The following is a 57,671-nucleotide window of genomic DNA, read 5'->3' as shown; positions in this document are numbered from 1 at the left end:
AAATTACGGCTATTTTCAGCCATGTCAAAGCGGGTTCGCTGCCGTTAATCCGGTCAAAAAGTCATTTTCCAACTGTTAGAAAACCCGAATAACACCGAGCCTTTGACGAAAGTGCTAGCCGCTGGCTGAACTTATGTCAACAGAATTCAATTATAAATTCTGTTTGACCAAAAAAAGAACGCGGGTCTCCGCGTTTTTTTAGCAGCTTTGTGTGATACAATTTCTTACTAAGTCCAAATCACTCGGTTTATCCACATCAATTCCCAGTTCAGCATAAGGCGAACGAATTACCGCTCCTTTTATCCCCAAAATCTCGCTGACTCTGCTTTCAACCTGTTTAAGCTTCAATGTACCCAAAATAAACTGAACAACAAAGGTCCAGCCCAGATGGCAGCAAAGTCTAAACGGGTTTTTACGGTCGGCAATAATCCGCTCGGCTATTTCCACACATTGCGGAACAATACGGGGATTGACAAGAAAAATATTGCCGCCGGTAAAGGTCCCTTCCTGTAAGCGTACATAGGTCCGTTTGTTACCCGGAAAACGTTGTTCATGATCACTGCGGGTAACAACCGGGTAATACACATCGGCTTCTATACCGGCACATTGATTTAAAAAGTCGTCAAGGGCCGTCGGCGTTAACAGGGGAATATCAGCAGTCACAACTAATGTCAAGTTTTGATGGCTTAATGCCTTCATTCCCAAACTGATGGTTTCCATAATTGTCTGACCGCTGTTTACAATGATGGTGTTGTCCGGAAAGGTGCATTTACGTAATTCCCTTGCCGGACCGGCAACAAAGATACGGGAAATGTGACCACTTGCCGCAAGTGCCCTGGCCACAAATTCTACCATTGGCTTGCCGCCAATATCAATCATGGCTTCGTAGGGCTGTGATGTATACCGATTTAAATCCGCATTGTTCTCTCCACCAGCCAAAATTATGGCATCAACCATCAAATACACTCCTTCGAAACGTTAGACCTGACGTCGTTCGTTCAAATCCTGCAACAATGTCTGCTCTGAGTTTTCCATATGTTCACGGGCAATCTGCTGGGCCAGTTCGGTATCACGGGTGGCAATAGCCTCCACTAAACGCCGGTGTTCTTCTACCGATATCCTCATCCGTCCCGGATACTGGATGGAAATCGAGCGGAAACGGGTAAACTGCTCTCGCAGATTATTAATAATACCTACCAGCCTGTCATTGCGGCTGGCCCTGTATAAAACATCATGAAACTGGCTGTCGACTTCAACTATTTTCTCAATATCGTCTTGATGATCAAGTAATTCAACAATTTCCACCAATAAACGTTCCAGCTGCTCCAGTTCGTCTTCGGTAATCCGCTCTACCGCCAGGCCGGCTGCCAGCACATCCAGCGCCGTGCGTATTTCAAATACTTCATTGATATCTTTAATCGATAAATCAGCCACATAGGTTCCGCGCCGCGGAATCATAACGACAAAGCCTTCCAGTTCCAATTTACGGATGGCTTCCCTTACCGGCGTCCGGCTGACGCCCAATTCTTCCGCCAGTTGAATTTCCATCAGCCGTTCACCGGGTTTTAATGTCCCGGCAACAATGGCTTCTCTTAACGTTTCTGCCACCACTTCTCTAAGTGGCTTATAACTATCCAAACGTATAGGTACTAATCGCCTCTCCACAATCACTCCACCTTTGAAACCGTTTCTGCAACAAATATTTCCGGTACACCCTCGGCCTGCAGGCGGCAGGCAATGTCCTGAGCCTGCTCCTGACAAGAAGTTAAACCAAATACTGTCGGCCCACTGCCGGACATGAGGGCTGCCATGGCCCCATATGTAAGCATAGATTCTTTGATTTTGGCAATTTCCGGATAAGCCGGAATCGTCACACTCTCCAGCACATTGACTAAGTTTTGGGCGACCCCTGCCAAGTTGCCTTGTGCAAGACAAGTACGCATAGCCCTAATATCCGGCCGCACCGTTACTTTACCCGGATTAAAATTTTGATATACCCAGGAAGTAGAAACTGCAATCGCCGGCTTAGCGAGAACAACATAACACGGTTTTAATGGCGGCAGTGGTTCCAATAGCTCGCCCCGCCCTGTTGCCTGCATGGTACCGTTAAAGAGACAAAACGGTACATCCGAACCAAGCTGAGCCGCCAACTTGCTTAGTTTGTCCAACCCAAGATTAAGTCCCCATAACGTATTTAATCCTTTAAGCACAGCAGCGGCATCCGCGCTGCCGCCGGCTAAACCCGCCGCCAGCGGAATCCTTTTATCCAAGCGGATATGCGCTCCCTGCTGCGAAGCTGCATAGGATTTGAGCAGGGCTGCCGCCCGGTAGGCCAAATTGCCGGAATCTGCCGGCAAGCCAGGAATACTCACGCTCAGCTCAATATCATGCGGCTGATCAACTAAGGTAATTGTGTCAGCCAGCCGAACAGCCTGCATTACCATAGTCACTTCATGGTAGCCGTCGGCGCGTTTATAGAGCACATCCAGCGCCAGGTTAATCTTCGCATAGGCATGTAGTGTCAGCATATCCATGCCTTAGCCTGCAAGTTGTTTCAAGGCAATGGTTTCTTGCGAAGTCAAAACCTGATCAATTTCCAGTAGGATGAGCAAGCGGTTATCCACTTTTCCTACCCCGTGAATATACTTGGAATCAAGAATAAAAGTCGGCGGCGGCGGCTCTACGTTGGCTGAGCTTAACCGTATTACCTCGGTAACGGCATCTACGATAATACCAACTGTCTGCCCACTTACCTCGACAATAATAATCCGGCTGTCCTCATGCTGCTCGGAAACGGTAAGTCCAAACCGTTTCCTTAAGTCTATGACCGGAATAATCCTACCCCGCAGGTTGATGATGCCTTCCATAAACGCGGGTGTTTGCGGAAGTTTGGTAATCGGTACCAGACGGTTTATTTCCTGCACCCTTGTGATAGGCAAAGCATACTCCTCTTGGGCTAATCGAAAGATAACCAGTTGAAGCTCCTGATTAACAGTTGCCTCCTTTATCTCCATGGCTCAACACCTCCACAGGCATACTATAATATATATATTCTACCTGCTTTAGGTAGTTGCCTGCAACTGGCAATTTGCTTTCTACATTTTTTTCACTATTCGACCCTCATGCCGGCGACAACCAACTCATGGCAATCCGGTTTGCCCCGGCAATTATTAGTAGTATATCCGGTTATTGCGTTCATAACAATATCATAGTTTTCAAAAAAGATAGCAATCAAGTCGTCTGCTTTAGCCTGTTTTAATGCGGTAGCCACAGCCTCGCCTTCATCAAGAACAATCGTTATTTGTCCGGCGCTCAACCCTCCGGCCAGGGCCCCCTGCATCAAGAGAGCCGCAGTCTCACCTGGCTGCCGCCCACGCAGGTCATGATCCTCCTTAATGTAAATAGAGTCAAACCCCTTACCGGCGACCCGGCCAAGACTCACAATAACATCATCGCGCCGGTCCCCGGGGGCGGCAATAACTCCCACTAACCGGTGCGGCTTAAGGCAGCGCAAGGTATTGACCAACGCCTGACACCCGGCCGGATTATGCGCATAGTCAACGCAAACTCTGAAGTTCTCTATCGCCATCAACATCAATCTTCCCGGATTCTGGCTGAAACTCATCAGTCCCTGGCGAATCGTTGTCAGCGGTAATTGCTGCAGCCAGCAAGCGGCAGCGGCAATTACCGTATTTTGAATATTATGAAGGGCGTACCCTCTCAAGGTTAGCGGTATATTCACAATCTTAATCAGTTTCTGCTCTTTTTGTCCGTCTGCCAAATAAATAGCGCCTTTTTTGACAAAGCAGGCTTTGCCTCCTTCTCCTAAATGGCGGCGAATAATAATATTATCCGGCTGGGTACTAAAGTAAACAATTTCCCCCTTGGACCTAGCCCGGAGCATAACGACCCGGCTGTCATCGGCATTGAGAAGTACTGCCCCCTCCGGGAGCACTCTCTCAACAACCAAGGACTTGATGTAAGCTAAATCTTCAAGGTCCTCAATGCCGTCTTGTCCGAGATGATCTTCGGTAATGTTGGTTATTATCCCGATATCAGAAAAGTCATAGCCTAACCCGCCCCGGATAATGCCGCCGCGGGCCACCTCCAATACGGCAACCTCCACTGCAGGGTCCGCCAGTATCATCGCAGCACTGGCCGGCCCGGTCGTATCACCCTTGGCAATACATTCCTGATCAACATAGATACCGCCCGAAGTGGTCATACCAGTTTTATGTCCGGCTTGCCGAAAGATATGCGCAATCAACCTCGTTACAGTAGTCTTGCCATTCGTGCCGGTTACGGCAATGATTGGTATCCGGCCGTCGGCCCTGCCGGGAAACAGATAATTAACAATAGCCATTCCTAAATCCCGGGGCTTGCCTGCACTTGGATATAAATGCATTCTAAGACCGGGAGCAGCGTTAATTTCAATAATGGCTCCCCGTCCGGCCACCAGCGGCTGACAAATATCCGGAATAACCAAGTCAACCCCGGCCACATCCAAGCCGGTAAGCCGCACAGCTCTTTCCACCAAACGCACGGTCTCCGGATGGATCATATCCGTTACGTCCTCCGCCGTAGCACCGGTACTTAAGTTTGCGTTATCCCGGATATAAACTTTCTGACCAATACCCGGAACGGATGCAGCGGTAAGCTTTTGCCTAGCCAGAGTCATAATGGCTGCCCCATCCAGTTGCAGATAGGTTAGCGGCCGGCTGTGGCCACCGCCGCGCGCCGGATCCGTATTAACCTGTTCAACAAGTTCCGCAACGGTATGAAGGCCGTCGCCAACAACATGAGCCGCGATTCTTTCCGCTCCTGCCGCCAGCTTGCCATTAATGATGCATAGGCGGTACTGGCGTCCCGTCACATATTCTTCGACCAGCACCCGTTCGTCATATTCTTTGGCTAACTGAAATGCCCGCTCCAATTCCGCCAACTTGGTAATATGCAGCGTAACGCCCTTGCCATGATTACCGCTTAGAGGCTTGACAGCTACCGGAGCGCCAATTGACCGGAAAGCATCCACGGCTTCCGGCATGGTTGCGGCAACATATCCCTCCGGAACCGGAATAGCGTTGTTTCTCAGCAGTTTATTGGTGAGAAACTTGTCACTGACAAAGTCAACAGCCAAGGAACTTGTCTGTCCTGTTATCGTCGCCCAAACACGCTGCTGCCTTTTGCCATACCCCAAAATCAAAAAGTTAGTCTCATAGTCCGGCCGCAAAACAGGAATGCCTCGTCGCTTTGCGGCAGCATAAATTGCGGCAGTACTTGGACCGAGCCTGCCGTCTTCACCAATTCGCTTTAATCTGGCCACATACTCCGGCACGTTAAAATCCTTCCCGTCAAGGGCTGCCATCAGCAGCCGGTAAGCACCTTCGGCGGCCATTAGCCCCACCCGGCCTGCTTTACACCCAAAAACCACAAGATATACCCCAGGACTGCCGGCCCCGCGAGTTTTGCCAAAACCGGCCGCATATTCCTCACCGGCCAATGACTGCAATTCCAGGGCCACATGCTCAAAAATGTGTGCCAGATATGTACCTTCCTGTAACCGTTCAACAAAACCGCCGGGATAACCCCGCGAACAATTATGCTGATGTAAACCTGGCAATAGAGCCAATAACCGGGCCACAAAACCGTCAATCATATTACTGGCTAGATCCTCATATGCACCAATATTAAGAGTTGCCTTGATGACCGGGCGATAACTGTAGATGTTAGGACCGGCAATATAACGTGTAGACAATAGTTGCACGTTTCAATCCCCCTTTAGCTACTTGGCAGCAAGTTGTACAGGCAGCCTTAAATTTAAATCAAAGCCAAATCCCGCAGGCAAAATATGCAATAGTACATTGGAAATAGCCAGTGGCTGATAGCGATTCGATTCAGAAATGTTGGAGTAGATAATATTTTTACCATCAATAATGGTCACCGTTTGCGAGCCAATTACCTGACAGAACCGATCAGGCCCCACTACAAGCGCAGTATCTTCGTCAATACCAATACCCAGGACATGCGGGTTTTGGGCCACTGCTTCCAGCAAGCGGTTAATCCTGCCGCGCTGGGCAAAATGCTGATCCACTACCCCTTCCGATAAAAATCCCATACCCTGAGCCATAATGAGCGACGATTTCTTTGGTGTATCATTAGCGTCACCGGACACAATCATCGTATCACTCATTATGGCTGCTCCGGCACTCGTTCCGGCTATGACCGCCCCTTGCGTAAAAGCAGCACGAATAGCGGCGTCAACTGCTGATCCTCCCAAAATACTGGTAAGACGCAATTGGTCGCCGCCTGTAAAAAACAGACCGGTAGCCTGCCGGATAACCTCGTACTGGTCTCTTTGATTTGCCATTTCCCGGTCGGTAGCAGCCATAATGGCTACTGCCGCCACTCCCAGAGAAGAAAATAGATCCCGATATTCGTTGCCTACAACCCGCGGTTGTTCGGCTGCGGTAGCAACTACTACAATCCGACTGTCACGGCCGCCGGCCATCTCAATAAACCGGCGCAAAATCACACATTCGCCTACTTTATCTTCGTGACCGCCAATAATGAGCAAGCTACCGGCAAGTTTGCTCTTTTCTTCTTCTGTTTTGTCATTCATCCTACTATAATTCTCCTGTTTACTTTTACTCCTATTTTTGCCAAATATGCATAGAGTTTATACAGCATATTCTTGTGATAACCAAATTAGCTGGGAGTGAATACAATAAAGCAAGAAATTGGGAAGCAAACGGAGGTCAAGAATGATGAATATCAGAAAGCTCTATCTGCCTGAACCCTTAAAAACAATCAAGCTGGCCGAAGGGGAAAGCTATATTTCCTATTGTCAAAGTCTGCCTGCTGAAAGCACAGAGGTGACCCCGGTTCCACCAAGAAACAGATCCGGTTTTGCCCTGCCCCGCGCTAATATCCTGCTTGTTAAGTCGCAGCGCCAATTAACCTTATTTGACGGCAACAGCCCGGTAAGGCAATACCCGGTTGCCATCGGCAAACCCGCCACTCCCACGCCTACCGGCAACTTCGCTATCGCTACCAAAATTATGAATCCGGGCGGCGTCCTAGGCACACGCTGGATGGGGCTTAACTATGATGCCTACGGGGTCCATGGCACCAATGCGCCCTGGCTAATCGGTCAAATGGTATCTAACGGCTGTATTAGAATGCACAACGCCCATGCGGAAGAATTATTTGCCTTAATCCATATCGGAACCCTGATGTACATTAGGGATTAACCGGCTCAACTTTTCCGCCACCCAATCAGCCTTGTCACGCCGGGCAAGCAAAAATTCATGCAGCGCCTGACGTTCCGTACCATCCGGCAGCCACTCTTCCGGAATCCCATCCATAAACCGGGCCAGTTTATCGTCCCCAATCGCTTTGACAGCTGCCGCATAGTTAAATAATTGTTCCGGTTTTAGATAATACTTCAATAGCACGCCATAGGAGCGGCGATGATTGATCGTAATCGTGTCAACCAACTCCTTCAGCTTGTTAATTGTCCATTTGCCCCGGCGAAACAAATGGGAATTATCAATGGCGTAAAGCTTATAACCGCTCCGTTCCCTGCGTATCAGCAGGTTTTTCCTGTTTTCAGTCCGGTCGGGATTGTGAAATAAATGATCAAACAACATCACTCCGGCCATTTGCTCTTTATTAACCACCCTGTGTAAGTCGTATTTATCTACATACCTAACCCCTTGCAGATATTCACAGCCAAAATGCCAGCCAGACGGCACGGCCGCAGCGGTCAGCCGCCGACTGCCTTTAAGAAGTTCCGGCGAGAGGTGAATAAGCCCCCCTGGCGGAAAGCAAAGCTTCAGCCACTCGCCAAACTGGGCAGCCAATAATTCATTTACCAGCACTTTGGTTCCCAAACGGTTAGTCGATAACTTAACAACACACACCTTTACATCCCCACAATCGTTTTCCGCCCGAAAAAGCTGCGGGGACGTTGCTCCCAGGCCTACCGGACCGATATATCTTAGCGCCCGATACATGATGGGCCGCCTCCTCTCCAACTGACTAAAATCCCGGCAGCTTAGAGCCTCCGGGATTTATTTGTTTTTTAATAGCAGGCACCCTGTGCGTGGATTAATAAATCACTGCCGCGTTCATCGGAAAACAATACCCAGGGATTTTACCATCCCTGGGTCGTTCCTATCACCTGTCTTAAGTAGCCGCCGTCACCAGCCAGCTGGCAATCCAGCCGGTTGTCGTACCGTCAGGAAGCACGACTTTGTACCAGCCAAAAGCCTGTTCCTTAACAGTTAGCGTCGTACCTTTATTTACCTTGGCCGCAACCGGGAAATTCGTGCCTGGTCCGGTTCTGACATTAACGACACTGCCGGTAACGGTTACGGTACCGCTGACACTGGTGGATGTACCGGCTGTCGGTGTCATTGGGCCGGTAACGATGACATTTTGTTCGCCAAAGCCGGCAATATTGCCGCCACCCGTTTCGGCAGCCGAAACAACTTCATCACCGAACTGACTGGCGCTGACTTTATCGGAAGACGTAGTACCTTCGACAATACCAACTTCATCAACCGGGCTTAATGCGTAGACGTCCATCTCGGTGGTAGTAACTACCCGCGCCCAAACTTTAAGTACAATGGTGATATGCACTTTACGGTTATCGTGATGACGATGGAAATCATAATCAACAAACTCTACGGTTGCATCGGCAGTCGCCTTCATATCGGGCTCGGCACCGGAAATTTCAATATCCCGGGTCCAGCGGATATGTTTTTTCTCAAAGGCATGCACGGGCTGATCGGGTAAATCGGCAACATACATGACCTTTACCTCTAACTCGCCGCGTACAATAACCTTATCCGGAATTACATCAACTTTGGTAATCTCCAGGTCTTTTACATACACGTCTACCACTTGCTCAATATCAGGCTTTTGTGCCGGAACAAACAAATCCAGTTCAACAACCCGCTGAGCCATTTCGGCTCCCAGGACTTGTTCAACCTCTATTGTTTCCGGACCAGGCTCAGGGCAGCCGCATTCCAACTCAGCGCTATCGGCGGTTGTTACACCGGCAACTGTTTTTACCGTTACGCCGGAAGTATTGGATGATCCTGAAGCTACTCTTGGTTTTTCGTCCATTGTCTCCCCCCCTTTCCTTGATACCCAGTCGGCCTAACCTTTTGGTTTGGTTGGCAGAGTTCCTATTCCCAGAGTAACTTCGCGATCGGTCATAACCTTGGCTGTTACTTTGAGAATAACGGATACGTCAAATTCCCGGCAATTGCGGTGATGGTGATGATGGTGGTCGTGATCGTCACAATCATCGTCATGATGGTGATCATGGTCTTCACAGTCATCGTCATGATGGTGATCATGGTCACAATCATCGTCATCATCTGAACAATCGATAGGATCAAAGTTTTTATATTTATAGGCACGATGATGGTCTTCTACGTCATAGTCAACAAACTCAACAACAACACTGGCCTCGGCGTCCATTCCCCGGCGGGCTCCAGGTATATCAATGTCCAGCGTCCATTTATAATGCCTGATTTCAACAGCATGAACAGGCTGATCCGGCAAGGAGGCGACATAAATGGCTTTAATTTCAAATTCGCCCCGAACGATAACTTTATCTGTTATGACATCAACGCTGTTTACTTCTACTTCTTTAACAAATACATCAACAATTTGCTCGATCGAAGGTTTTCTCTCAGGAACCACCACGTGAATATCCAGTGCTTTTTGTTTCTCTTTTTCCCCCACAATTTGGCGCACAATAATCGGTCCGGTTTCTGCGCCGAGTGTGCATTTGTTATTGGCTCTATCGTTCATGCAGATTCCCCCCTTTGTATATTCTATTTATATATATGCCTGCACTAATTTTTGTGTGACAAAAATAATGCCAAGGGTTTTACGCATAGCCAGTCATTGCTTGCAGGCAAATCCTAAATTATAACTATGATTAACTCTCGTAAAACATTACCTTAAAATATATACGACGTACTAAAGATTTTTGCAGGCGAGTGGTGTGTTGGCAAAAAAATAAGCACTTATAGTGAAACAAACTAATAAACTTTAATCAAATTAGCCTGCCGCCATAGCAGCAGCGCTGCGTGCTATTTTATTACTCCGGCATAATGCCATATATAAATAGTTACGGTTTCCGCAAACAACATAACATTTTGCTGGTGTTACTCATAGTATATAACAGATGCTCTCCCCCTTTTGGGATGAAATCAGCTATCTTAGAATAAAAGGGAGGTAATACTGTTATGAAGGCTTACAAAAAATATCCTTACTGGAAATGCGATGATGATTATGACAAATGCGGCTGCAACGAAGGCTATGACATGGACGACGACTGTCATGACATGGATATGTCCTGCTGTACTCCTAAAATGAAATGCCAGCCCACTAAAGAATGTGTCAAAACTTATAAATGTTACTATAAGCTTTATAAAATCTGCACCTATCGTTTATACAAAGTGTGCCCTTACTGCGGCCATGAGTTCGATTATCATGAACATCGCGGCTCTTGTCCGAAGTGTATGTAACAAAAGCAACAAAAAATCCGCGCTATTAGGCGCGGATTTTTTGTTGCTTTTGTAAAAAATACTACTTTTTTATAAACTCCTGCACAACATAGGCAGAACCGGAAGAGTCGTACCGAACACCAACACCAACTTCGGTATAGTTGGGACTCAAAATATTGGCCCGATGGCCGGAGCTATTCATAAAGGCTTTTTCAGCAGCCGCTACGCTACTATTGATAGCCAGATTTTCGCCGGCATAACGATAGCTAATACCTGCCTGCTTCATCCGGTCAAAAGGCGACTGCCCCTCCGGATTATAGTGGGAAAAGAACTTACGGTTAATCATATCCTGCGCATAGTTTTCCGCCAGGCGCACCAGACTGGAGTTAATCTTGAGAGCCGGCAAACCATTGGCTGCGCGGTCGGCATTTAACAATTGAAATGCTTTACTTTCATCGGCCGTAAGTCCGGAACTTGTTGTCGGCACCGAACTACCCGTATTGGAATTATTGGCAGGCGGATTATTCGTCGTTACATTTTTTGCCTTCGAGTCACTATGCCCGCCTTTTTTACCGGCAAGTACCGCCAGTAAGCCAAGAGCCACTAATCCGCCAATCGCCGCTTTATTGTCGCCGCTTTGCACAGTTTGGTCTTCTACTTCGGCTGCATAGACGGCCGGCGCCCACACGCCGCCGAAGGAGGTTGTCATCAGCGACATAACCACTAAACCCAATATTGTTTTCGTTATCGATTTTTTGATCTTCATTAACTTCACATAACCTACCTTTCAAAGTTTGAATTTTCGCTATAAAATTGTTATTAACCGGCATCATATTCAGTTTACAAACTGACAGGTCAGTCTGATGTTATGTAAATATTCGACTTGTTCGCATAAACTCCTGTCTCTCCAATCCTGCCAATTTATGTAGGAAACAAAAAGAGGACATTACGTCCCCTTTTATTAGGCCTATCGGCTCATAACATTCTTTGCTCAATATACAGAACGTCATCTGCCGCTAGTCCATAGATTGCATACACTTCTTTATTCAGTTGGTGAAAAAGCCTTCTCCCCTCCTCAGTACTTTCGTAGCCTCCTAATTCAGCCAGTTGCCGGGCAAGTGCCGTAACAGCCTGGGCTTTACGCCAGTCAATCATTAAGGGCAATTTTTCCACCATTTCAATATCCACCTGTGCCAAAGACCTTCCTTTTTCCAGTGTCACCGTCTGATAGTAAAAATTCATTAACCGTGAATTAAGAATTGCCACCAGGTATTCTAAACTAAATTCCGTTGTACAAACCGTCAAGGAATGAATATTGTTTAAATGGTAATATCCTGCCTGATCTACAGCAGCAACCAGGCGGTCTCCTGTTTGCCTCAATAAGATTTTGCGGCCTGCCATAACTTCCTTATCCCAGCCGCCTTTGTTAAGCTTGGCCGGATTAACATCCAGCCAGTCCCCCTGATAACTAAGCGTAAAAGGTAAAACCTGCGCCGAGGATGTCAGTCCCGCATGCCAGGTATCACTTTGCTTTGATTTACTTTTTATATCCGCCTGGACTGTCAGCGAACGCATGCCTGTCCTAATTTTGGCTATATCGCCAAATTGGCAGGAAGTTTGATCCAATTTATCTATAATTTCTTTATCTTTTTCGTTGAAAAACAAGCGAAACCGGCTGTACACCTGCCTGGAAAAGTAGTCCTGCGGATATTGGTAAACAGCGAGCAACCCCTCGGCCTTGTTTATTTTTTTTACAGCCACTACTCCGGCGGCGCTTGCTGAGACCCCGCTCTTTTTCTGTAATATGGCAATAGCGGGAATTCCCACCACGACACCGTGAAATACCGGATCACTCATCAGTGCCAGTTCACAAATACGACAGCTATCCAAAATAAAGGCGCGAACCTTGGAATAATACCGTCCCAATAAATAGCTGTCCGGCGTAATAAAGCCAAGGTATCCCCCCGGCTTTAGCGCTGAAATGCCGCGCTCAAAAAACAGTGCATAATAGCTCAGTTTGTATTGTGCCGATTGCGGATAATTCACCCGTAAGTAATCAGACTGAGCAGCGGGGACTTTGCCTACACGGTTTAGGCCAAAACTGACATAGGGCGGATTCCCAATAACACAATCATACTTTCTATTCCAAAACTCAGCTAACTTTATGCCGTTAGAATCATTGCGCCCGTCCGATTCTTCCGGAATTTTTTCCCATTTAATCAGACTGTCGCAAATTACCAGATTGGTGGCAACGGGTTCCTGCATCTCTCCCTTTTCCCACAAGCGCTCCCGGGCTATCGAGACAGCGCCGGCGTCCAGATCGGCTCCATATAGGCAGTGGCGCAGGATGTGGTAATGTAAATTTTCCCGGCACCAGTAGGCGCTGCCCTTAAGAGCATACTCTCCTAAATCGGTTTGCATCCTATAGTATTGGTCGGCATACCGTACCTGCAGTTCAGACAAATTTTCCGAAAACTTGTTTAGCAGCATATCATAGGCTGCTACCAAAAAGTTGCCTGAACCACATGCCGGATCCAGTATTCCAGGCGTGGGATTTGCCAGGATATCCAGTTTTTCCAGCGTATGCTCAAGTATGTATTCTACAATAGGCGCCGGCGTATAAAAAACGCCGGTAGCTTTACGTTTACTCCGGTCGGCCTGGTCTTTTCTTCCGCTGATGGCAAGTTGCGCCTCCTTTGACTTATCTTCGTATAATTAAATAATTCACCACCAGATTTCATCTAACCTTTCCCTCCAAAAAAAATACACCCGTCAGGGCGTATTTTTCGTATGGGGTAACCTCCGCTTGCATTTATTTAATTGGTGTTTTAGGCATTCCTAACCGGAATTTTCCCCTGGTTTCCAAACCGCCTACACCATCGACGCCGGTGACCGATGCAGTAATCGCATCACTTACTTCCACCGTCCGGTTAATGGGAGTAAATGCTACCTTTTCCGCAATAAATACCGGATCATAAGCATGAATGAAAATTCGATTAGGCGAACTGGCAAAATTGGCACCTGATGAAAGAATGGCCTCAAAATGCGATTGGCAGGCGCCGGCAAATATAACTAAATCATCGCGGGATGGCTCAAACTGGCGGGCTTTTTTTACTGCCGCCACAAAGTGTCTGGAATTCCGATAATTGTTAATGTCGCTTATATCCTTTTTACCATGGCCGACCAGCGCATCATGCCCTGTAAGTACGAGAATATCCGGACGGATTTCCTCTAATAATCCGATAATAATATCCGCTTGTTTGGACTCTTCCACCCACCGTCCTTCTGCCTGAATATTAAGCTGGCTATATGTTTTCAAACACATTTTAAGGTATTCCTCATCCCCGTCCAGGTGTAAGACCCGGCCGGGCAAATCAAAAAAAGTGTATTTTTTGGTCGTCTCAGACCGTCTTAGTTCGACCTGTTCCCGTTCGCGGCTGCGCCGCATCATAACCCGGCGCATGGTATCATTATGAATACTTTCCATGCGAACAATCTCTTTGCGTAAATGTTCCGCCTCAATCCGTTCAAGATCATCTATGGGTGAGTCGGCCATCAGCCGTAAATGCAGCCCTTTTAAAACGCAATGCGTTTGCTGGGTTTCATCAACCAATATTTTAGCAACTTTAAACACAATATCGCCGCCATGAGACTTCCTGACAACCAGATCGCCTACTTGAATGTCCACTTAAACCCCCCCCTTAGCTAGTGGCTGTAACTATTACATACTATGTAGCGTCTGGCTAAAGTGCCACAAAATAACCGGCCGTCACGAGTGTCAAATACCTGATCTTAACTATATACTATAGCGAGCCCTCATAAGGCCGCTTTATCAACATGGCATTCAACACGCATCCTTACTCCGAGGTGATGGACGTGATTTGCGTGGTCGTTCCGGCCAGGAATGAGGGGGGACGCATTAGCACCGTGCTGCAAAATCTGGGAACATTGCCGATTGATCACATCATCCTGGTAGCCAACGGTTCTAAAGACAGTACCATGCGCGAGGCTTTGCAACTGCGCCTCCCGAAACTCCAGATTATCTACTTTCACGAATGTTTAGGAATTGACACTCCACGTGCCATCGGCGCTAAAGTGGCATTGGCTTTAGGCAGCAATGTTGTCGCTTTTGTTGATGGTGACATGGTTGGTACCTTTAATGAAAATTTGATGGAACTGATTGACGGCGTATTGCTAAAACACCTGGACATGGCCTTAACCAATTGTTATCCCTCTCCGCCACGTCATATTGAACGCTATAATCCAACATTTCAGTGGCGGCTTACCCTTAATAAAGAATTGGGCCTTGACAAAAAAATCAATTTAGCCAGCCCGGCTCATGGTCCTCATGCCGTATCCCGCCGTCTCCTGGAAACAATTGATTTACGCGAGCTGGCTGTACCTCCGGTTACCCTGGCGCTTGCCCGCATGCACAAATTAAAAATTGATGTCGCTACCACCATTCCCCATTACCGTCTGGGATCCTCCGTAAAAAACCAAATCCATACCAACAAAATTATTGATACGATTGTCGGTGACTGCCTTGAGGCGATTGCCGCCTTTCATGGTCAAAGCCGCAATCGCCAATGGCAGAACAAAACGTACCTTGGTTATCACACAGACCGGCGCCTAGACCTGTTAGACACATTTTTAGACGAAAAGCCCTGCTCGAAATGAGCAGGGCTTTTATGTCCAGCTGGCGGAACATGATTAACAGGAGCTTGTCCGCTTTGCCCAGGCGTTGGCGACGGCGGCAAACTCCGTCAGCGATAACTGTTCTCCTCGCCGCCCGCCATCAATACCGGCCTCGCTTAGCATCCCGTCAACAGTTTCCTTGTTTAACCCTCCGCCTTTTAGCGCATTGGTCAGTGTTTTACGCCTCTGGGCAAAAGCCGCTTTTACCACGCGGAAAAACAGCTTTTCACTAACCACTTCTACAGGCGGCTTACTCCGCACCGTGCAACGGATTACGGCCGATTCTACCGCCGGCGGTGGAATAAATGCCTGCGGCGGCACAATAAACATAATTTCCGGTTCCGTGTAATACTGAACCGCTACCGATAGCGCCCCATAGTCTTTACCGCCGGGTTTAGCCACCATACGTTCAGCGACTTCTTTTTGCACCATAGTGACAAGTAATTCGACAGGAAAACGCTCCTCTAAAAATTTCATGATAATTGGTGTCGTGATATAGTAAGGCAAATTGGCAATTACCTTGTACTTTTCTTTGTTTATTTCCCGGGAAATGTCAATTTTTAAAATATCACCATGAATAATCCTAACATGTTCATAGCCTGCCAGCGTTTTACTGAGTACTGCCAGCAGCCGGCGGTCAAGCTCTACGGCAGTAACTTCGGCCCCGGCCTCAGCCAACCCCTGAGTTAACGTCCCAATCCCCGGCCCGATTTCCAACACCGGGTCTCCCTCGCTAACCTTGGCGGCGGCAACAATGCCGTCAACGACCGTACTATCAATCAGAAAATTTTGGCCTAATTTCTTACTCATATGCAGACCAAATGTTTTTAGGATATGTAACGTTACTTCTTTTTGCGCAATGCGCGGCTTTAGCGCCATAAATTAGTCCTCCACACGTTGTTTTATCCCAGCAGCATTGTCTAAATCATGCAGCGCCTTTGTAAACTCAGCGCGGGTAATCCCATAATGATTAAGCCTGTATAAAAAGCTTTTCGCATTGGCATACCCAATACCCAAATCTTTGCCGACACTTGCCCGGCGGGCAGTCGCATCCGGTACCCCCGTCAAGCTGCCTGCTATCATATCCTGCCAGCTAAATTCACTTGATGGCTGCCACTCATGCAGCCGCACCTTATTAAGCGCTTCCCTGATGGCTGCCGGTGAAGCTTGTTCAATGCCAATGTCATTATTGGCATTGGCCTGCTCTCTGGGTACAAAAGCATGTTTAGCCTCAGGAAAACGCTGAGCCAGGTACTTACGAATCCGTTCACCCGCACTATCGGGGTCTGTCAGAATAATAATTCCCCGCCGTTTATAAGCATCGTTAATGCGGCTTAGCGTACGCGGCAATAAATTAAACCCTTCCGTCGCAATACATTCCACATCTACCGCCCGTTTAACGGCGGCAATATCCTGTTTACCCTCAACGACAATAACTTCTTTAATCATTTCGCACTCCATTTTGTAACTTAAAGCAATATGAATATATTACCACAATTGACCTCTTTTTATCTATAGGAAATCCAATTAAAACAACAACAACAGCGAAAAACCGCCGGCGAGGCGGTTTCACTTTCCCTTTATAAATTCAGCAAACTCCAACAGCCGGTTCCGTCCAGAGTCAATTTCTTCTTATGATAGCCGGTAAGTGTCCCCCTGTGGCCGACGCTTATCGTTGCCGTATTCTTCAACTGGTCGCGCAAGAGGGTGTACAACATCCGTTCCGTGGGCTCGTCAAGCGCGGAAGTCGCTTCATCCATGAACAACCAATCCGGCTTATGAATCAAGGCCCGCACAAAAGCTACCCGTTGCTGTTCACCCAGCGACAATACATGTGACCAATCTTCTACGTTATCCAACTGTCCTTTCAGCCAGTCCAACCGGCAAAGCGTCATCGCCGCATAAATTTCTTCATCACGAACCGGCTGACGCGGGCCGGGATAAAGCAAAACTTCCCGCAGCGTGCCAAGCGGCAGGTAAGATTTTTGCGGCAGAAACAAGATCGTCTGTCCTGACGGTATGGTGATGTCCCCCTGAGCGTACGGCCATAGGCCGGATAAGGCCCGCAACAGCGTACTTTTACCACTTCCTGATGGCCCTGCCACCAGTAAGGAATCACCTGTTTCCAGTGAAAATGTAAGCTCCGACAACAGGTGTTTGCCGTCAGGCAAATGAATATTGAGACCCGCCACCGCCAAAGATGATGCCGCCGCCTTATGAATAGTAGCGCCAGTATCAGCCAGTGCACTGACCTGCTCCATATTGCAAACAAAACCATGTAACCGGTTGACCACCGATCTCCACTCTGCCAGCAAAGGGTAATTATCAACAAAGAAAGCTAGCGCGTCCTGTACCTTGCCAAAAGCCGCCAAAATCTGCAGCAGACCGCCAAGCTGAATTTCCTTGGCAAAATAACGGGGAGCCGTTACTAAAATAGGAAAAATAATAGCAATCTGCCCATATCCCGAGATAAACCAGGTTACTTGTTTCTGTCGTTTCATAATCTCCCAGAAATTAGCCAGCACAGTATTAAATCGCTTCATAAAAGATTGACCTTCCCGGGATTCACCGCCGTAAAAAGCAATACTTTCACTATTTTCCCTAAGCCGTACTAAGCTGAAGCGGAAATCAGCCTCATAGCGCTGTTGGTCAAAATTAAGCTTGCTTAACGGCTTGCCTATTTTATGAGTCAGCCAGTTGCCAATAATAGCATACAATAGAGCGACCCATACCATGTACCCGGAGATAGTTACCACGGTACCGCCTACAGGAACCGTTAAGATACCTGACATTTCCCATAGGATGGTAATAAAGCAAACTAAGGTAACAAGCGCTTTTAACGATCCCATCGCTAATCGCAAGGAGTAATTGGTAAACAGTCGTAAATCCTCACTAATACGCTGGTCAGGGTTATCCGTGTTATTGTCAAGAAGCTGTAACCGGTAATAGTTCCGGTTGGCAAGCCAACTATCCAAGTATCTCTTGGTCAACCATCGCCGCCATCTAATTTCCAGCATTTGCTGCAGATAGAGTTCATACACGGCCACAATGATATACATACCTGCCAGCAAACAAAACTCGCCCAATGCACTAACATATTCTTCTCTGTCAAAATTCTGCAGAGCATTATAAAACCGATTGGTCCACATATTGAGTAGTACCAAAATATAAACATGAGCTATATTTAACGTGACAATTACGGCGGTTAGCCCCCGGGCCTGCCACTTTTCTTCCGAGTGCCAGTATCCGCGGGCAAGCCGCCAACTGTCTTTGAGAAAACCAAGGTTAATGCCAGTCAAAAGTACCAATCCCTTCGCCACAAATCTGGAGAATACCCATAAGGATTTACACGCATAGGTCAGTGTCGCAAATTAGCGCCACGGAAAAGCGGACTAACCGCATGTTCCAAGAATATCCTTAATCAATAGTAAGGTAATTGTGCCTATTTCGCTGCGTTAGGTGGTTACTCCTGCTAACAGGTAGAAAAAATGGCAGAGCGCTAAGCTCTGCCATTTTCTTACTCATCCAAGATATAAACTTTTACTGTTCGTCGGCCAAAGCGCCAGGCATCACCGGAGCTTTCCATACACAAATCGATGCGGTTGCCAATAATCGCGCCACCGGTATCGGCGGCCAATCCCATCCCATACCCGGGAATATACAGACGGGTACCTAACGGGATCACATCCGGGTCAACAGCAACAATACCGTGCCTTGCGGCAATTCCGGTAGCCGTTAATCCTTGGGACGAACCGTCTGTGGGCAAGTAAGCGGAAGCCTCCATATGGCGCACATCGCGAAAACGCATAGTTCCCCGGGAAGTTTCCACTACATTCCTGGTACCCACCCGGATAATCTGGGGTTTAGCGCTTACCGCCACGATTTCCGACAAGACATCGGCGGAAACCTTAACACCGTCTTCAAATTTAACTCGTACTGTCGCTTTCTTAAGACCATTTTCTCCTGTCTGAACCGTTTCTTCCACGCCTTTTTCCAATGTGGAATCAGGCTGACGGATCACTTGGTACAAATCAGGAATTTCCTGTTCTTCAATCTTCTCACTCAATGTAATGGCCCTAATGGTCATGTTAGCATCCGGTTTCGTATCATCGCCTGGCACCAATTTCACCTTGTCGTGCGGTATTCCCACCAGATCGGCAATTTCGCGCACGGTAGCCTTAGCGGCGATTAAGTTGGTACTTTTCCCTTGATAAATAATTGTTACTGGGACGGCCCGCAAAACTTCGATGACGGTTCCTTCAACCACATTGGTTGTAGACAACCTGATTTCGTCTTCTGGGCTAAGTTCAATTCCGGCTTGATGCAGAATTTTATGCGGGTTTTGGTACAAGGTATTTACAGTATAGTTCTGACCATCTGCAATAATATGTACTTGCTTATGTGCCCAAACAAATCCGGTTGCCACCAGTGATGCCAGTAGCAGTGCCACAATCAGCACTACTTTTCTTTGTCCATACTTTGCTAGTATTGACCGTTCATCACTCATGAATACCCCCCTTTCTGTGAGCTTGGCAATTATACCATAAGATAGCTGATAAGTCAAAATAAGATCCAAATTTATCCAATTATTACTTTAATTATTACCATACTATGGAAATTATATACGTAAAATTAAAAATTCGGCCAACTTTTACTACTGTAAAATATTCGCCGAATTTCCAAATTATTCCTGCTAAGTTTATTTTATTTTTTTATTTTATCAGCCAATTCGTTTTAACTATAAAAAATCTCATGTTAAGAAATGGCAAAAAGCCGCTTGGTATTCGCTGTCGCAGCTTCAGCCAAAACAGCGAAATCCATCCCCCGGACACTGGCCACTTCTTCAGCCGTAAATTTGACATGGGCGGGTTCGTTACGCCGCCCCCGGTAGGGTTTAGGTGTCAAATACGGGCAGTCCGTCTCCACCAACAGGCGCTCAAGGGGCACATTGGCGGCCACTTCCTTAAGTTTGCCGTCTTTGGCGTATGTAATGGGACCGGCAAAAGAGATATAAAAGCCCAGCTTTAGGATCTCTTTCGCCATTTCCCAGCTTCCCGAATAACAATGTAAAACCCCGGTAAGCCCCCTGGCTTCTTTCTTGATAATAGTCAGCAAATCTCCGTGCGCATCCCGGTCATGGATAATAACAGGCTTATTGCACTGGCGCGCCACATCTAATTGGCGGATAAACACCTGCTGCTGAATCTCGCGCGGTGACAAGTCGTAATAATAGTCAAGCCCGATTTCACCAATTGCCACCACTTTCGGCTTAGTCGTCCAGCTAGCTAGTTTTTCATAGTCTTCTTCCCGGGTTCCTTCCGCATCATGCGGATGAACCCCGACAGCGGCATAAATAAACGCATGTTCTGCTGCCAGGGCAATGGAGCGGGCCGAAGATTCCATGCAGGCACCCGCGTTCACAATCCCCACCAATCCGGCTTCCCGCGCCCGTGTAATAACCGCAGCCCGGTCTGCGTCAAACCGGTTGTCATCAATATGAGCATGTGAGTCAAATAGCATGTTACTTCACCTTGCTGCCAGGCGGCATATCGGCCGTTACGAGCCGCAGCTTATCATCGCAGGAAGCGGCCAACACCATGCCGCGAGATTCGATACCCCGGATTTTAGCAGGTTTCAGGTTAACCACCATCACAACGTTTTGACCTATGAGTTGCTCAGGCTCATAATGTTTGGCAATACCTGAGATTATGGTACGCTGCTCTGTTCCGAGATCAACTGTTAACAGCAGTAATTTATCCGCTTTCTTAACCTTTTCCGCAGCCAGTACTTTGACTACCCGCAAATCAATTTTGGCAAATTCGTCAATTGTAATTTCCGGCAGGCTGGACGTAGCTGCAGCTTCAGGTGGCTGCGCCGGCGCAGCCGTCGTTTGCGCCGCCGGAACGGCCGCCGGTTTCTCTTCAATTCTTGGGAAGATAGGCTCCGGTTTCGCCACCACAGTGCCCACCGGCAAACGTCCCCATGCCTGAGCATCATGTAATGATACGCCGGCAAAGTCAGCCTTTAGACCAAGCTGCCGCCAAATTTTAGGCGATGTCTGCGGCATAAACGGCGATATCAGGATAGCCACAATCCGCAGCACTTCCGCTAAATTGTACAAAACCGTATGTAAGCGTCCTTTCTTGGCAGGATCCTTGGCCAAAGCCCACGGTCCGGTTTCGTCAATATATTTGTTCGTACGCCCGACAAGCGCCCATAATTCTTTAAGGGCAATATTAATATCCTGATGTTCCATATCTTGTTCATACCTGGCGGCCGTAGTACGCGCCAACTCAATTAGCTCCTGGTCGATAGCGGATGGCTCACCCGGTGCCTCAACAACCCCGTCGTTAAAGCGTCCAATCATGCTCAGGCTGCGATGCAGGAGATTGCCCAGGTCATTGGCAAGATCGGCATTAATCCGGTTGATCAGGGCTTCCCGTGAAAAATTGCCGTCAAGGCCCAGGGTAATTTCCCGCAAAAGATAATAGCGGATGGCATCTGCACCGAATTCATCAATCAGGGCAATGGGATCAATGACATTTCCCTTTGATTTGGACATTTTATCGCCTTCGACTACCAGCCAGCCATGACCATACACCTTTTTCGGCAATTCTACACCCAGAGCCATTAATATAACCGGCCAAATAATGCTGTGAAAACGTACGATTTCCTTGCCCACCAGATGGATATCGGCAGGCCAGTATTTGGCAAACTTCTCCCGGTCATTTAAATAACCGGCGGCGGTGATATAGTTGGTTAACGCATCAAACCATACATAAACCACATGCTTGGTATCAAAAGGAACCGGAATACCCCAGTCAAAAGTCGTCCGGGACACACACAGATCCTCCAGTCCGCCTTTAATAAAGTTTATCATTTCGTTGCGGCGGGAAGTTGGCTGAATAAAATCCGGATTTTCCTCAATGAATTGCAACAAACGATCCTGATATTTGGACATCCGGAAAAAATAACTTTCCTCTTTAAGAATTTCGACCGGCCGGCCGCAATCAGGACATTTGCCGTCAACCAACTGGCGTTCCAGCCAGAAAGTTTCGCAAGGCGTACAATACCAGCCCTCATATTCCGCTTTATAAATATCTCCCTGATCGTAAATTTTTTGAAATACCGCCTGCACCAGTTCTTGATGCCGGCGCTCGGTAGTGCGGATGAAATCGTCGTTGGATATATCGAGTTTTTCCCATAAATTTTTAAATGAGGCTACAATATTATCTACGTAAGCCTGAGGCGTCGTATGATTTTCCTCGGCCTTACGCTGAATCTTCTGTCCATGTTCATCGGAGCCAGTCAGAAAAAGTACGTCAAAACCGGCCAGACGCTTGTAGCGGGCAATACTATCAGCGATAGTAGTACAGTACGCATGTCCGATATGCAACCGGTCACTCGGATAATAAATCGGCGTGGTAATGTAAAAGGGTTTTTTCGACATAATGTCCTCCTTTAGTGATCACACATCATATATTTTCCCAATTATAGATATCAGGAATTTTGTTGTCAATAGTTGTATTTTTCGACAGAAAGTAGTAGTATATGACAATGAATAGAAATTATATTCATCGCAACTGACATTTTATTAAAAAAAATTTATTTTTGTAAAAAAATGGGTTGACATGGCTTGTAATATTTGGTATTATTTAGTTGAGCGAGTTTTGTCGAATATTGTTATTCGGTGTTTTTTGAAAAATTAATGAGTATAGCATGAAGGGAGAAAAAAAAATGAAATCAACTGGCATTGTACGTAAAGTGGACGAACTAGGTAGGGTAGTTATTCCTATTGAATTACGCCGTACTCTTGATATCGAAGAAAAGGATGCTCTCGAGATTTATGTCGACAGCGACCGCATTATTCTCCGCAAATACGAACCAGCCTGTGTATTTTGCGGCAATGCAGCCGATGTAACTGATTTCAAAGGCAAAAAAGTATGTAAAGACTGCCTGGAATCTATGGGCCAACGAGCTGTCTAATCTTCTGTAAACAGGGAACTCTCAAGAACAGTTTGGTAAACCTGTCGTTTTGGTAAGCCCTTTTGTGACGCCACCTCACGGATGGCGTCCTTTTTATTGCTTCCCTGCTCGATTAACCGTTTAACAGCTTGGGCAATATCAAGCACCGGTAACACGTTATTAACCGTTTCCTGTTCAGGTCCCGCCGGCTTGCCAGCCACGACAATGGTAAATTCCCCCCGTGGCTGGGTGTGACTAAAATGTTCTTGCAGGCTATGCAGTGTGCCGCGTACAAACTCTTCAAATTTTTTGGTAATTTCCCGCGCTGCCACCGCTTGTCGCTCGCCCATTGCTGTGATCATTTCAGCCAGCGTAGTTTTCAACCGGTGCGGCGCTTCATAAAAAATAAGGGTCTGCGGGTACCCGGCCAATTTGCCGAGCAATTCCCGCCGGTGTTTATTCGTTTTCGGCAAGAAACCGACAAAAGTAAACACCGTTGTATCCAAACCGGATGCAATTAGTGCGGTCAGAGCAGCGTTAGGACCAGGCAGCGGCACGATCGGTATGTCGTGTTCGATCGCCAAACGGACCAAATCCATGCCGGGATCCGAGATGCCAGGCATGCCGGCGTCACTCACCAGAGCAATATTTTCACTGCGTAACAAGCGTTCAATAATCTCCGGTCCCTTCTCGGCTTTATTATGCTCATGATAGCTAATCAGGGTCGCGCGAATAGAAAAATAATTCAGTAGTTTCAGGGTGTGTCTGGTATCTTCGGCCGCGATCGCGTCTGCTTCTTGTAATACCCGGACTGTCCGGAAAGTCATGTCTTCCAGATTACCCAACGGAGTTGGGCATAAATAGAGGGTGCCTGGTTGAGTCACTCAAGTTCACCTGTCCTGCCATAAAGTAGACTTAGCTTCAGGTGGGGTTTTAACCCCATCTGAAGGTTAGTCGCCCTTATCCAGGGACTTAGCCGCTCGCCTGTGCCCTTTAGGGTATAACTCCCACTTGTAAAAGCTGGGAGTCTTAGAGCGGGTTAGTCTCAGGATAAAGCTTCAAAATATCATTGGTGTAATTCCCTGTATCCGTATACACAATTAACGGCGGCAGCACATCAATGCCCGGCTTGGCACCCCGGACCCCCTCGATCAGCACCATATTGGGCTTCCTATCTGCCCGTGGATAAACAAACTGCAGGCGTTTGGGCTCAATACCCGCCTGGCACATAGCCAGCATAATTTCAGCTAACCGTTCCGGCAGGTGAACCATCGCGAACCGGCCGCGGTATTTAATAAGGTAGCGCGCCGCCGCCACTATGTCTGTCAGGTTGGCCGTCAGTTCATGCCGCGCCATCGCTATCCGGTCATTGGGACTTATATAGCCTCCCCCGACCGGCCTATATGGCGGATTAGACACCACCAATTCAAAGCTGCCGCCAGGGAGCAAGTCGCGGATATCCCGCAGGTCACCATTTACAATCCGCAGTTTATCCGTCAGCCCGTTTAAGAGGACGCTGCGACTCGCCATATCGGCCATAACCGGATTGATCTCAACACCGGTAACCAGCGAGGCTCCCCGCGCCAGTAATAAAAATCCAATAACACCCGTGCCTGCCCCAAGGTCGGCGACGACTCCGTTAGGACGCACACTGGCAAAGTGGGCCAGCAGCACGGCATCCAGCGAAAAGCAGAACTCTTCCGGGTGTTGGATAAGTTTTAAATTATGAATAAGAAGATCATCCACCCGCTCACCGGGCTTCACTAAATCGGGAGGTATCATTATTCCTTTTCCACTACCTCATCCCAGGGAATAATCAACGTTTTGCCTTCCGGCAGACTAATTGTCGCCGTCCGCTTTTGCTGGTTAATGGATATGACTTTACCTTCCCCGTCAATGGTAACGACCTCTTTACCTACTGTCGGCGGCACAACCTTTTTCGCACAACAGCCGCTGTAACAATCATTTTCATATTTTAAACAACACATCAACCGGCCGCAAATACCGGAGATCTTAGTTGGATTTAGTGATAAATTCTGGTCTTTAGCCATCCGGATCGATACCGGTTCAAAATCTCCCAAAAAGGTGGCACAGCAAAGCGACCGGCCACAACAGCCAATTCCATTCATAAGCTTGGCCTCGTCGCGTACACCGATTTGCCTAAGTTCAATCCGGGTACGAAACACACTGGCAAGATCCTTGACTAGTTCGCGAAAATCGATTCTTCCTTCGGCTGTAAAATAAAAGATGATTTTATTTACATCAAAGGTATACTCCACATCTACAAGGTTCATAGGCAATGCATGGACACCAATTTTTTGCTCGCAGATAGCAAAGGCTTCTTTTTCTTTTTTCCGATTGTCTTTAACCTTTTCCTCATCTGCAGGAGTTGCCTTCCGTAAAACAGGCTTAAGCGGAGCAACAATCTGGTTATCTTCCACCTGACGCGGTCCGATGACAACATCACCGAACTCCAGTCCCCTGGCCGTTTCAACAATGACATGGTCACCCTCGTTAATTGCAAGCGAATCCGGATCAAAATAATATATCTTACCGGCTTTTTTAAAGCGGATACCCACTACTGTCAGCATGTTACTCTCCTTCTTCTGGACAATCCTTTAATAGTATCAATAACTCCTCAAGAGCCAAGCGGGCGTTGGCATTTGCCTCAAGGGCGCGAATGGTGTTTTTAACAGCGGCCATAGCCGCCATGCTCCGCTTCTCAGGCCAGAAAGGCACCAGCCCGGCCAGTTGCCGGGTAAGATCAATATTATAAATCAGTTGTTCGCTATACCTGCCTGCTATGAGCAGCAGATCCCGCAAAAGATATAAAAAAAATTCCAGCACAATTATGATATCTTTAGCTTCGAGACCGGCAAGTCTGGTCGTTTCTGCCCAAATAGCGGTCATATCATCCTTTTGCAGTACGGTAAGCATCTGGGCGGCCATATTTCTTAACGCCAATCCATCCGGCGCCAACAGGTTAAGAGCCTTTCCCATTCTGCCGCCGCTTAAGCGGGCGGCAACAGCGGCGGCCTCAGGTGCGTAACCTTTTTGTATCAGGGCATCCTCAAGCACCTGCGCCGGTAACAAATGAAATTGGACCTTCCAGCACCGCGACAGAATTGTTGGCAGCAGCGGCTTACCTGTTCCCGCAACCAAAATAAAAACAAAGCCGGGCGGTGGTTCCTCCAGAAGCTTAAGCAAACTATTAGCGGCTTGCACTGTCATTAGTTCAGCATTATCAATCAGGCATACCCGGCCTGAGCTGACAGCCGGCGTCAGTGCTGCAAAACTTTTCAGCAAGCGAATTTGATCAATTTTAATGGTAGCCCCTTCAGGAACAAGCAGGCTAAAGTCAGGATGCGCATTGCGGCTAAACAACCGGCAAGAATGGCATTGTCCGCATGGCTTATCCTGGTCGCTGCTGCATAAAATTCCGGCAGATACCACTCTGGCAGCCAGACTTTTGCCGATGCCTGCCGGGCCTGCAAACAATAAGGCATGGGGAATTTTCCCGGCAGACAGCATGGACTTAAGCCTAGCGGCCACAGTCTGATGGCCAACTACTTCATCCCAGTTTATCATTAGGTAAACAGATCAACCAGCATGCCGCGCACAGCGTCATGCTTAGCCATGATGGACAACTGCCGTTCCTGACCAACACGTACATCTTCCGTCATTTCGGCCAGTTTTTCATCAATCTTGCGAATGGTCGTGTACAATTTTTGCCGGCCATGACGGTCCCAGCCGGTACGGGCTTCCAGTGAATAGGCTTGCGAAACAGCCTCACCGATAAATTTGCGGATCAACTCCCGGTATGACTTTAGCTCCCCGTAAGTCGGCATTTGTGACAAACGGCGTCCGCTTTCATCAATTTGCGTCAGGAGCTGCTGCATGCGCTCAGTTGACTGTGCTTCCTGGGATTTTAGCAAATCGGCGGCAAAATAATCTCCTGTCCTCTCAGACTTGTTAGCTTGATCCCGGTCAGCGAGTACCGGCTGATTGCTAACCCCGACATTATTAACTTTCATGCTCATCTGATCAAGTCCTCCTGCCTTAAAGATACCTGGCAGACCACTTTCGTCTTATCCTTTAAATTATATCTGGTTTTTGAAAAATAATCAAATATCTGGCAAAATCATGGCTAGCTTGCGCAAGACTTTATTATGCCCCGCCAATGATGCCAGCAACTATCTGGACAATTTCGTTATGTATCTCCTCAATGGTCTTTACCTGCCCCGCATGCGTACAATCAATTTTATGCCAGTCATAGGTGCCGGCAATGTCGCACGCATTCATAAAACAATGTGACAAATATTCTTTGTTTTCTTCATGGATGTCCTGGCTTCCACCAGCCTTATTCTGGCGGCCGCGCATAAGCTCCTGGCTGACTGCCGGCGGCATGGCCAAAAAAATAACCGCGTCCGGCACCGGCAGGCCACACTTGTCAAACTCAAAATCCCACAGCCAGGCGAGATATCGTTCTCGCTCTGTTCTGTCTTTGATTTTTGCCGCCTGATGAATCATATTGGAAGTCGTATAACGGTCGGCAACCACAATGCCGCCGTTTACATAAAATTTCTCCCAGTCCTTTTTATAGGAAGCAATCCGGTCAACTGCATAAAATGCGGATGCGGCGTAAGCATTGACATCTTCCGGACGGCTGCCGAACTCACCCTGTAAATACATCTTCACCAAAGCCGATGACTGGCTCTGGTAATTAGGATAATCCACTTTACGCACTTCCCGTCCCTCGGCCTTAAGCCGGGATGCCAGCCGTCCGGACTGAGTCGCTTTTCCGCTGCCGTCAGTGCCTTCAATAACAATTAATTTACCGCGCATATTTCCCCCGCTAATCTACTACTTTTATTGTCTTAAGCAAATAATCTTCCGGTCCGGAAATATGAAGTCCGGCGTTCTGCAAGACATGGCAGTAGTTAATAATTTCTTGCGTAATTCTTTCTCCCGGACATAAAATCGGAATTCCCGGAGGATAAAACGTCACAATCTCGGCGCAGATCTTGCCGGCCGCGTCAGCAAAAGGCACTCTGCAGGTATTGCCGAACAGTGCATCTCTTGGCGAAATAATTTGCTTAGGTAATGCCGGATACCGGCCAGCCTGACAGATTTCAGGCAGCGCCGAAACATCATGGCTCCCCTGATGCGTGGCGGCCAGATCCTTGAGGGCGGCAACCAGCGCCTGAACCTCCTGCTCACTGTCGCCAATTGTGATCAGAAACAGGATATTATAGATATCGGCTAATTCCACCTGAATTTTATATTGATGCCGCAAAATCTGTTCCGCTTCCGCCCCCGTTATTCCTAAACCCTTGACGGTAACTGTCACCTTGGTCGGATCGATGCGAAAAACGCCCGGGTTGCCTGCTTTTTCATTACCGAAACAATAAAGGCCCGGTATCTTGTTGATCTCCCGCCTTGCCTGGTTTGCCAAATCCACAGCCCGCTCAATGAGTGTCCGCCCGGCTGTCGCCATCTGCATGCGCGCAACGTCAAGAGAAGCCATCAAAATATAGTTCGGACTTGTTGACTGCACCAACTGCAGCATGGCCTTGAGCCGCGGCACCCGGATACGGTCTTTGCGGCAGTGAACTAATGAACACTGCGTCATCGCGCCAATTATTTTATGGGTACTTTGGGCAACGATATCGGCACCGGCATCCAGCGCCTGCATAGGTAACCGTGGTGAAAACTTAAGATGAGGCCCGTGAGCTTCATCAACAATAACCGGAATATCCTGACTATGAGCAATATCGACAATTTTTTTTAAATCGGTAGCTACTCCATAATACGTCGGATTGATAAGCAGTACCCCTTTGGCGTCCGGGTGCTGCTTGAGAGACTCCGCCACAGTCTCCGGCGTGACCCCCATGGCCAGTCCTAGGTCATTATCCACTTCCGGCTGCATAAATACCGGAATAGCACCGCTTAAGATAATCCCCCCAATAATCGACCGATGGGAATTGCGGGGAATAATCAGTTTATCACCGGGACCGGCAAGCGTTAAAATCATGGAATAGATGCCGCCGGTTGTTCCATTTACCATGAAATAACTATAATCAGCCCCATATAAATCGGCGGCTAAATCCTGTGCCTCCTTGATGGGCCCGTGCGGTTCATGCAAATCGTCCAACTCCGCCATATCGGCTAAATCCAGTTTTAAAGCTTTTGCGGTCACTGCTTCCTGAAAGAGCGGATGTATCCCCTTGCCCATTTTATGTCCCGGTGTATGAAAAGGAATGACGCCGTCACTGGCATAGGAGTTCATGGCTTCCAGTAAGGGCACCTTCGTTTGGTCTAACAAGCCGCCACCACCTTATTTTCATTCCTCTATTATACCCTTGCAGGATGTAAATATTTTAGCATACACCACCCGTTGGTACAAGCTTCCAGAAAAATGGTTCGGAGTTTTACAGCAACTAAATAATAACTGCGCCATATCTTAACAGTGACCGCAGACGACAAAAAAGGCAAAGCTTCGCGATTTTCACGAAGCCTTGCCTTTTTATTGATTAAGCAACTGATTCATACTTCCCATCCGGTATCCCAAAAGATCCAGCGTGACGTAAGTAAATCCCAGGCCTTTCAGACCATCCACAATTTCCTTAACCGTCGCCTGGTTAGTTAGCAGGTTGAACTGTTCCGGTTCAACCTCAATGCGAGCCAAATTACCATGGTGTCTGACACGAATCTGCCCGGAAAAATATTTCTTCACAAAAATTTCCGCTTTTTCCACCTGTTTCAGGCGTTCGGCCGTAACCGGCAGTCCATAGGCAATCCGCGAAGACAGGCAGGCGGCACTAGGTTTGTTATACGTCGGCAACCCCCAATCCTGCGACAGTTTCCTAATGTCTTGCTTCGTTAATCCGGATTCTAAAAGCGGACTGCACACCCCTACCATTTCATCCACGGCCTTCATCCCGGGGCGAAAGTCAGAAACATCGTCGGCATTTGAACCTTCAAGCACCCATTTGTACCCTTCCCGCTTTGCCCAGTCAACTAATGCGGAAAATCGCATTTTTTTGCAATAATAGCAACGGGCCGCATCATTGGCGACAAACTCAGGACTATCCAGTTCACTAATATTGACAAGCTTATGCTTAATACCAATTTGTTTGGCATAGAGGACCGCTTCTTCGGCCTCACTTTGCGGAAGTGTCTCTGAACAAGCCGTAATGGCAACCGCCTTGTCTCCCAGCGCCTTATGAGCAGCCGCGGCCAAAAAGGTGCTGTCCACCCCGCCGGAAAAGCCGATAACAACACTCTCCAGCTCCCGCAATAAAGTTAATAGTTTATCCAGTTTTTCTTCCAGTTTCATTATCATGCATGCTCCTGTTCTCTCAATTATCTTTAAATCCTAGCTTTTCCGAAATTCGATGGGCAGCATTTACGACATCTGTTGCCAATTGTGGCAGGAGCTCGTCCGGCAGCCTGTTAGTCGGCCCGGACAAACTGATCCCGGCAATTGTTATCCCCCGGTGATTCTTAATCGGCGCCGCAATACAGCGCAGCCCCATCTCAATTTCTTCTAAGTCAAAAGCATAGCCCTGCTGCGCAACCTCTGCTAAACAGCACTTAAGGTCCGACAAATTGTCAATTGTGTTTGGCGTCAATTTTTTCATACCGGTGGTTTCCACGATTTTTTCCACTTTATCCACCGGCAGGCCAGCCAGCAAAACTTTGCCAACCCCCGTACAATAGGTTGGGTTGCGCCCGCCGATTTGCGAAATGATGCGTATGGAGCGAGAACTGTCAACCTTCTCAATATACACTACTTCATTGCCGCTTAATAATGCCAAATGCACGGTTTCTTCATATTGCCGGCTTAATTCTACCAAAACAGGGTAGGCAATGGTGCGTAAATCCATACTGGCATAAACCACCTGGCCCATTTCAAACAGTTTCAAACCCAACTGGTATAAACCGGTAGTTTGATCTTGATAAACGTAATTAAAATCTTCCAGTGTAGAAATCAAACCATGTACCGTACTCTTGCTTAATCCAAGATTTTTGCTTATCTGCGTCAAACTGGCAGAGTTGTGGTTTTTCGCAATAAATTCAAGGATATAAGCGGCCCGCGCCAACGACTGGATTTGCTTTTTATTCGAAAGCTTTATTTCGTCCGTCATATCCATCTCCTGTTCGAGATTATAGTATTGATTTATTCGTTATGCCGGCAAAAAATCCTTCCACCCTGCCGGCAATTACTTTAATTGAGTTATTGCAATTCCAGTTGATCACCCGGTTGCGTATCGGTAAGCGCTATCGTTCCCGCGGGCAGTTCAATCACATACCGCGCCCCCGGCTGAGCCGACATACGGCCGGACTTTAACCCGGCAACAATCTTGAGCACCCGGTGTGCTTCATTTACAAAAATTACATCAATTGGATAGCGCATTCCCAGTGTATGAACACTATTGCAGGGTTTAATCAAAAGTCCCGCACCTGTAGGCAAACTGGAGGTGGCAAGCAGCCCGACCAGACGCGCCAGAAAACTATCTGCAACTTTGACGCAATCACCTAATACCTGTTGCCTGGTTACATTAACAATTCGCATAGCTCCTCCCACTGTTCCTTCCCGATTTATGTAAATTAATGTCGCTGCTGTCCGGCTATCTGATCTTCCCCTTTTGCCAGCTATAGATCGCCAATAAGCTGCCTGCTATAGTTGTTAGTATCTGATATTCCTTAATTGTCGTAAAGGTTGCCAAAATAAAAACTACCATAATCAGCGTTACGCAGGAAGCTATCTGGTATATTTTGCTCCAAAGGCGAACGCTGCCTGCTTGGTTCTTTTTGAGCAAAGGCAGCTTAAGCCAGCGGAGAAAGGAATTTTGCTCCATGTGCCTATTTGCCAGCATACTTTCAGTAACCACAGGCAACGGTTTGGTATCATCCGTTTTATTTCTTAACATTTGCCCGCAATGCCGGCAAAACTTCACATTATCGGTCAGTCGCTTCCCACAGAAATCACAATACATGACGGTTCCTCTCACAAACTTCTTTTCTTTTCTAGTGTTCCCATTTATTTACTCTAGACCAATTTACTAAGCCAGCAAAATCAATTATAATTACAATTATAACTCTTTAGTCAGGAGGTTTGAATGGATGAAACAATTTGACCATGTATCTGTCGTAAAAAAAGCCAATATATACTTTGACGGAAAAGTAACCAGCCGCACTGTAATTTTCCCGGATGGCAGCCAAAAAACCCTCGGCATCATGCTTCCCGGCGAGTATGAGTTTGGCACTGCGGCAGCCGAAACTATGGAAATTCTGGCAGGTGAAATGACCGTATTGCTGCCAGGTCATACTGACTGGCTTACCTATCGTTCAGGCGACAGCTTCCAGGTTCCGGCCGAATCCCGATTCAAACTTAAAGTATCGGTTGTGGCCGATTACTGCTGTTCCTATGACGCAAATAAATAGCCAAACATTGCCAAAATGTGCAATTACCTCAACAGGCGGACAATAGAAGTTCTTTCTATTGTCCGTTTTGTTTTACAAACAGCCAGACGGCCGGGGAGTATTTGCTACTATCCCAACCGCCGAGGAGTTTGAAAACAGGCGGAACAGGTAACAACGCAAATAAATCGCCTGACAGCCTCCACCCGGCAAATGGTAGGAGGCAGCCCGAACAGGCACGCCGCTAAACCGGCTTCTCGAATGGGGGTTGCGTCTGCTCACTTAATAAATAGGCCTGAACGAACTCTATAAATAGTTTGGCCGGATAGGAAAGCGCACGCCCTTTTTTCCAAATGACTGACATATTATGAATAATTTCCGGGTTTACCAGCGGGATTGTCCGGACAAGTTCCGTACTCAGCCGTTCACAAATATTTTGCGGTATCAGAGCAATCCCCAGGTTAACGGCAACTGTTTGAACCATCAGCTCCCGTTGCGAGGTTTCCAAAGCAACTTTCGGCTGAAACCCAGCTTGATTGCATTTTTTAATTATCTCGTCATGCAAACTAAAATCCTGACTCGATAAAATAAACGATTCCTGCGACAAATCAGCAAGACTGACCTGTTTTAATTTGGCCAGGGCATGACCGGGATGAACCACTACCTTGAGTGGCTCATGCGAGAATAAAAAAGAATCATAGAGGCCCGGGCTGCCCGGCAGGCAGCAGATAATGCCGATGTCCAGCAGCCCCTCCTGAATAGCCAATTCTATTTTCTTGGAGCCAAATTCATATAATTCGGTTTCAATTTCCGGATATTTCTTGCGGAAGTTCCCCAGTAACTGAGCGAACAATACGGCCTCCGTCATAAGCGGCAGACCAATTCTGATTTTTCCCCGCGGTAGCTTGCATCGATTCTCAAAATCACTGGTCAGATTATTAAACAACGTTACAACCTTATCGGCTTCAGCCAAAAAAATAGTGCCGGCCTCAGTTAACGTAACTTTTTTAGCGTTGCGGTTTAGCAACAGAACCCCCAGTTCCTGTTCCAGATCTTTTACCAGTTTACTGATGACCGACTGGGAAACATGTGACGCCGCGGCTGCCCGGCTGAAGCTCCGGTGGCGGGCCACGGCAATAAAATACTGGAGATGAACGATTTCCATGATATCTCCCTTCTATATACAACGTACTAAGAATTTTGCAGGCGGGTGGTGTGTTGGCAAAAGGGGCATACATATATAATTACTTATTGCTATTTTACTATCTATTTTATGTATAGTAAATATCACTACTATATATTTTACATATAATTAATCTGCGTCTATAATAAAACCATAAATAGTTGTACAGACTGAAATTCAGGCAGCTACTTAGAAGGAGTGAGCATAATGTCTTTAATAAAAAATCTATTGGATTTTCTTTATAAAGAACATGCCGGTAATATCCGGAAAACAATCAGCATGGAGCTGGATGAATGCCAGCGCACGCTTGAACAACAGGGATTCAAGGTTAAGCGTTCCGAACAACTGGTCAATTACGAGGCCGCGCAATGCCTTACAGCGGAAAAAGGCAATGTTATGTTAACTGCTACCCAATTTCTGAAAGGCAATAAGGATCTGTCAATTAGCGTAAAACACCATGGTCATATGGCAACAATGCCGTTCTTTTCCCATAAGCTTGACGATGCGATTGCTGTGGTAAATGCCGCCCAATGGAGTGACAAAGAAACGGATATTACAACCCTTGGCTAAAATTTTTTCGACAGTCTCCCCATTACCGGTACTTGCTCATACCAAAGACCGCTTTGTCCTGCAAGTTGACAAAGCGGTCTTTTTATGGCCTTCTGCTTACATCAGGGCAACTGCCCCGAAAGCTTACTTAAGAAAACTGGCAAACATCTGAATAACGGCCGGTCCCAAAAGAACGACAAATAAAGAGGGGAAGATAAATAGTATAAGCGGCAGCAGCATTTTAATCGGCGCCTTCATAGCCTTTTCTTCAGCCCGTCGCCGGCGTTTTTCCCGCATAGCCGCGGACTGCACCCTAAGTACATTGCCGATGCTGACCCCTAACTGGTCGGCCTGTACCAGGGAAGTGGTAAACAAGGAAAGATCCGGCACCTCACACCGCATCCCCATAGCCGCAAGCGCATCACGCCTGGCGATACCCATGCGAATTTCTTGCAGCACCCGGTTAAATTCGTCGACCAACGCCCCTTTCATCTTTTCCGCCAGCTTGGCCAGCGCTCCGTCAAACCCTAAGCCTGCTTCCACACTGACAGTTAGGAGATCCAGCACATCCGGCAAATCTTTTTGGATACTGCGCTTGCGTTTCGCGATCTTTTGATTGAGAAGCAAAAACGGCAACAGTTGACTAACCAGAAATGCAACCAGCATATAGCCAATCACTTTACTGCCGGCTGTTCCGGCTAAAACACCCAGCAGACCGGCAATAACCGGCAGCGCCAAAGCTAAGAAACCCATCACTCCCAAAAACTCGCCACTGGTCAGTTTACCAAAGCCACCCGCCATAATAAGCTTTTGCTCCATGGCAGCCCGCACTGCCCGGGGTGTGAATTTTGTCAGAATAGCTGCCGCATCACCAGTAAGCGGTGCCAAAACACGCTGTTTGAACGGTTTTGCCAGTTCATCCTCAACATCAGTCCGCCCGGCTACCATACTGTCCAAGGATTTAAGCCGCATATCCACCGAGCCGGTTACGGGAATAAAGGCGTGCAGCGCCAGATACAGGACAACGAGCACGGTTACGAAGGTTAGCATGACAATGGCAATAAGCATTTTCCTCTCCTCCCCGAACAACTCCTTTACTTGGGCCAGAAAGTCTCATTCGGCAATTGTATACCGTTAGCCGCTAGTTTCTCCAAAAATTTAGGCCGGATTCCTGTCGGCTTAAAATGGCCGGCAATTTTTCCGTTTGCGTCCCTCCCGGTCTGATCAAAGACAAATATATCCTGCAAAGTAACCACATCGCCTTCCATACCCTGCACTTCCGTCAGGTGGGTAATCCGGCGGCTGCCGTCCTGCAGGCGCGACTGCTGGAGGATCAGATCTACGGCAGAGGCAATCTGTTCCCTGATGGCTCTGACCGGCAAATCCATGCCGGCCATCAGCACCATGGTCTCCAACCGGCTGAGCATATCACGCGGCGAATTGGCATGGCCGGTAGTGAGCGAACCGTCATGTCCGGTATTCATGGCCTGCAGCATATCAAGCGCTTCCCCACTCCTGACTTCGCCGACAACAATCCGGTCAGGCCGCATTCGGAGGCTGTTCCGTACCAGATCACGCATCGTGACTGCCCCTTTACCCTCAACATTGGCCGGCCGGGTCTCCAGGGTAACGACATGTTCCTGCCGCAACTGCAGTTCGGCCGCATCCTCAATGGTAACAATCCGCTCGTCATGGGGAATAAAAGATGAAAGAATATTGAGCGTAGTTGTCTTGCCTGAGCCGGTTCCGCCTGACACCACTATATTCAACTTTCCCTCAACGCAGGCTCGCATAAAAGCCGCCATTTCCAATGTAAGCGTACCGAAGCTTATCAAGTCGTCTACTGTTAACGGATTTTTGGCAAACTTTCGAATCGTTAGGCAAGGGCCCTTCAGGGCCAGAGGGGGGATAATAGCATTAACCCGCGAGCCATCCGGCAGCCTGGCATCAACCATCGGCGAACTCTCATCAATCCGCCGTCCGATCGGCGCAACGATTTTCTCGATGACATGCATAACATGAGCATCATCCCGAAACCGTACATCTGTCAAAACCAGCTTACCTTTGCGCTCCACATACACCTGCCTGGCACTGTTGACCATAACTTCGGAAATTGAATCATCCTTCAACAAGGAGTCAATCGGGCCATAGCCCAGCACTTCATCAACGATGTCGGTAATAATCCGTGAACGCTCGCCGCGGGGAACCGGAACGGCCTCCTCCTCCATCGCGGCATTGGCAATACGGGCTACGATATCCTCCAGAGTTTTGATATCCGTTTCTTTGTCAATAAGCGCCCGGCTCTCTTCCTGGCTCATTTCTTCAATTATTTTTTTATGTATTTTTACCTTTAATTCCTGATAGGGATCACTTCTAAGAATCGGAGCCGCCTTAGGCTTTTCTGCGCCCTTAACCATCTGTTCTTTAGGATTCTGCGCAGCCTCCAGCCGTTTTAACAGTGACATTGTGTCCCTCCCCGCACTTTATTTTTTATTGAGCAACTGAGTCATAAGGAACGAGGGAAGCGCTATAAACACCATAGTCGGGAGCCGTGCCCGACGTGTCCCCGGCTATAACCAGCCGCATAAATTTTCCACTGACACTGTTAAGATTACCGGCGCCACCCACGCCTTCCAAAAAGAAACCGGCGAAACCAACAATTTTCACATCATGCCTGCCTGTATCATTGGCAATGGTTTCAATCAGGGGCACAACTATAATCCTGGGCGACCCTTGCTCTACCGTGTTATAGGTTGCCGCCTGATCGGCATTAATACGGTAGCTCACACCTTCCGTGGTGCCGCCGGACATATTGCCCGTTTCCGTGGATACCCATTGCCCGACAGACAGCTTGGCATCATAGCCATATTTAATATTGTCGGTATAAGTACGCGACCCGGTGCCGCCTAAAGCTAAAGCGTCATAGTTGCCGGTATAGCCGTCACCGGCTCCCACCTTGAGGTCATAAGTCTGTCCATAAATAAAATCCTGCCGGACAACCCCGAACGGCACTACTCCGATAACCCCACTGGCCGGCCGCAAAACAGCAGCGGCCTCCGCCCGCACATTCGCTGTGGCAATACCGAGAATTCTGGCAAAATTGAGCTCGATTGTCCTCCTGGCGGTGACAGTGACAGCTTTATTAGAAGGAACGGCAACAACCACTTGGTCTGTTGAACGGCCATTTTGCGCGGCATATATCCTGCCGCTTATTTCAGCTTGCACTCTGTTATTGGGCAAATCCTGTGCCCCGGCAAGGGCTGCCGCATCAACCATATTAACAAGTTCTGCGCGGTTTATATACAAAAAACCGACATCAATCACAAGGGCCGCAAAACCAAGCAACATCGTAAACGCTGCCGCTGTCAGCACTGTGACCGAACCCCGCTGGTTGCTTATGACTTTTTTCATGGCTGCTCCACCCGCATGACCGATTGTGCGATAATTACCGGCAGGTCTGGCGCAAAAGCCTGCTCAATCAGTTCCCGGATAATCGGCGTAGTAACTTGCAGCGGTTTACTGACTGTAACCGTTACCGACTTCCCCTGCTCCCGTTTCCCCTCAGGATAAGTAATGCTGACCGCCAATCCGTCATTATTAATACTGGCAACAGAATCCACAACGGCGGTTTGCGCCCCGGCATCATTGCTCACAGCGGCAGCACGGGCACCTTCACGCGCGGCTGCCGTAATCACTAAGTACTGATTCAGTATCTGGCCGAATTCTACAATGGAAAATAAAAGTAATACAACAATCGGCAACACGACGGCCGTCTCGACAATTGCCTGACCGCGCTTGTTATTCAGGTAGCGCCTAATGATCACCCGCACTCCCCCCCTCTTAAAGGCAATCCTCCTGCGCTCTATAGCCAGGAGGATTATAAACGCGATATATAAGTGCGCCAGACTTGCTTCCAGTTATTTCAGTGCGGTGACAACTTCGGTAAGCTTAGTAATAATAGCATTGCCCACGTTGGTAAAAGCCCCCATTGCCAATACGGCTACTAGCGCCAGAATAAGTCCGTACTCTACCATACCTTGTCCCTTTTCATTGAGGTAACGAGCTCTAAAAGCCTGCCAGTACATCTTTAACATTTGCCATACCTCCTATTATTTCGCTTTTATTTGCAGTAGCTAATCTCGTCTGATTCTGATTTCATTATACCAACAAGACAGCATGGCAACATCGTCCTTCAGTCTCAATTGCTGTAGGCATCCAGGCTTATTCTTCGCCGTCTTTCGGTAGGTGCCTGGTCCCAAAAGCGAGAAAGGCAAAAGTCCTAGTACAGGCCGCTGCTCCTATTATTTGAGCGGTACCGTGACAAAAACCCGGGTGCCTTTACCTACCTCCGATTTTATCGTGAGCTCACCCCCCAACAGATTGATGCGTTCCCGCATACCCATTAAGCCAAAACTCTCGTTCCCGGCGGCACTGCCTGTATCAAATCCTTGCCCGTCATCCTCAATAACCGCCGAAACCACACTGGGACGAAAATCGATACGAACCCATACCGTAGCTGCTTTGGAATGTTTTTCAACATTATTAAGCGCCTCCTGAATAATCCGGAACAGACCAATCTCAATATGGGTGTCCAAGCGTTTTTCCTCACCCAGTATCTTAATCTCAGGAAAAATATAGCAGCGTTCCTTCATGGTTTCCAGCACCCGTCTGAGGGTAGGCACCAATCCCAGGTCATCAAGGGTCATCGGTCTTAAATCAAAAATAATTGTCCGGGTTTCCCTAAGCGCAACCCGCACTTGTTCTCTTAAATCTTTAAGCTCATTTTTAGCCCGGTCAATATCCACATCAACCAGGCGTTCACATACCTCTGCCCGAAAAACAATATTAGCCATTGCCTGAGCCGGTCCGTCGTGAATCTCGCGGGCGACACGCCGCCGTTCCTCTTCCTGAGCCCGGATAATTTTAGCGCCAAAAACCTGGCTGGCCTGCAGCGTTTCAATCTGCGTCACAACCGACCCCATTTGATTGCCCAGATAACCTAGCACGGCGCCGACTTGGGATACCAGGCTCTCGGCCTTCTCCACAGTATTCTTAAGCGCCTTAAGCCGAAGTTCCAGCTCATCGCGCTGCCGGCGCAAATTTTGTTCCTGCAGTCTGGCCATTGCCAGTTCAAGCTGCACATTACTGGTATCTTCATAGGCAGCTTTGATATCCTCTTCGGCATAGTTCCGAAAGTTGCGGCTGACTTCCATCAGTCGCAGACGGGACCGGCGCTCCTTCTTTTCCAGTTCGTCGACCTTAAAAATAACATCGGCCGTCTCCTGTTTGCTGCGCTCAACATCCTTCTTAACATTTTCCATTTCATTTTTAGCGGCTTCATATATATCAAATATTTGCGATTTACTCTTTTCAACGGTAGCAATGGTCGTCTTAACAATCTTATCCAGTACTTTTACATCCAGGTTTTTCATTCATTCACCACTCTTGCTTTTACATGCTATAAAGCAGATTCGCCATACTAACCGCAACTCCTGCTAATCATGCACCAACAGAGGGTAGAAGTAAATTCCCCCTCTGCTTGTTTGTCATATTTCAATATTAACGATTTTTTGAATAACCACAATTCCCATAATCTGCCCCAAAACCGCAGCTCCCAGCATCGTCTGACCGAACGGATGAGTAAACAGCAAGTCAATATAACCGGGATTGATAACCTTCAGGGCAAATAGCAGGGCTATGGGCAACAAGCTGACAATAACTCCCGACATCCGCCCCTGAGCAGTCAGTGTTTTTATTTCGCCTTTAATTCGTATCCGTTCACGAATAGTCGTCGCAATGCTGTCAAGTACCTCTGCCAGATTACCGCCCACCTGCCGCTGTATTAATACGGCGGTAATCACCAGATCAAGATCGTCACTGTCTACCCTTCTTGCCATATTCAGCATGGCTTCTTCTGTCGGCACGCCCAAATTCATCTCTTTCAGCGTCCGGGCAAACTCCACCGCAATGGGCGGCAACATTTCCCGGGCTACCATCTCGATAGCCTGCATAAAACTATAACCTGTTCTCAGGGCATTAGCAATCAGAATCAGCGTATCCCCCAGTTGATCATTGAAGGCTTTGGCCCGCCGCTTAATTTTTATTTTGAGATAGACAAAAGGCAGTCCATAGCCGCAAATTCCCCCTAGCAAGGCACCGGGCAAACCATTTTTTAGCATTAGCACGCAGCCGATAGCCAGGGAACTTCCCAGACAGATAACTAAAAACTCCTGGCTTTTAAGCGGCAATCCGGCCTGAATAAGGCGATGTTCCATTCGTTTGGACCATGACCCGTCAGACATGGCAATCTGGCCGCCCAGCCATCTAACAACCGACCGCCAGCCGCTAAGCCGGCGCATGCCCTCAGACCTGTCATCAGTCTTTGCGGCATACGGGGCATCCGGTGCAAGATACTGATCCATACGCAGGCTAACAGCCTGTTTCTTATGGCTTCGCCAGCGGAAGATAAGCAGACACACAACCACCAGGTTGAAAAATAATGCCACCCCGATGATAAGCAGCATATGACCATCCCTTCACTAGCCGAATAAACGTTTAAACCTGCCGACAACCCCGGTAACCAACTGCTTTTGTTCCTGGGGTTGCCAGTCGCTGTCGGCCACCAGCCGGGCTAACTCAAACAGGCTGTGCGCGACCGGCGCTGCCGGATGGCTCACGACAAAGGGTACGCCCTTATTGACAGAAGCAACTACAATTTTGCCATCACTGGGAATTGCGGCAGAAAACTTATACCTAAGACTTGCCTCCACATCACCCAGATTAATATCGGCATCCGTATCGGCCCGGTTGAGTACCACCTTAACCTTATCTTGCCCGTAATTCAGCGACTCCATAATTTCCAAACACAGTTTAACATTTTTTATTGTGGGCAAATCCAGCGCAGCCACTACCAGGATAATATCCGAAGCATCAAGCACAGCCAGCATACTGTCGGAAAAAGTAGGTGCCGTGTCAATAATCGTATAGTTAAAGCTGGAACGCATCGTTTTAAGGATAGTGGACAAATGGCCGGCTGTTACCGTTTCCGCCTGTTCCGGGCGAACCGGAGCAGGCAATAATTTGACAGAATTTCTGAACTGAGCCAAATAGCCTTCCAGCACATGGGCATCAAGGTTGTCAATATCCCGCACCAAATCGGCAATGGTAGCCCGGGGTACAAGATTTAAAAACAAGGCCACATCGCCGAATTGCAGGTCGGCGTCTACAATTCCAACCTGAGTACCGGTTTTCTCGGCCAGCGCTACCGCCAAGTTTGTTGCAATGGTGGTCTTGCCAATACCGCCTTTGGTACTGAATACGGTAACAACTTTGCCGCGCACTTCTTGCTTCGGCTCAAATTTTAGCACATTGCGGCGTTTTTTTTCGTTGGCAAATCCCTGCTTAATAGCCTGAATCAGTTCATCGCCGCTAAAGGGTTTAATTAAATAATCTTTTGCCCCGGCAACCATAGCCCGCCGCAGATATTCCTGCTCGCCCTGCACACTCATTATCAGGATACAGGCACCGGGAACCTCGGCGGCAATTTGCTCCGTAGCCGCTATTCCATCCATTCCCGGCATGTTGATATCCATCAAAACAACATCAGGATGCATTGTTCTTACCTTGGCCACAGCCTCAGCACCCGATTCAGCCTGACCGACAACTACCATATCTGATTCAAACGCCAGCAGCTTGCATACATTTTCCCGGGTGGCAGCAATATCGTCGGCAATAAAAATTTTTATTTTTTCACTCATCAAGCCTTACCCCCTAAATGGGTTTTCTTTAGCAAAATCTCTCATATCCTGGGATTGCGCCGGAATATACTCATCCGGATTGACAAGAGTGGGTGTAATAAAAATAATAACCTCCGTCTCGCCCCGGCTAAAGGCCGTGCTCTTAAACAGGTTGCCGATAACCGGAATATCCCCTAATAACGGAACCTTATACACATCTTTTGTCACTTCGCTGGAAATCAGACCGCCAATCGCCATTGTCTGCCCGGAGGACAACGCAATCGCCGTTTCGGCTTTGCGAATTTTTATCGGCGGAATCTTCATGCCTAACCCCAGTTCAATTTTATGTTCGTCTGTCCAGTCGAGCGTACTCACTTCGGCTTTTATCTTGCTCTGTATCAGTTTGTCGGCATTTACTTCCGGCGCAATGTCCAGCTTTATGCCGTAGTCCTTCCATTCTATTGAAATCCGGCCGTCGCTGAGTCCCACCGGTACGGGGATTTGACCACCGACCATAATATTGGCCTTATCACCGCTCAGCGTAATCATATTGGGCTGAGACAGGATCTTGGCCAAGCCATTTTTTACAAGGGCATCCAGTTGCGCGTTGACCGGGCTGTAGGTACCCAAATTGCCAAAAGCTTTTGGCGCCAGCGAGTTTACGGATGACTGGCCAAAAGAAAAGTTACCTGCTGTGCCAATACTGTCGCCAGACCATTTAATACCGAAACTTTTCGCTGCTTCCCGGTTAATTTCAACCACCCTGGCCTCAATGCGTACCTGCACCGGCCGGGTTATTTCCAGCAGGTTGACCACCTTTTCGGCATAGGCTGACGCCACTTTTTCGGCCCGGCTTTTTTGGTACTGGTCATTGACTGTCCCTTCCAGAATAACGGTTTTATTCACTTTGCTTACCGTAATATCAGCTAACCCCAAAATATTTTTGATATCATTGGCAATGGTGATATCCGCTGCCCCAACTTCCACCAAATAACTGTACCGTCCCCCCCGGGACCACACATGCAGAGTTGTCATTCCCGGAGCTTTGCCAATAAGCAGCACTTCCAGGCCGGACACAACCACTACATCGGCAATTTCCGGATTGGCAATAGCAACTTTTTCGACAGCGCTAAAATTTAAAACCCGAGACTGATTAACGGCCACCGCCATTTTCTCTTCCGCGCCTGCCACCATGCCAGTAGCCACCATGCCGGCAATTATAACAACAACTGCAACAACTACCTTCCACTTATCCATTGAAAACTCCTGCCTTTCTGCCAGCTTTGGATCACAGACACGTAATGTTAATTGACAGCAATAACCTCGGTTTTTGTGCCTCGAATCATTTGTATACCGCCGGACTTTTTAGCCGGTGCCGGCGCAGATGGCGGAGAAACCGGTACTTTGTCACCAGTCTTCGGCGCGTGATCGGGTAAATGTTGTAACCCGACAATATCCGGGGGAGTAATCGGCGCGGCTATGTCAATACCGGTATTCTGCATAAACGGCCTAAGCACCAGGCGCACTTTGCCCTTATCTTCCGACAGAGTCAGTTTTGTTGCCTCATCAGGTGTTACAGCCAAAGTAACGGTAGCTGTTTTACTAATCTCCTTTTTATCTTTGGAACTGGTATTAGTTGCTTCGACGGTTCCTCCTTCGGTTTCCCGGTTGGCAGCCAATACCAGGACATTTTGCAATACTAAGCGACTGACATTTTCGCCAATCGTATTTTTTTCAAAGGTTACGACTACATCCACATAATCCCCGGCTTTAACAAAGCCGGCTACGCCGGTTACTTCATTAACGCCAATGGTCATGGCCCGTTTATCCGTTGGAATCATGCCGGTAAACCCGGCCGACCTGCCTTCACCGATCAACCGTCTGACGGTTATCTGTTCACCGGCTACAATCGGTTCTTTGGCAACCATGCCAATAACCTCCTGTAATTCCTGCACACCGCCTGGCTGCAAGTAAGGGGCCGGAACCTGAACCGTCTGTACCATCTCGGGTGTGATTCTTGTCCTGGCGGCAATATCCGCCTTGGCGACTACTACCGCTACCGTACCGCCAGACAGACTGCCGCTGGTTTTCTTTAAATAGCTGTACACAAGTGCGGTTGTCAGTAAACTTAAAATCACTGCCAGCAGCAAAAGTCCTTTATTGGAAAACCTGATCATTTTGTCCCTCCTGCCGTGTGCGGCCGTTTAAAAGAAAAACTATATAGTTTCTATGCTTTAATTTTATACGTAAACCCGTGCAAAAACCAGCGAGGAGATTTTCCTATTTTTCTTTAGGACTTAGGTCAAGCGGCGGCCACTGGTTAGGACTTTCCTCCCACTTATCACTGCCGGTAAGGTGCTGCCCTTATCTTTCTAAACCTAAGACAGGGCAGTGCGGAAACCCAAAGTTTCCACACTGCCCTGTCCTCATCTGCTACTTCAGTAACTACTCAGATTTAACTATAGCTATAAAGCTAGTGGTATATAGCCAAATTCCGTTCTAATTTGATAGCAGGTTTTTGTCATAACCCAGCTTGCTGATTTTTTCGCAGCCCGTCTCGGTAACCAGCACAACGTCCTCCAGATGAGCGCCGCCAATTGCCGGATTGTCATAGATAGTGACCCGCGGCTCAATAGCTATGATCATACCCGGCCGCAATATATCTTTCACATTACGGTTAATGCTGGGCGAGCCGTGCAGTCCATACCCCAACTGATGACCGGTCGCGAACTTATGCTCATACTTCTCATAACCTTCGTCTTTAATTACGCTTCTTGCCGCCGCATCAATTTCTCCACAGGTTGCTCCAGGCCTTACCGCGTTGATGGCTTCCTGTAAAGCAAGATAGGTAACCCGGTAAATGTTCTTCTGTTCGCGTGTCGGCTCACCCATACATACAGTACGTCCCAGATCGCCGGTATACCCCTTCCAGACACAGCCTAAATCAAGAATAACCATTTCACCTTCACGAATAATCTTATCTGTAGAAATCCGTTCGAAAATTGCGCTGTTCACGCCGGAAGCAACATTGGTAATAAACGGCGTCATTTCACTGCCGTTTTTGCGCATAGCATACTCGGCCCAGGCCGCAACTTCATATTCCCGGACACCCGCCCTAATACACGTAAGTGCCGCTTGAAGCCCAATTTCCGTTATTTCAACGGCTTTCCTCAGACACTCAATTTCCACAGGATGTTTGACCACCGTCAGATCATTCCAAATATCCGCCAAATCCACAAATTCCAAATCAGGCAGCTCATTAAGGATCGCTTGCTGGAGATTAAACGGCAACAGGTCTGCACCGATACGGCCTGTTGTTACCTTATAATCCCTTAAAATTGTTATCAATTCTTTTGCCCAGTTCTCAATGCCGGGAAGCTTGCGGTGGTCTTCTATGTCAGACCGGATTTGAATTCGATATTGATCGCTGCCGGATGTATATCCCACAACCGCCTTGCGGCCTCTCGGAATAAAAGCCAAATATTCCGGTTCACAAAAAGGCCTGTATCCCTTGACATAAAAGTCGGTAGCATAGCGAACTGCTTCCGGTTTGATCAATACAATTCCTTCCAGCTTATGATCTTCCAGCGCCTGTTGAATTTTTGCCTGCTTGACAGCATGCAGTTCATCACCGGCATAATAGGACGGCTTTTCTCTGCCAATATTCTGCACCACTCGCCAGCCTCCCTCCAGCCACATACTTCAGGTTATATATATATAAAACTATAATTTCTCTTATATTGGCTGCTGTCATGCAAAATCCTTTACAGTAATGAATAAATCTGCTTTTACTTGCAAGCGAATAAGCAGATAAAAAGGATTTGCCTCCCGGCAAATCCTTCGAAACGTAAATAATCTATACTTTTTCCATTTTATCGACGATGATTGTACCTGCCAAATCGCCTAAGCAGTTCATGGTTGTAACAGCCATATCAAACAGACGGTAAAAGGCACCTACCATAACAATAATTTCCAAAGGCATGCTAAACGCCTGCGCTACAATCATCAGCTTAACGATCCCACTGGAAGGTATTCCGCCGCCGCCCGCCGATAAAATAACACCCAGAAGCACCATCTGGACCAGATGCGCAATGGAAAAATCAATTCCTATCGCCTGCGCACAGAAAATCAACACGGTACCAATCAAAATTGCGTTGCCGTCATGATTCATCTGTGTTCCATAGGGGACAATAAAATCAGCTACATCCTTCGATACCGCCAATTCCTCCTTGGCAACCTGCAGGCTGATGGGAATCGCCGCCGCGCTGCTGCACGTGCTTAATGTGAAAATCCAGGTATTCGAAGTCCTTCTCATAAAGTCAAACGGCGTCATCCTGGTAAAGATCCACACGGTCAGAAGATAAACGCCAAAAAGTTGTATGATTGCCGCCAAATAGTAAGTACCGATTAGCTTGGACATAGTCCCCAAAAAACCGATGCCATATTTGCCAAGGGCCGCCGCCATCAAGCAAAAGACCCCGATCGGCGCTAAGTCCATAATAAGGCCGATTACTGCCATAACTACGTTATTCATTGACGAAAACCAGGCTTTAACCGGCCCACTTTTCTCAGCAGGCATTTTTACGATGGCGATGCCGATAATGATGGCAACAATTAAAACCTGTACAATATCACCTTTGGTAAAAGAGACAAAAATGTTATCGGAAAATAGACTTACCATAAAGCCTTTTAAATCAACTAGTTTGGGCACATCCGCCACCTTAGCGCCCTTCTCGAACACGAATCCGAGTCCCGGCTTAAGAATGGTTGTTGTCACAATGCCAATCAGCACGGCAATGATCGTCGTGACCAAATAATAGAGTGTCGCCCTGAGCCAAATGCGCCCGAGCGTTTTGGGGTTGTCCATACTGGCAATGCCCTGTACCATTGTGAAAATAACCAGCGGAATGACCATCATCTTAATCAGGTTAAGCCATATGTTGCCGATCCATTCCAACTGGGTCGCCAGCGGTCCGGCTACAATTCCGAGCAAAGACCCTATCAGCATGGCCAGAAATATTTTGTTCGTCAATTTCATCTTTGTATACCAGCTAAACAAACCAACGCCTCCTCACTAAGTTACTGCATCAACCGGCTATTTTTTTTAGAACCTTTATCGCGTATTGAATTTGATCGGCCGACACGTCATGGTGAGTAACCATACGCACCTTATACTTGCCATATTCACTTGCCCGAATGTTATGCTCCCGCAGTATTTCCACAAACTGTGCCGCCTGCATACCGAGTGGCGAAACATCGGCCATAACAATATTGGTCTGAACTTTGGCAAGATCAGTGTTCAGCTTTGTTGCCGCAACCGCCTCGCCTAACAACCGGGCGTGAGCATGATCTTCACTAAGACGGGACACCATGGTTTTTAAGGCTACTATGCCGGCAGCCGCAATGATTCCCACCTGCCGCATGCCGCCGCCCAGCAAACGGCGATAGCGGCGTGCCTGCCGGATGAAATCGGCACTTCCCACTAAAACAGACCCGACCGGAGCGCACAGACCTTTCGACAGGCACATTTGCATAGAATCCGCATACCGGGCCAAGTCAGCCACCGGTATATTCTGGGCCACGGCCGCGTTAAAAATCCTGGCTCCATCCATATGAACCGGCAGGGCGTACTGCGTAGCCACTTCTTTTATCGCCGCCAGTTCCGGCGGTGTATAGTACACACCGCCGGCTGAATTATGCGTATTTTCAACAGCAATTAAGGATGTGCTGGGAACATTCATCTTTTTCTTGCGGATAGCCGGCTCAATAAGTTCCGGCGTCAATTTGCCGTCCGGGGCAATCACCGGATATGGCTGTGCGCCGGTCAGCGCCGCCATCCCCCCCGTTTCCGAGCCAAACATATGGGCAGTAGCTTCGCAAATAACCTCACTGCATTTGCCTGCATGAACCATAACCGCCAGTTGATTTCCCTGGGTCCCGCTGGTTACAAACAATCCGGCCTCTTTTCCGGTCATTTGCGCAGCCAGCTTCTCCAGTTCCTGAACTGTCGGATCTTCCCCGTAGCCATCGTCTCCCACTTCTGCCTCAAACATAGCCTGGCGCATAGCGGCAGTCGGTTTGGTGACAGTGTCACTGCGCAGGTCAACAATCTCCATGTGTTGCAGCCTCCATTTCACAGGTGTATGATTTTGCTTAATGTATTAGCAATATTCATGCCAATCGAATTGGAGCAGCCCGCAGCCGGCCGGCCATTATGCGTCTTTACTGCCTGACCAGGCAGCCACCGTTACGTTGCGCTTGCTTTTAAAGCAAATAGCCGGCCCTACTTTTTCGACGCGTTGCATTTTATGTTGCAAGAAACGTTTCGCAACATAAAATGCAACATTTTTTTACAGTCCACGGTTCAATGACCGGGCAAAGCGTGGTACTATAGATAATAAGTCCCGGCATTTTTTGCCGGCCGGCCTTTCGTTACATACACGCTAAAAAGGATGTGCATCTTATGAAGCAAATCGGCTATGTCGCACCCAATAGCGAGATGGTGGAAATTGCGGTAACTATATTCAAACAATACGGGGATGATGTCGCCATCGAAGTCAGCGGCAGCGACCTCGGCATTCAAAGTGCCAGACTTTTAATCCAGCAGGGGGCAAAAGTCATTATATCCCGGGGTGGCGCCGCCTTATCGATCAGCAACAACCTGCAAATTCCGGTGGTCGAAATCCCGATAACCTTTGAAGACATTGCCGATGCCATCCTGCGGGCCAGCGGGCTGGGAGGATCCATTGCTGTCATCGGCTTCGAAAATTTATTAAACGGGCTTGCCGTATTAAACCCGCTGCTCAAAATCGACATAGAACAAGTCTATATTCATGATCAAAGAGAAATACGGGAAAAAATAGTACAGTTGAAGCAAAAAGGCATTGATGTTATTATCGGCGGTAAATTGCAATGCCAGGTCGCTGCCGAATATAATATGAAATTTGTTTTGTTACAATCAGGCCCAAAGGCAATATGCCAGGCCTATCTAGAGGCAAAAAACTTATTGGACACTTTGTTAAAAGAAAGGCAAAGAGCGGAAGAAGTCCGGGCTATTTTGGATCATACGCGCGATGGTTATGTAGCTATCGACAAGCAGGGAAAAATCACATTGGCGAATCGTGCCGTCCTGCAGTGGCTGCCCTATCATAACGGCTACCTGAAAAAATCTGTGCAGGATGTATTCCCCGGCTTGGAAAACCTAACCGATGTTTTATTGACGGGCAAAGAGTACTTGCATGATATTACTGCTCTCGGCTCAACCAATGTTCTCTATAACCGGATTCCGATCATTCTGGATAAAGAGGTGGTCGGCGCGGTGGCTACCCTGCAGAATATTAGCAGTATCCAGGAAGCTGAATCTAAAATCAGAAATAATTTTTTCGCCAAAGGGTGGTATGCCAGCTACTCCCTGGCCGACATCAAAGGCGAAAGCCCCCTAATCAAAACAACGATTGATTGCGCCAAGAAGTTTTCCGCTACAGATTCAACCCTGCTAATTACCGGTGAATCAGGTGTCGGCAAGGAAATGTTTGCGCAGGGAATTCATAATGCCAGCAATAGGAAAAACGGCCCCTTTGTGGGAGTAAACTGCGCTTCTTTGCCGGAAGGCATCTTGGAAAGCGAACTATTCGGGTATAATGAAGGAGCTTTTACGGGGGCCAGAAAAACGGGCAAGCCCGGCTTATTTGAGCTTGCCCACCATGGAACCATTTTTCTTGATGAAATCAGTGAAATACCGCTGGTTCTCCAAGGCCGGTTGTTAAGGGTTTTACAAGAAAAAAAAGTAATTCGCCTGGGAAGCAGCAAGGTTATTCCTGTTGATATCAGAATAATCGCGGCATCCAACCGGGACTTAGCCCTGTTGGCCGCCCAAAACAAGTTTCGTAAAGATTTATTCTTTCGGTTGAACGTTCTCAGGCTCAATATACCGCCGCTGCGAGAACGGCCGGAAGATATCCCCGCCCTGGCCCTGGGCTTTCTGGAAAAAAACTTTATCGACAATAAACCAGCCTTGAGCCAATCGGCCGCCGACGCATTACGCAATTATTCCTGGCCGGGAAATATCCGCGAACTCCAAAACCTGATGGAACGGCTGTCCATCACCTTGTCACCCGTCACAACCATTGACGCCGGCGATATTAAAAACCTCTTAAAAGAAAATGAGCCATTAACCCCAAACAGGCATCCCCCTGTAAACGAACAAAAGACAACCATCTCACGCGAACAGATTATAGAAACCCTTACACTAGCCGGCGGCAGCAAAGAAAAAGCCGCGGCCATGCTGGGTGTTCATCGCAGCACATTATGGCGATGGCAGAAGAAATACATGCTATGACCAAGCCTGCTCGCAAATCAGATTATCATTAATTGATGAACAGAGCCGTGAGCAAACATCATGTTTGCTCACGGCTCTGTTGGCGTTACCGGCCCAGTTTTTACAGCCACTGTTTTTTTCGAAAATAACGTACCATCAACAGGCTGATCAGCAGCATGGCCGCCAGGACCAGCGGATAGCCGTATTCCCACTCCAGTTCCGGCATATGAGTAAAGTTCATGCCGTAAACCCCGGCAATAAAAGTAAGCGGGATAAAAATAGTCGAAATAATTGTCAGCATCTTCATGACTTCACTCATCCGGTTGCTCACACTGGACAGATAAATATCGAGCATACCTGATAACATATCCCGGTAAATCTCTACGGTTTCAATAACTTGAATCACATGATCATAGATATCCCGCAAATATATAATTGTCTGCTGGTTAATAAAAGACGATTCTCCCCGCTCCAGCACACTGACTAACTCCCGCATAGGCCATACCGATTTCCGTATAAACAGCATGTCATGCTTAATTTCATGCAGTTCCTGCAAGAGTTCGGCATGCGGCTGGCTGACGATCTGTCCTTCCAGCACTTCAATTTTCTCTCCCAGATGTTCCAAAACCAAAAAATAATGATCCACAATGCTGTCAAGCAAAGCATAAAACAAATAATCGGCTCCCAACCGGCAGATTTTACCGCTTCCACCGTGGACACGATCATAGACAGCGGCTGACACGTCCCTTTCACCGGGAGGGTTTTCGGCAAATGAGATTACATAATTGGAGCCAAGAATGAGACTGACCTGTTCGGCCTCATAACCGGCTGCCGCGGAGGCAACGGTTAACGATTTGACAATGACACACAGATAATCCCCGTAATCCACAAGCTTCGGTCGCTGATTGGTGTGCAGAATATCTTCCAGGACCAGCGGGTGTATGGCAAACTGCCGGCCAATTTTCTCGACGACTTCGGCGTTAAGCCCCTGGACCCGTATCCATGTAACCCCTTGCGCTGCTACAGGCTTTTCTAAATGAGACGCATCCATATTCTTTTGTTCATTATAGGTTTCGCCGTCATAACTAATAACCTGAATATAAGCCTTGTCGCCGCGTGTGCCGCCCACATGCACCAACGTGCCTGGCGGCAAACCAACCTTAGAGGATAAATTTCTTGTATATGTACGCATCATGCACCTCGCAAAAGCATGTTGAAAAGCCTTTTCCCGGCAGGCCTAAGTAATATCTTACTACCATTATACCTCATAAATTCATACAGGATGACATTCCACATTCAGAATTCATCATTTCCAGTTTTGCCACGTTAAAATATTTTTCAAATATAAACAAAACCAAATATAAACAAAAATTCAGGAAGGAATAAGTTCATTTTTGTTTAATTATGTTCATTAGTATATAGACAAAAGGAGGAGACACTAATAATGGGTCGTATAATAATGAAAATAATCGGTCTTTTTCTCTGCCTGGCATGTATCGGGCTGGAACAGCCAAGCCAGGCTGCGGAAAACCAAAATGACGCATTGACGGAGGTTATCGTCTTTCACGCCGGCAGCCTGAGCGGGCCGTTCCAAAAAGCCGCCAAAGCATACAAGCAGGCCCATCCGGGTATCAAAATCACACTGGAAGGCGGCGGCAGCCGGGAAGCCGCCCGTAAAGTAACAGAACTTAAAAGACCGTGCGATATTGTCGCTTCTGCCGATTATGAAACGATCGATAAGCTGCTGATGCCCGAATATGCAAAGTTTAATATATTTTTTGCCCGCAATAAAACGGTGGTGGCCTTTACCGATAAAAGCAAATATGCTGACGAAATTACCGCCAATAATTGGTATGATATCTTGTCTAGACCGGATGTCCGGTATGGTCATACCGATCCGAACCTGGATCCCGGCGGCTACCGCGCAGTCCTGACTCTGCAATTAGCCGAAAAATATTATCATAAACCAGGCTTGTATCAAAAGCTGATCAATAATTTTCCCCCGGATAATATCGTCAACGACGGAAAAACCATTCAGGCCATGCTGAATAAGGGCGAACTGGACTATTTCTTTTTTTACGAATCCTCCGCCAAACAAGGCGGCTACCGCTATATTACCCTGCCAGCTCAGTTGGATTTTTCATCCTCAGATTATACAAGCTACTACAAGCAGGCAAAACTGACGTTAACCGGCAAAACTCCCGGCAGCACGGAGCAGGTACACGGCCAGCCCATTATTTATGGCCTGACGCTGGTAAACAATGCGCCCCACGCCCAAGAAGCGCTGCAATTTATGCACTTTCTTTTGACCGATGGACAGAAATACCTAAATGATGCCGGCTTTATTTCTATGAATCCGCGGGTGCGTTCCCACGAACTGCCCTCCATTCCGGCAGAATTAAAAGATATCGTAAAACCACTCAATATGAAAAACTAATACTAGGCAGCCGCGAACATTGGTACACAGTAAAAGGTGCTGTCCTATCCATATATACTCAGATATAGGAAGGCATAAGTAATGAAAAAGTTGATTTTTATTTATGGACCTAATGGAGTTGGAAAATCTACCTTGTCTAACATGTTAAACAAGAATCCGTCGAGCAATTGCATCCCGGCACATTTACGATGGATTAGCAGATCCAATAATTGATACATCCAGTCTTACTGTACAAGAAACCGTAAACTTAGTGTTAGATAGAATAAATTATATCCCCTCCCGCGTAGTTCAACCTGTTTCTGATTAGTTCATATCCAGATATATAATGAAACAAAACATGTCAGGAAAGAGTTTTCTCTCCCGACATGTTTTGTTTTCTCAGAGGAAGATCAAAAAATTTTACTCGGCAACCGCTTCCTTGCGCACCGCTGCCAGCCGGTAAATAACAATCGGCAAAACCAGCAGCGGCACCCCAAGGTACAAACAAGTCCTCAGTTCTTCGGTAAATACGACAAAAATCAGACAGGCAATTTGCACCCAGATTCCAAACTGGGTAATATAAGGGAAAAACGGCACTTTATATTTCAATGCTTTAACCTGAGCAGGACTAAGCTGTTTCCGGAAATTGTACTGGCTCCAGCAAATTGAGATCCAGGCAATGGCACCGGTAAAGCCAGACAACGCCAACAGGTAGGTATAGATCCGTTGGTCCTGGTCAAGGGTATACAATACCACTCCCAACCAGCACACTAAAATGGACAATGCCGTTGCGTTCTGCGGTACTCCCTGACTGTTGAGGCGTCCTAAAAAGGCGGGAGCCATTCCCTCCTGGGCCAGCGCATACATGGCACGAGTGCAGCCGTACAAACCCGAATTCGAACAGGAAATAGCGGCAGTCAAAATAACAAAAGAAAAAATAGCACCTGCCCAGTCAAGACCATAAGTACTCAGCGCCGCTGCAAACACGCTTTTCTCCAGGCTGGCTTTGTCCCAGGGAAAAATCGTAACCAACAGCAGCATGGGAAGAATATAGAGCGAAATAATCCGCACCGTAATCTGTCTAATAGTAGCAGGAATGGTTTTGGCCGGCTCTTTGCTTTCAGCAGCCGCCAGCCCGATGATTTCCGAACCCTGGAAGTTAACAAGAATAATGACCATTGTCAGCAGCACGGTCCAGTAACCATCAGGGGCAAACCCACCGCTGGATAACAAGACACTTGTTCCGAGGAACTCCCCGCCGCCAATAATGCCGAAAAAAATCAGGATCGCCAAACCGCAAAACATCAGTAAAGCAGCAATTTTGAACAGAGCCAGCCAAAATTCCATTTCGCCAAACAGGTTGACTCTGGATAAATTGATAAAGGTTATGGCCAACCCAAACAGCACTGCCCACCACATCGGGCTGATTACCGGAAAAAAGCCGTTCATAATAATTCCGGCGGCAATCATTTCCGATGGAACATAAGTTACCCAGGTCAGCCAGTAGCACCAGCCCACACCGCACGCCCAGGCCGGCGATATATAGTCACGGGTGTAACTGATAAACGACCCGGCAATTGGCCGGGCCACAGCCAGTTCACCCAAACATACCATAACGGCATAAACAATCAGACCACCCAACAAATAGGCCAGTACCGACGCCGGGCCGGCCTTGCCAATCACATAGCCGCTCCCTAAAAAATAACCACTGCCAATAATGCCTCCCAGGGCGATCATCTGCAAATGGCGGTTTTTAAGCCCACGGTGTAATTGTCTCTCGGTATCCTGCTCCTCCAACTATCATTCCTCCAGTAGTAAACAAAAAATGCTTTCGGATTGATTATATCACATTCTTTTTTCCTAGCAATGGTAAATTTATTTTTTCCGCTCCAACATGAGTTGCCTCCCCTTTTTAGCCACCCTTTGACACCATAAACCTTAAGGTTACAGGTACACTTGGATATTCAAGAAATAGGATTCAAATCCTTATAGATAGCCTATCAACAGCGTTACCGTGGCCGCTGTGGCCGCGATTCTTATGATTTCAAATCCTCATAGGTAGCTTATCAACTATGTTATCGTCGAGCAAGACATAATTATGAGCATGGTATTTCAAATCCTTATAGGTAGCCTATCAACAAGCCTGTAAAGAAAAAGTCAACCACTCAGACATAATTCCAAATCCTTATAAATTAAAAGGTATGTAGAATAGATAGGAATACATTGCTTGGCCCCTCATTTTACGGGGCTTTTTCTTTTGCAATCGTGCATACATCGGCATAAAATACGCAGTCAAGCAGGCATTCTGTCCCCAGAATGTCCCCAGTAATAAAACCAGCCCCGACGCACACCAGGGGCCTATTTTACCGCTCCATAAACCATCTACCTTTGTAAAGAGAGAATGGATGGGAAAATAATTTCGATGCGCCAGAATAAGAGTATCAATTACCGAAAAAGATAACTCTCTAATTTACTAGAGAGCTATCTTTGAAAGTTACTAATTTTAAATTTACTATTTATAAGTTTGAATACATTTAGAAATTGATATGGCGATAATATTTTAATCTTAATGCCATTACAATTTTTGTACTTTTCATGCAAGGCGTTTAGGTGGTCTCCATCACACGATATAATATATTCTGCACCGTGTTCAATTGCGCACTGCACATATTTATCATCGCCTGGATCTATTGAATACTTACCGTTATCGGTAATATCTACTTTATAGGTATATGACAATATTCTGGTAAAACCATCTACCGATCTATAAAGTAAGTTATTCGAATTTGGATCGTTTGGATCAAAAATTTCTTTGTATCCATGGCAAAATCCTGCAGACCAATCTTTTCTTATCTGGTCGGACATAAGTATACGCAACTGAGCCCTTTTATTTAGATTAATTATATCTCCGGCATACCTATCTTGAAAAAACAACCACTCCACAATAATATTCGCATCAACTACTACATCCATTAGGCATTTTGTCTCCTAATTTCCGCCATACGAGCTCTAATTTTTTCTCTAGACAACCCTTTTTTAGAAGCAAGCGATGAACAATGAATGGCCAATTGCTCAGGAGTAAAAGCATCCGCTCGATCTTTGAATGTTGCAGGAATTTTGCCCCCGGTTATCATACTAATACAGCTATCCATCTTAAATGCTGTGTTGGGCATATTAGCACCCCCGATATTGTCTTTCTTTTGATAAAAAACCTGCATAGACTGTAATGAAATAACTTCCTGCCCAACATCATTACTGATTCGTGAGCTCCATGCATCTTTCCACGGAGCATCTAAGTGTGTAATACGTTCTAACTCTTTAGCATCAAGGCTACCATATTTATCCCAAACACTTCGCATTGAATCTATGTGACTATCATCAAATTCCGGTAAAGGCATACTAATTGATGTTATTGGAGTAAATCCATAAGACTTATAATAGTTATACATATCTGGGCACACCGGGCCATGCTTCCAAGCTTGAAATTCTTCATTGAATAAAGGATTATAATAATTGACCAAATGTGCAGCCTGCGCGTAATAGCACAATTTTTGTATTTTTAAATGAGTTATGAATATTGAACTCAGGTTAGCTAAAGAAATAAAGTAATTAGCCACATCAAATATTGTTATTTTTACCAACGCCTCATCCATCCTATAAAGCTTAGCCATATTGTCACCGCCCTTTATACATGATATTTTTCGGATAGTTCTATGCATCAATAGGTAACGTTATAGCTTTTCCAGATTTTACAGATTTTATATTTATATTCTACAACAAAATGGAAATACCTTCCAAATTATCCACAATATTATTAACAGTTTTTAATTGTGATTCCTTATTTTGTAATAAATAACTGTTATTATGTAATCTATCCAGATAAAACAGTAAAATTATCCACAGATATTTTTGTTTTTTATGTATACTTATGTACATTTTATAAATTAGTCTACGCATGGTAGACATATACCATTTTCTATTCTTATTTATATTATCGCATGATTTAAGGTATTGGTAAAACAAAAATATTAACTATATGCTTCAATTTAATACATTCCTCTGTCACGATAAATTAAACTATCTCCTACTCTTTATCCGTACATGAAACTGAGATTTCGGATAGGTAACAAACAAAAACCGCCTCCCCACACGGCAAGGCGGTGCTACGCCGCCAAATAGGCGGTATTTTTTTGCCTTATAGTTTAAATATATACTTTTAAAAACAGGCTTTTGTACTGAAAAGTCGAATTCTCTCCTAAAACAGTAAAGGGGCAAATAATATGAATTTAAGAGATCAAATTGAAGATGCTAAAATATGGAGGTATATGGATTTTGCAAAGTTTGCATCACTCCTAACCACTAGCACCTTATTCTTTAGTAAATTAAAAAAACTAGGCGATCCATGGGAAGGCGAGTGGCCTGATTACTATTATGGAGAAATAAAAAAGCAAATAATCAAATCCATGCCGTCTTCTCAGAATGATACCCGACTTTAATGCAAAACGTAATTAATGATTCTACTGCGAAAACTCCCCCTGCACAGGGGTATCAGTTGCCGAGAGAAAATGACCTAAAGCCCTTATGAAATAAGGTTTTGTAGGTATTGCGAACAGGGATTTTCTGCTTGAAGTCGAATATTATTATTATAAACATAACGATATTTGAAAGTGAGCGAATATAAATGTTTCGCAAAAATAATTCACACCTTCAGGAACGCTTGTTTGATGACTTCCAGCATTTACACCCCAGTCAACAAAAACGCTTAATGGCCAGTTGGGCTCCCATATTTTACGAACACGTTTTCAGCCAGATTGATGAAGCACCCTTTGCACCGTTATACTCTGCCGATAATGGC

The 57,671-nt window shown here is 47.1% G+C and carries 56 protein-coding genes and 1 pseudogene; 9 read left to right on the top strand and 48 right to left on the bottom strand.

The features are described from left to right. Positions 1-198 precede the first annotated feature (198 nt). The 6 genes from BLR65_RS21275 to BLR65_RS21250 form a co-directional block, all read right to left on the bottom strand. Positions 199-957: a nucleotidyltransferase family protein gene (locus tag BLR65_RS21275; RefSeq protein ID WP_093796189.1), complete on the bottom strand. Its 759-nt coding sequence runs from the start codon at positions 955-957 to the stop codon at positions 199-201. 21 nt (positions 958-978) lie between these two features. Continuing rightward, positions 979-1,665 carry a GntR family transcriptional regulator gene (locus tag BLR65_RS21270; protein WP_093796188.1) on the bottom strand — a complete coding sequence of 229 codons (687 nt, stop codon included), beginning with the start codon at positions 1,663-1,665 and terminating at the stop codon, positions 979-981. 2 nt (positions 1,666-1,667) lie between these two features. Next, positions 1,668-2,534, bottom strand: a complete 867-nt coding sequence (gene ispE, locus BLR65_RS21265; RefSeq protein WP_342741402.1) for a 4-(cytidine 5'-diphospho)-2-C-methyl-D-erythritol kinase — start codon at positions 2,532-2,534, stop codon at positions 1,668-1,670. A 3-nt stretch (positions 2,535-2,537) separates the two neighbouring features. Next, positions 2,538-3,014: a chemotaxis protein CheW gene (locus tag BLR65_RS21260; RefSeq protein WP_373657569.1), complete on the bottom strand. Its 477-nt coding sequence runs from the start codon at positions 3,012-3,014 to the stop codon at positions 2,538-2,540. Between the two features lie 95 nt (positions 3,015-3,109). Beyond that, a complete protein-coding gene (gene cphA / locus BLR65_RS21255; RefSeq protein WP_093796187.1) occupies positions 3,110-5,764 on the bottom strand; it encodes a cyanophycin synthetase in 2,655 nt (884 codons plus the stop codon). An 18-nt stretch (positions 5,765-5,782) separates the two neighbouring features. Next, a complete protein-coding gene (locus BLR65_RS21250; RefSeq protein WP_093796186.1) occupies positions 5,783-6,619 on the bottom strand; it encodes a cyanophycinase in 837 nt (278 codons plus the stop codon). A 142-nt stretch (positions 6,620-6,761) separates the two neighbouring features. On the opposite strand from BLR65_RS21250, the gene BLR65_RS21245 reads away from it, so the two are divergent. Then, positions 6,762-7,250 carry a L,D-transpeptidase gene (locus BLR65_RS21245; RefSeq protein ID WP_245692967.1) on the top strand — a complete coding sequence of 163 codons (489 nt, stop codon included), beginning with the start codon at positions 6,762-6,764 and terminating at the stop codon, positions 7,248-7,250. Here BLR65_RS21245 and BLR65_RS21240 read toward each other — a convergent pair. The 3 genes from BLR65_RS21240 to BLR65_RS21230 form a co-directional block, all read right to left on the bottom strand. Next, entirely contained in the window at positions 7,212-8,015 is an 804-nt protein-coding gene (locus tag BLR65_RS21240; RefSeq protein ID WP_093796185.1) for a HipA family kinase, read from the bottom strand. The genes BLR65_RS21245 and BLR65_RS21240 overlap by 39 nt on opposite strands. A gap of 172 nt (positions 8,016-8,187) precedes the next feature. Further along, a complete protein-coding gene (locus BLR65_RS21235) occupies positions 8,188-9,132 on the bottom strand; it encodes an SPOCS domain-containing protein (RefSeq protein ID WP_093796184.1) in 945 nt (314 codons plus the stop codon). A gap of 33 nt (positions 9,133-9,165) precedes the next feature. Further along, entirely contained in the window at positions 9,166-9,828 is a 663-nt protein-coding gene (locus BLR65_RS21230; protein WP_093796183.1) for a DUF3794 domain-containing protein, read from the bottom strand. Between the two features lie 440 nt (positions 9,829-10,268). On the opposite strand from BLR65_RS21230, the gene BLR65_RS21225 reads away from it, so the two are divergent. Continuing rightward, positions 10,269-10,550: a hypothetical protein gene (locus BLR65_RS21225; RefSeq protein WP_093796182.1), complete on the top strand. Its 282-nt coding sequence runs from the start codon at positions 10,269-10,271 to the stop codon at positions 10,548-10,550. A 61-nt stretch (positions 10,551-10,611) separates the two neighbouring features. Here BLR65_RS21225 and BLR65_RS21220 read toward each other — a convergent pair whose 3' ends face one another. The 3 genes from BLR65_RS21220 to yabG all read right to left on the bottom strand — a co-directional run bounded on the left by BLR65_RS21220 (position 10,612) and on the right by yabG (position 14,217). Then, entirely contained in the window at positions 10,612-11,295 is a 684-nt protein-coding gene (locus BLR65_RS21220; protein WP_093796196.1) for a CAP domain-containing protein, read from the bottom strand. A gap of 209 nt (positions 11,296-11,504) precedes the next feature. Further along, positions 11,505-13,208, bottom strand: a complete 1,704-nt coding sequence (locus BLR65_RS21215) for an N-6 DNA methylase family protein (protein WP_281241565.1) — start codon at positions 13,206-13,208, stop codon at positions 11,505-11,507. A 133-nt stretch (positions 13,209-13,341) separates the two neighbouring features. Further along, positions 13,342-14,217 (bottom strand): sporulation peptidase YabG, encoded by an 876-nt coding sequence (yabG, locus tag BLR65_RS21210; protein WP_093796180.1) that lies wholly within the window; start codon positions 14,215-14,217, stop codon positions 13,342-13,344. Positions 14,218-14,366: 149 nt separating this feature from the next. Between yabG and BLR65_RS21205 the strand changes: the two genes are divergently transcribed. After that, the gene (locus tag BLR65_RS21205) at positions 14,367-15,206 is read left to right on the top strand and encodes a glycosyltransferase family 2 protein (RefSeq protein WP_245692966.1); all 840 of its coding nucleotides are present in this window, start codon (positions 14,367-14,369) and stop codon (positions 15,204-15,206) included. 33 nt (positions 15,207-15,239) lie between these two features. On the opposite strand, the gene rsmA is transcribed toward BLR65_RS21205, so the two are convergent. From rsmA to metG, 6 genes are all read right to left on the bottom strand, one after another. After that, positions 15,240-16,103: a 16S rRNA (adenine(1518)-N(6)/adenine(1519)-N(6))-dimethyltransferase RsmA gene (gene rsmA / locus BLR65_RS21200; RefSeq protein WP_093796178.1), complete on the bottom strand. Its 864-nt coding sequence runs from the start codon at positions 16,101-16,103 to the stop codon at positions 15,240-15,242. Between the two features lie 3 nt (positions 16,104-16,106). Next, positions 16,107-16,673 carry a ribonuclease M5 gene (gene rnmV, locus BLR65_RS21195; RefSeq protein WP_169717057.1) on the bottom strand — a complete coding sequence of 189 codons (567 nt, stop codon included), beginning with the start codon at positions 16,671-16,673 and terminating at the stop codon, positions 16,107-16,109. A 131-nt stretch (positions 16,674-16,804) separates the two neighbouring features. Next, on the bottom strand, positions 16,805-18,514 hold the full coding sequence (locus tag BLR65_RS21190; RefSeq protein WP_169717058.1) for an ABC transporter ATP-binding protein/permease: 1,710 nt from the start codon (positions 18,512-18,514) through the stop codon (positions 16,805-16,807). A gap of 227 nt (positions 18,515-18,741) precedes the next feature. Continuing rightward, on the bottom strand, positions 18,742-19,731 hold the full coding sequence (locus BLR65_RS21185; protein WP_093796175.1) for a resuscitation-promoting factor: 990 nt from the start codon (positions 19,729-19,731) through the stop codon (positions 18,742-18,744). 248 nt (positions 19,732-19,979) lie between these two features. Beyond that, a complete protein-coding gene (locus BLR65_RS21180; RefSeq protein ID WP_093796174.1) occupies positions 19,980-20,744 on the bottom strand; it encodes a TatD family hydrolase in 765 nt (254 codons plus the stop codon). 1 nt (position 20,745) lies between these two features. Then, positions 20,746-22,674 (bottom strand): methionine--tRNA ligase, encoded by a 1,929-nt coding sequence (gene metG / locus BLR65_RS21175; RefSeq protein ID WP_093796173.1) that lies wholly within the window; start codon positions 22,672-22,674, stop codon positions 20,746-20,748. A gap of 287 nt (positions 22,675-22,961) precedes the next feature. Between metG and BLR65_RS21170 the strand changes: the two genes are divergently transcribed. Then, on the top strand, positions 22,962-23,210 hold the full coding sequence (locus tag BLR65_RS21170; protein ID WP_093796172.1) for an AbrB/MazE/SpoVT family DNA-binding domain-containing protein: 249 nt from the start codon (positions 22,962-22,964) through the stop codon (positions 23,208-23,210). On the opposite strand, the gene rsmI is transcribed toward BLR65_RS21170, so the two are convergent. The 12 genes and pseudogenes from rsmI to BLR65_RS31860 form a co-directional block, all read right to left on the bottom strand. Beyond that, positions 23,207-24,016: a 16S rRNA (cytidine(1402)-2'-O)-methyltransferase gene (rsmI, locus tag BLR65_RS21165; protein ID WP_093796195.1), complete on the bottom strand. Its 810-nt coding sequence runs from the start codon at positions 24,014-24,016 to the stop codon at positions 23,207-23,209. The two genes, BLR65_RS21170 and rsmI, sit on opposite strands and share 4 nt — an antisense overlap. 202 nt (positions 24,017-24,218) lie before the next feature. Next, complete coding sequence (locus BLR65_RS21160) at positions 24,219-24,971, bottom strand: tRNA1(Val) (adenine(37)-N6)-methyltransferase (protein ID WP_093796171.1); 753 nt, start codon at positions 24,969-24,971, stop codon at positions 24,219-24,221. Beyond that, complete coding sequence (locus BLR65_RS21155) at positions 24,971-25,780, bottom strand: PSP1 domain-containing protein (protein WP_093796170.1); 810 nt, start codon at positions 25,778-25,780, stop codon at positions 24,971-24,973. Before BLR65_RS21155 ends, BLR65_RS21160 begins: the two co-directional genes overlap by 1 nt. Position 25,781: 1 nt before the next feature. Beyond that, complete coding sequence (gene holB / locus BLR65_RS21150; RefSeq protein WP_093796169.1) at positions 25,782-26,777, bottom strand: DNA polymerase III subunit delta'; 996 nt, start codon at positions 26,775-26,777, stop codon at positions 25,782-25,784. Continuing rightward, positions 26,777-27,223, bottom strand: a complete 447-nt coding sequence (locus tag BLR65_RS21145; RefSeq protein ID WP_093796194.1) for a YaaR family protein — start codon at positions 27,221-27,223, stop codon at positions 26,777-26,779. Before BLR65_RS21145 ends, holB begins: the two co-directional genes overlap by 1 nt. 133 nt (positions 27,224-27,356) lie before the next feature. Further along, positions 27,357-28,034, bottom strand: a complete 678-nt coding sequence (locus tag BLR65_RS21140) for a dTMP kinase (RefSeq protein WP_093796168.1) — start codon at positions 28,032-28,034, stop codon at positions 27,357-27,359. Between the two features lie 10 nt (positions 28,035-28,044). Beyond that, positions 28,045-29,478 carry an aminotransferase class I/II-fold pyridoxal phosphate-dependent enzyme gene (locus tag BLR65_RS21135; protein WP_093796193.1) on the bottom strand — a complete coding sequence of 478 codons (1,434 nt, stop codon included), beginning with the start codon at positions 29,476-29,478 and terminating at the stop codon, positions 28,045-28,047. A 237-nt stretch (positions 29,479-29,715) separates the two neighbouring features. Then, on the bottom strand, positions 29,716-30,528 hold the full coding sequence (larE, locus tag BLR65_RS21130) for an ATP-dependent sacrificial sulfur transferase LarE (RefSeq protein ID WP_245692964.1): 813 nt from the start codon (positions 30,526-30,528) through the stop codon (positions 29,716-29,718). A 22-nt stretch (positions 30,529-30,550) separates the two neighbouring features. Then, positions 30,551-31,339, bottom strand: coding sequence for an IclR family transcriptional regulator (locus tag BLR65_RS21125; protein ID WP_169717056.1), 789 nt, complete (start codon positions 31,337-31,339; stop codon positions 30,551-30,553). 89 nt (positions 31,340-31,428) lie between these two features. Next, positions 31,429-31,767, bottom strand: a complete 339-nt coding sequence (locus BLR65_RS21120) for a DUF192 domain-containing protein (RefSeq protein ID WP_093796165.1) — start codon at positions 31,765-31,767, stop codon at positions 31,429-31,431. A gap of 55 nt (positions 31,768-31,822) precedes the next feature. Then, positions 31,823-32,125, bottom strand: coding sequence for a hypothetical protein (locus BLR65_RS21115; protein WP_245692963.1), 303 nt, complete (start codon positions 32,123-32,125; stop codon positions 31,823-31,825). 3 nt (positions 32,126-32,128) lie between these two features. Then, positions 32,129-32,191, bottom strand: a pseudogene (locus BLR65_RS31860) (zinc-ribbon domain-containing protein); the annotation flags it as partial. Positions 32,192-32,318: 127 nt separating this feature from the next. Here BLR65_RS31860 and ppnP point away from each other — a divergent pair. Beyond that, on the top strand, positions 32,319-32,639 hold the full coding sequence (ppnP, locus tag BLR65_RS21110) for a pyrimidine/purine nucleoside phosphorylase (protein WP_093796163.1): 321 nt from the start codon (positions 32,319-32,321) through the stop codon (positions 32,637-32,639). 220 nt (positions 32,640-32,859) lie between these two features. Here ppnP and BLR65_RS21105 read toward each other — a convergent pair whose 3' ends face one another. After that, complete coding sequence (locus BLR65_RS21105) at positions 32,860-33,780, bottom strand: LysR family transcriptional regulator (protein ID WP_093796162.1); 921 nt, start codon at positions 33,778-33,780, stop codon at positions 32,860-32,862. Positions 33,781-34,005: 225 nt separating this feature from the next. Here BLR65_RS21105 and BLR65_RS21100 point away from each other — a divergent pair, with 225 nt between their 5' ends. Then, positions 34,006-34,368, top strand: coding sequence for a hypothetical protein (locus BLR65_RS21100; RefSeq protein ID WP_093796161.1), 363 nt, complete (start codon positions 34,006-34,008; stop codon positions 34,366-34,368). 123 nt (positions 34,369-34,491) lie between these two features. On the opposite strand, the gene BLR65_RS21095 is transcribed toward BLR65_RS21100, so the two are convergent. The 13 genes from BLR65_RS21095 to BLR65_RS21035 form a co-directional block, all read right to left on the bottom strand. Further along, positions 34,492-35,415: a type II secretion system F family protein gene (locus BLR65_RS21095; protein WP_093796160.1), complete on the bottom strand. Its 924-nt coding sequence runs from the start codon at positions 35,413-35,415 to the stop codon at positions 34,492-34,494. 26 nt (positions 35,416-35,441) lie between these two features. Continuing rightward, positions 35,442-36,812 carry a TadA family conjugal transfer-associated ATPase gene (locus BLR65_RS21090; protein ID WP_093796159.1) on the bottom strand — a complete coding sequence of 457 codons (1,371 nt, stop codon included), beginning with the start codon at positions 36,810-36,812 and terminating at the stop codon, positions 35,442-35,444. Between the two features lie 25 nt (positions 36,813-36,837). Next, positions 36,838-37,758, bottom strand: coding sequence for a pilus assembly protein TadG-related protein (locus BLR65_RS21085; protein WP_093796158.1), 921 nt, complete (start codon positions 37,756-37,758; stop codon positions 36,838-36,840). After that, positions 37,755-38,171, bottom strand: coding sequence for a TadE/TadG family type IV pilus assembly protein (locus BLR65_RS21080; protein ID WP_211285277.1), 417 nt, complete (start codon positions 38,169-38,171; stop codon positions 37,755-37,757). Before BLR65_RS21080 ends, BLR65_RS21085 begins: the two co-directional genes overlap by 4 nt. A gap of 93 nt (positions 38,172-38,264) precedes the next feature. Next, the gene (locus tag BLR65_RS21075; protein ID WP_093796156.1) at positions 38,265-38,441 is read right to left on the bottom strand and encodes a Flp family type IVb pilin; all 177 of its coding nucleotides are present in this window, start codon (positions 38,439-38,441) and stop codon (positions 38,265-38,267) included. Between the two features lie 207 nt (positions 38,442-38,648). Next, complete coding sequence (locus tag BLR65_RS21070) at positions 38,649-39,779, bottom strand: sensor histidine kinase (protein ID WP_093796155.1); 1,131 nt, start codon at positions 39,777-39,779, stop codon at positions 38,649-38,651. A gap of 114 nt (positions 39,780-39,893) precedes the next feature. Beyond that, complete coding sequence (locus tag BLR65_RS21065) at positions 39,894-40,871, bottom strand: type II secretion system F family protein (RefSeq protein ID WP_093796154.1); 978 nt, start codon at positions 40,869-40,871, stop codon at positions 39,894-39,896. A 15-nt stretch (positions 40,872-40,886) separates the two neighbouring features. Continuing rightward, positions 40,887-42,104 (bottom strand): CpaE/TadZ family protein, encoded by a 1,218-nt coding sequence (locus tag BLR65_RS21060; protein WP_093796153.1) that lies wholly within the window; start codon positions 42,102-42,104, stop codon positions 40,887-40,889. Positions 42,105-42,110: 6 nt separating this feature from the next. After that, the gene (locus tag BLR65_RS21055; RefSeq protein WP_093796152.1) at positions 42,111-43,340 is read right to left on the bottom strand and encodes a type II and III secretion system protein family protein; all 1,230 of its coding nucleotides are present in this window, start codon (positions 43,338-43,340) and stop codon (positions 42,111-42,113) included. 47 nt (positions 43,341-43,387) lie between these two features. Continuing rightward, positions 43,388-44,260 carry a Flp pilus assembly protein CpaB gene (gene cpaB, locus BLR65_RS21050; protein ID WP_093796151.1) on the bottom strand — a complete coding sequence of 291 codons (873 nt, stop codon included), beginning with the start codon at positions 44,258-44,260 and terminating at the stop codon, positions 43,388-43,390. A gap of 322 nt (positions 44,261-44,582) precedes the next feature. Beyond that, positions 44,583-45,758, bottom strand: a complete 1,176-nt coding sequence (locus BLR65_RS21045; protein WP_169717055.1) for a M24 family metallopeptidase — start codon at positions 45,756-45,758, stop codon at positions 44,583-44,585. 181 nt (positions 45,759-45,939) lie between these two features. Beyond that, on the bottom strand, positions 45,940-47,142 hold the full coding sequence (locus BLR65_RS21040) for a dicarboxylate/amino acid:cation symporter (protein ID WP_093796149.1): 1,203 nt from the start codon (positions 47,140-47,142) through the stop codon (positions 45,940-45,942). A gap of 28 nt (positions 47,143-47,170) precedes the next feature. Next, positions 47,171-48,199, bottom strand: a complete 1,029-nt coding sequence (locus BLR65_RS21035) for a threonine aldolase family protein (RefSeq protein ID WP_093796148.1) — start codon at positions 48,197-48,199, stop codon at positions 47,171-47,173. Positions 48,200-48,546: 347 nt separating this feature from the next. Here BLR65_RS21035 and BLR65_RS21030 point away from each other — a divergent pair, with 347 nt between their 5' ends. Next, positions 48,547-50,421 (top strand): sigma 54-interacting transcriptional regulator, encoded by a 1,875-nt coding sequence (locus BLR65_RS21030; protein ID WP_093796147.1) that lies wholly within the window; start codon positions 48,547-48,549, stop codon positions 50,419-50,421. A gap of 100 nt (positions 50,422-50,521) precedes the next feature. Here BLR65_RS21030 and corA read toward each other — a convergent pair whose 3' ends face one another. Then, the gene (gene corA, locus BLR65_RS21025) at positions 50,522-51,595 is read right to left on the bottom strand and encodes a magnesium/cobalt transporter CorA (RefSeq protein WP_245692962.1); all 1,074 of its coding nucleotides are present in this window, start codon (positions 51,593-51,595) and stop codon (positions 50,522-50,524) included. Between the two features lie 249 nt (positions 51,596-51,844). On the opposite strand from corA, the gene BLR65_RS21020 reads away from it, so the two are divergent. Further along, entirely contained in the window at positions 51,845-52,837 is a 993-nt protein-coding gene (locus BLR65_RS21020) for an extracellular solute-binding protein (protein WP_093796145.1), read from the top strand. A gap of 399 nt (positions 52,838-53,236) precedes the next feature. Here BLR65_RS21020 and BLR65_RS21015 read toward each other — a convergent pair whose 3' ends face one another. The 3 genes from BLR65_RS21015 to BLR65_RS21005 form a co-directional block, all read right to left on the bottom strand. Continuing rightward, complete coding sequence (locus BLR65_RS21015; RefSeq protein ID WP_093796192.1) at positions 53,237-54,553, bottom strand: amino acid permease; 1,317 nt, start codon at positions 54,551-54,553, stop codon at positions 53,237-53,239. A gap of 744 nt (positions 54,554-55,297) precedes the next feature. Then, a complete protein-coding gene (locus tag BLR65_RS21010; protein WP_093796144.1) occupies positions 55,298-55,789 on the bottom strand; it encodes a PIN domain-containing protein in 492 nt (163 codons plus the stop codon). Beyond that, positions 55,789-56,487 carry a Panacea domain-containing protein gene (locus tag BLR65_RS21005; RefSeq protein ID WP_169717054.1) on the bottom strand — a complete coding sequence of 233 codons (699 nt, stop codon included), beginning with the start codon at positions 56,485-56,487 and terminating at the stop codon, positions 55,789-55,791. Before BLR65_RS21005 ends, BLR65_RS21010 begins: the two co-directional genes overlap by 1 nt. A 609-nt stretch (positions 56,488-57,096) precedes the next feature. Here BLR65_RS21005 and BLR65_RS20995 point away from each other — a divergent pair. Next, on the top strand, positions 57,097-57,312 hold the full coding sequence (locus tag BLR65_RS20995; protein WP_093796141.1) for a hypothetical protein: 216 nt from the start codon (positions 57,097-57,099) through the stop codon (positions 57,310-57,312). Positions 57,313-57,671 lie beyond the last annotated feature (359 nt).

Source organism: Sporomusa acidovorans (genome assembly GCF_900101845.1).
GTDB classification, from domain to species: domain Bacteria; phylum Bacillota; class Negativicutes; order Sporomusales; family Sporomusaceae; genus Sporomusa; species Sporomusa acidovorans.
Note: the sequence above shows the minus strand (reverse complement) of the source record. Positions and strands in the feature narration are given on the sequence as shown.

Coding starts and splice junctions, on each gene's coding strand:
- BLR65_RS21240 (WP_093796185.1), bottom strand. CDS start 8,015: ATGTATCGGGCGCTAAGATATATCGGTCCGGTAGGCCTGGGAGCAACG.
- ppnP (WP_093796163.1), top strand. CDS start 32,319: ATGAAACAATTTGACCATGTATCTGTCGTAAAAAAAGCCAATATATAC.
- BLR65_RS21095 (WP_093796160.1), bottom strand. CDS start 35,415: ATGCTTATTGCCATTGTCATGCTAACCTTCGTAACCGTGCTCGTTGTC.
- BLR65_RS21055 (WP_093796152.1), bottom strand. CDS start 43,340: ATGGATAAGTGGAAGGTAGTTGTTGCAGTTGTTGTTATAATTGCCGGC.
- BLR65_RS21230 (WP_093796183.1), bottom strand. CDS start 9,828: ATGAACGATAGAGCCAATAACAAATGCACACTCGGCGCAGAAACCGGA.
- rnmV (WP_169717057.1), bottom strand. CDS start 16,673: ATGATTAAAGAAGTTATTGTCGTTGAGGGTAAACAGGATATTGCCGCC.
- BLR65_RS21075 (WP_093796156.1), bottom strand. CDS start 38,441: ATGTTAAAGATGTACTGGCAGGCTTTTAGAGCTCGTTACCTCAATGAA.
- BLR65_RS21015 (WP_093796192.1), bottom strand. CDS start 54,553: ATGATCGCCCTGGGAGGCATTATTGGCAGTGGTTATTTTTTAGGGAGC.
- BLR65_RS21225 (WP_093796182.1), top strand. CDS start 10,269: ATGAAGGCTTACAAAAAATATCCTTACTGGAAATGCGATGATGATTAT.
- BLR65_RS21235 (WP_093796184.1), bottom strand. CDS start 9,132: ATGGACGAAAAACCAAGAGTAGCTTCAGGATCATCCAATACTTCCGGC.
- BLR65_RS21120 (WP_093796165.1), bottom strand. CDS start 31,767: ATGCGAATTGTTAATGTAACCAGGCAACAGGTATTAGGTGATTGCGTC.
- BLR65_RS21155 (WP_093796170.1), bottom strand. CDS start 25,780: ATGCTGACAGTAGTGGGTATCCGCTTTAAAAAAGCCGGTAAGATATAT.
- BLR65_RS21220 (WP_093796196.1), bottom strand. CDS start 11,295: ATGAAGATCAAAAAATCGATAACGAAAACAATATTGGGTTTAGTGGTT.
- BLR65_RS20995 (WP_093796141.1), top strand. CDS start 57,097: ATGAATTTAAGAGATCAAATTGAAGATGCTAAAATATGGAGGTATATG.
- BLR65_RS21145 (WP_093796194.1), bottom strand. CDS start 27,223: ATGAAAGTTAATAATGTCGGGGTTAGCAATCAGCCGGTACTCGCTGAC.
- BLR65_RS21180 (WP_093796174.1), bottom strand. CDS start 20,744: ATGCTATTTGACTCACATGCTCATATTGATGACAACCGGTTTGACGCA.
- ispE (WP_342741402.1), bottom strand. CDS start 2,534: ATGGATATGCTGACACTACATGCCTATGCGAAGATTAACCTGGCGCTG.
- BLR65_RS21260 (WP_373657569.1), bottom strand. CDS start 3,014: ATGGAGATAAAGGAGGCAACTGTTAATCAGGAGCTTCAACTGGTTATC.
- BLR65_RS21020 (WP_093796145.1), top strand. CDS start 51,845: ATGGGTCGTATAATAATGAAAATAATCGGTCTTTTTCTCTGCCTGGCA.
- BLR65_RS21010 (WP_093796144.1), bottom strand. CDS start 55,789: ATGGATGTAGTAGTTGATGCGAATATTATTGTGGAGTGGTTGTTTTTT.
- cpaB (WP_093796151.1), bottom strand. CDS start 44,260: ATGATCAGGTTTTCCAATAAAGGACTTTTGCTGCTGGCAGTGATTTTA.
- BLR65_RS21035 (WP_093796148.1), bottom strand. CDS start 48,199: ATGGAGATTGTTGACCTGCGCAGTGACACTGTCACCAAACCGACTGCC.
- BLR65_RS21115 (WP_245692963.1), bottom strand. CDS start 32,125: ATGTTAAGAAATAAAACGGATGATACCAAACCGTTGCCTGTGGTTACT.
- BLR65_RS21245 (WP_245692967.1), top strand. CDS start 6,762: ATGATGAATATCAGAAAGCTCTATCTGCCTGAACCCTTAAAAACAATC.
- BLR65_RS21250 (WP_093796186.1), bottom strand. CDS start 6,619: ATGAATGACAAAACAGAAGAAGAAAAGAGCAAACTTGCCGGTAGCTTG.
- BLR65_RS21005 (WP_169717054.1), bottom strand. CDS start 56,487: ATGGCTAAGCTTTATAGGATGGATGAGGCGTTGGTAAAAATAACAATA.
- holB (WP_093796169.1), bottom strand. CDS start 26,777: ATGATAAACTGGGATGAAGTAGTTGGCCATCAGACTGTGGCCGCTAGG.
- larE (WP_245692964.1), bottom strand. CDS start 30,528: ATGAAACTGGAAGAAAAACTGGATAAACTATTAACTTTATTGCGGGAG.
- corA (WP_245692962.1), bottom strand. CDS start 51,595: ATGATGCGTACATATACAAGAAATTTATCCTCTAAGGTTGGTTTGCCG.
- BLR65_RS21065 (WP_093796154.1), bottom strand. CDS start 40,871: ATGCTGCTTATCATCGGGGTGGCATTATTTTTCAACCTGGTGGTTGTG.
- BLR65_RS21085 (WP_093796158.1), bottom strand. CDS start 37,758: ATGAAAAAAGTCATAAGCAACCAGCGGGGTTCGGTCACAGTGCTGACA.
- BLR65_RS21170 (WP_093796172.1), top strand. CDS start 22,962: ATGAAATCAACTGGCATTGTACGTAAAGTGGACGAACTAGGTAGGGTA.
- rsmI (WP_093796195.1), bottom strand. CDS start 24,016: ATGACTTTCCGGACAGTCCGGGTATTACAAGAAGCAGACGCGATCGCG.
- BLR65_RS21105 (WP_093796162.1), bottom strand. CDS start 33,780: ATGGAAATCGTTCATCTCCAGTATTTTATTGCCGTGGCCCGCCACCGG.
- BLR65_RS21125 (WP_169717056.1), bottom strand. CDS start 31,339: ATGACGGACGAAATAAAGCTTTCGAATAAAAAGCAAATCCAGTCGTTG.
- BLR65_RS21060 (WP_093796153.1), bottom strand. CDS start 42,104: ATGAGTGAAAAAATAAAAATTTTTATTGCCGACGATATTGCTGCCACC.
- BLR65_RS21135 (WP_093796193.1), bottom strand. CDS start 29,478: ATGAACTCCTATGCCAGTGACGGCGTCATTCCTTTTCATACACCGGGA.
- metG (WP_093796173.1), bottom strand. CDS start 22,674: ATGTCGAAAAAACCCTTTTACATTACCACGCCGATTTATTATCCGAGT.
- BLR65_RS21275 (WP_093796189.1), bottom strand. CDS start 957: ATGGTTGATGCCATAATTTTGGCTGGTGGAGAGAACAATGCGGATTTA.
- BLR65_RS21100 (WP_093796161.1), top strand. CDS start 34,006: ATGTCTTTAATAAAAAATCTATTGGATTTTCTTTATAAAGAACATGCC.
- BLR65_RS21070 (WP_093796155.1), bottom strand. CDS start 39,779: ATGAAAAACCTGGATGTAAAAGTACTGGATAAGATTGTTAAGACGACC.
- BLR65_RS21090 (WP_093796159.1), bottom strand. CDS start 36,812: ATGTCACTGTTAAAACGGCTGGAGGCTGCGCAGAATCCTAAAGAACAG.
- BLR65_RS21030 (WP_093796147.1), top strand. CDS start 48,547: ATGAAGCAAATCGGCTATGTCGCACCCAATAGCGAGATGGTGGAAATT.
- BLR65_RS21140 (WP_093796168.1), bottom strand. CDS start 28,034: ATGCGCGGTAAATTAATTGTTATTGAAGGCACTGACGGCAGCGGAAAA.
- BLR65_RS21185 (WP_093796175.1), bottom strand. CDS start 19,731: ATGAGTGATGAACGGTCAATACTAGCAAAGTATGGACAAAGAAAAGTA.
- rsmA (WP_093796178.1), bottom strand. CDS start 16,103: ATGGCGCTAAAGCCGCGCATTGCGCAAAAAGAAGTAACGTTACATATC.
- BLR65_RS21160 (WP_093796171.1), bottom strand. CDS start 24,971: ATGATACCTCCCGATTTAGTGAAGCCCGGTGAGCGGGTGGATGATCTT.
- BLR65_RS21205 (WP_245692966.1), top strand. CDS start 14,367: ATGGCATTCAACACGCATCCTTACTCCGAGGTGATGGACGTGATTTGC.